The organism is Micromonospora rosaria (assembly GCF_001567585.1).
GTDB classification, from domain to species: domain Bacteria; phylum Actinomycetota; class Actinomycetes; order Mycobacteriales; family Micromonosporaceae; genus Micromonospora; species Micromonospora rosaria.
On sequence record NZ_LRQV01000026.1, the window covers coordinates 1 to 57671 of the forward strand.

At 73.1% G+C, this 57671-nt stretch carries 48 protein-coding genes and 3 pseudogenes (1 of these 51 running past the window's edge); 30 read left to right on the forward strand and 21 right to left on the reverse strand.

Annotation, left to right across the window (positions count from 1 at the left end):
• The 3 genes from AWW66_RS09995 to AWW66_RS10000 form a co-directional block, all read right to left on the reverse strand.
• Window positions 1–849: helix-turn-helix domain-containing protein (locus AWW66_RS09995; RefSeq protein WP_245648119.1), on the reverse strand; the 849-nt coding region annotated here is incomplete at its 3' end.
• Complete coding sequence (locus AWW66_RS34320; protein WP_169807088.1) at window positions 836–1000, reverse strand: hypothetical protein; 165 nt, start codon at window positions 998–1000, stop codon at window positions 836–838. The genes AWW66_RS09995 and AWW66_RS34320, both read right to left, overlap by 14 nt.
• A 132-nt stretch (window positions 1001–1132) precedes the next feature.
• Window positions 1133–2371: a helix-turn-helix domain-containing protein gene (locus tag AWW66_RS10000; protein WP_067363171.1), complete on the reverse strand. Its 1239-nt coding sequence runs from the start codon at window positions 2369–2371 to the stop codon at window positions 1133–1135.
• Window positions 2372–2841: 470 nt separating this feature from the next.
• On the opposite strand from AWW66_RS10000, the gene AWW66_RS10005 reads away from it, so the two are divergent.
• From AWW66_RS10005 to AWW66_RS10025, 5 genes are all read left to right on the forward strand, one after another.
• Window positions 2842–3261, forward strand: a complete 420-nt coding sequence (locus tag AWW66_RS10005; RefSeq protein WP_067363174.1) for a hypothetical protein — start codon at window positions 2842–2844, stop codon at window positions 3259–3261.
• Between the two features lie 146 nt (window positions 3262–3407).
• Window positions 3408–4319 (forward strand): ATP-binding cassette domain-containing protein, encoded by a 912-nt coding sequence (locus AWW66_RS10010; protein ID WP_067363177.1) that lies wholly within the window; start codon window positions 3408–3410, stop codon window positions 4317–4319.
• A gap of 3 nt (window positions 4320–4322) precedes the next feature.
• Window positions 4323–5114 carry an ABC transporter permease gene (locus tag AWW66_RS10015; protein ID WP_067363180.1) on the forward strand — a complete coding sequence of 264 codons (792 nt, stop codon included), beginning with the start codon at window positions 4323–4325 and terminating at the stop codon, window positions 5112–5114.
• 12 nt (window positions 5115–5126) lie between these two features.
• The gene (locus tag AWW66_RS10020) at window positions 5127–6257 is read left to right on the forward strand and encodes a sensor histidine kinase (protein ID WP_245648121.1); all 1131 of its coding nucleotides are present in this window, start codon (window positions 5127–5129) and stop codon (window positions 6255–6257) included.
• Window positions 6248–6892, forward strand: coding sequence for a response regulator transcription factor (locus AWW66_RS10025; protein ID WP_067363187.1), 645 nt, complete (start codon window positions 6248–6250; stop codon window positions 6890–6892). The genes AWW66_RS10020 and AWW66_RS10025 overlap by 10 nt, the downstream gene beginning before the upstream one ends.
• On the opposite strand, the gene AWW66_RS35220 is transcribed toward AWW66_RS10025, so the two are convergent.
• Both AWW66_RS35220 and AWW66_RS10030 read right to left on the reverse strand, forming a co-directional pair.
• A complete protein-coding gene (locus AWW66_RS35220; RefSeq protein ID WP_245648130.1) occupies window positions 6877–7443 on the reverse strand; it encodes a GNAT family N-acetyltransferase in 567 nt (188 codons plus the stop codon). The genes AWW66_RS10025 and AWW66_RS35220 overlap by 16 nt on opposite strands.
• Window positions 7441–9486 (reverse strand): annotated as a pseudogene (locus AWW66_RS10030) (penicillin acylase family protein); the annotation flags it as partial. The gene AWW66_RS35220 and the pseudogene AWW66_RS10030, both read right to left, overlap by 3 nt.
• 194 nt (window positions 9487–9680) lie before the next feature.
• Here AWW66_RS10030 and AWW66_RS10035 point away from each other — a divergent pair.
• The 4 genes from AWW66_RS10035 to AWW66_RS10050 are packed head-to-tail and all read left to right on the forward strand — an operon-like array spanning window position 9681 to window position 14969.
• Window positions 9681–11237, forward strand: coding sequence for a pyridoxal phosphate-dependent decarboxylase family protein (locus AWW66_RS10035; protein WP_067363193.1), 1557 nt, complete (start codon window positions 9681–9683; stop codon window positions 11235–11237).
• A 29-nt stretch (window positions 11238–11266) separates the two neighbouring features.
• Entirely contained in the window at window positions 11267–12559 is a 1293-nt protein-coding gene (locus AWW66_RS10040) for a lysine N(6)-hydroxylase/L-ornithine N(5)-oxygenase family protein (protein WP_067363195.1), read from the forward strand.
• A gap of 29 nt (window positions 12560–12588) precedes the next feature.
• A complete protein-coding gene (locus AWW66_RS10045) occupies window positions 12589–13188 on the forward strand; it encodes a GNAT family N-acetyltransferase (protein ID WP_067363292.1) in 600 nt (199 codons plus the stop codon).
• Window positions 13158–14969 (forward strand): IucA/IucC family protein, encoded by a 1812-nt coding sequence (locus AWW66_RS10050; protein WP_067363198.1) that lies wholly within the window; start codon window positions 13158–13160, stop codon window positions 14967–14969. Before AWW66_RS10045 ends, AWW66_RS10050 begins: the two co-directional genes overlap by 31 nt.
• Before the next feature lie 51 nt (window positions 14970–15020).
• Here AWW66_RS10050 and AWW66_RS10055 read toward each other — a convergent pair whose 3' ends face one another.
• Together AWW66_RS10055 and AWW66_RS10060 are read right to left on the reverse strand one after the other, a co-directional pair.
• Entirely contained in the window at window positions 15021–15500 is a 480-nt protein-coding gene (locus tag AWW66_RS10055) for an ATP-binding protein (protein WP_245648123.1), read from the reverse strand.
• Window positions 15501–15512: 12 nt separating this feature from the next.
• Window positions 15513–16412, reverse strand: coding sequence for an SDR family oxidoreductase (locus tag AWW66_RS10060; RefSeq protein WP_067363201.1), 900 nt, complete (start codon window positions 16410–16412; stop codon window positions 15513–15515).
• 323 nt (window positions 16413–16735) lie between these two features.
• Here AWW66_RS10060 and AWW66_RS10065 point away from each other — a divergent pair, with 323 nt between their 5' ends.
• From AWW66_RS10065 to AWW66_RS34830, 5 genes are all read left to right on the forward strand, one after another.
• Entirely contained in the window at window positions 16736–18271 is a 1536-nt protein-coding gene (locus AWW66_RS10065; protein ID WP_067363204.1) for a glycosyltransferase family 2 protein, read from the forward strand.
• Between the two features lie 192 nt (window positions 18272–18463).
• A complete protein-coding gene (corA, locus tag AWW66_RS10070; protein ID WP_067363296.1) occupies window positions 18464–19561 on the forward strand; it encodes a magnesium/cobalt transporter CorA in 1098 nt (365 codons plus the stop codon).
• Between the two features lie 224 nt (window positions 19562–19785).
• Entirely contained in the window at window positions 19786–20928 is a 1143-nt protein-coding gene (corA, locus tag AWW66_RS10075; RefSeq protein WP_083978366.1) for a magnesium/cobalt transporter CorA, read from the forward strand.
• Window positions 20929–21508: 580 nt separating this feature from the next.
• On the forward strand, window positions 21509–21832 hold the full coding sequence (locus AWW66_RS10085; RefSeq protein ID WP_067363209.1) for a TraR/DksA family transcriptional regulator: 324 nt from the start codon (window positions 21509–21511) through the stop codon (window positions 21830–21832).
• 134 nt (window positions 21833–21966) lie between these two features.
• Window positions 21967–22971, forward strand: a complete 1005-nt coding sequence (locus tag AWW66_RS34830) for a VOC family protein (protein WP_067363211.1) — start codon at window positions 21967–21969, stop codon at window positions 22969–22971.
• A 98-nt stretch (window positions 22972–23069) separates the two neighbouring features.
• Here AWW66_RS34830 and AWW66_RS35225 read toward each other — a convergent pair.
• Window positions 23070–23372 (reverse strand): annotated as a pseudogene (locus AWW66_RS35225) (winged helix-turn-helix transcriptional regulator); the annotation flags it as partial.
• 196 nt (window positions 23373–23568) lie between these two features.
• Here AWW66_RS35225 and AWW66_RS10100 point away from each other — a divergent pair.
• Together AWW66_RS10100 and AWW66_RS10105 are read left to right on the forward strand one after the other, a co-directional pair.
• A complete protein-coding gene (locus AWW66_RS10100) occupies window positions 23569–24996 on the forward strand; it encodes an MFS transporter (protein ID WP_067363302.1) in 1428 nt (475 codons plus the stop codon).
• 137 nt (window positions 24997–25133) lie between these two features.
• Window positions 25134–25445, forward strand: a complete 312-nt coding sequence (locus AWW66_RS10105; RefSeq protein ID WP_067363214.1) for a GNAT family N-acetyltransferase — start codon at window positions 25134–25136, stop codon at window positions 25443–25445.
• 175 nt (window positions 25446–25620) lie between these two features.
• On the opposite strand, the gene AWW66_RS10110 is transcribed toward AWW66_RS10105, so the two are convergent.
• From AWW66_RS10110 to AWW66_RS10125, 4 genes are all read right to left on the reverse strand, one after another.
• The gene (locus tag AWW66_RS10110; RefSeq protein ID WP_067363305.1) at window positions 25621–26682 is read right to left on the reverse strand and encodes an ABC transporter ATP-binding protein; all 1062 of its coding nucleotides are present in this window, start codon (window positions 26680–26682) and stop codon (window positions 25621–25623) included.
• A gap of 68 nt (window positions 26683–26750) precedes the next feature.
• A complete protein-coding gene (locus AWW66_RS10115; RefSeq protein WP_067363217.1) occupies window positions 26751–27617 on the reverse strand; it encodes an ABC transporter permease in 867 nt (288 codons plus the stop codon).
• Window positions 27614–28399 carry a molybdate ABC transporter substrate-binding protein gene (gene modA, locus AWW66_RS10120; RefSeq protein ID WP_067363220.1) on the reverse strand — a complete coding sequence of 262 codons (786 nt, stop codon included), beginning with the start codon at window positions 28397–28399 and terminating at the stop codon, window positions 27614–27616. The genes AWW66_RS10115 and modA overlap by 4 nt, the downstream gene beginning before the upstream one ends.
• A complete protein-coding gene (locus AWW66_RS10125; protein WP_067363223.1) occupies window positions 28396–28821 on the reverse strand; it encodes a TOBE domain-containing protein in 426 nt (141 codons plus the stop codon). The genes modA and AWW66_RS10125 overlap by 4 nt, the downstream gene beginning before the upstream one ends.
• 376 nt (window positions 28822–29197) lie before the next feature.
• Between AWW66_RS10125 and AWW66_RS10130 the strand changes: the two genes are divergently transcribed.
• From AWW66_RS10130 to AWW66_RS10140, 3 genes are all read left to right on the forward strand, one after another.
• On the forward strand, window positions 29198–30280 hold the full coding sequence (locus tag AWW66_RS10130; RefSeq protein WP_067363226.1) for a sporulation protein: 1083 nt from the start codon (window positions 29198–29200) through the stop codon (window positions 30278–30280).
• Window positions 30281–30424: 144 nt separating this feature from the next.
• Window positions 30425–30649, forward strand: a complete 225-nt coding sequence (locus AWW66_RS10135; RefSeq protein ID WP_067363229.1) for a hypothetical protein — start codon at window positions 30425–30427, stop codon at window positions 30647–30649.
• Between the two features lie 230 nt (window positions 30650–30879).
• Window positions 30880–31146 (forward strand): GlsB/YeaQ/YmgE family stress response membrane protein, encoded by a 267-nt coding sequence (locus tag AWW66_RS10140; protein WP_067363232.1) that lies wholly within the window; start codon window positions 30880–30882, stop codon window positions 31144–31146.
• A 195-nt stretch (window positions 31147–31341) separates the two neighbouring features.
• Here the strand turns inward: AWW66_RS10140 and AWW66_RS10145 are convergent, their stop codons facing one another.
• The gene (locus tag AWW66_RS10145; RefSeq protein ID WP_067363235.1) at window positions 31342–32358 is read right to left on the reverse strand and encodes an acetylxylan esterase; all 1017 of its coding nucleotides are present in this window, start codon (window positions 32356–32358) and stop codon (window positions 31342–31344) included.
• A gap of 71 nt (window positions 32359–32429) precedes the next feature.
• On the reverse strand, window positions 32430–33467 hold the full coding sequence (locus tag AWW66_RS10150) for a LacI family DNA-binding transcriptional regulator (RefSeq protein WP_067363239.1): 1038 nt from the start codon (window positions 33465–33467) through the stop codon (window positions 32430–32432).
• Window positions 33468–33752: 285 nt separating this feature from the next.
• Between AWW66_RS10150 and AWW66_RS10155 the strand changes: the two genes are divergently transcribed.
• The 8 genes from AWW66_RS10155 (at window position 33753) to AWW66_RS10190 (ending at window position 46300) form a co-directional block, all read left to right on the forward strand.
• Window positions 33753–36146 (forward strand): beta-xylosidase/alpha-l-arabinosidase, encoded by a 2394-nt coding sequence (locus AWW66_RS10155; RefSeq protein ID WP_067363242.1) that lies wholly within the window; start codon window positions 33753–33755, stop codon window positions 36144–36146.
• A gap of 11 nt (window positions 36147–36157) precedes the next feature.
• Window positions 36158–37138 carry an ABC transporter permease gene (locus AWW66_RS10160; protein WP_067363245.1) on the forward strand — a complete coding sequence of 327 codons (981 nt, stop codon included), beginning with the start codon at window positions 36158–36160 and terminating at the stop codon, window positions 37136–37138.
• Window positions 37135–38049 (forward strand): carbohydrate ABC transporter permease, encoded by a 915-nt coding sequence (locus AWW66_RS10165; protein WP_083978371.1) that lies wholly within the window; start codon window positions 37135–37137, stop codon window positions 38047–38049. Before AWW66_RS10160 ends, AWW66_RS10165 begins: the two co-directional genes overlap by 4 nt.
• 80 nt (window positions 38050–38129) lie before the next feature.
• Window positions 38130–39743 carry an ABC transporter substrate-binding protein gene (locus AWW66_RS10170; RefSeq protein ID WP_245648124.1) on the forward strand — a complete coding sequence of 538 codons (1614 nt, stop codon included), beginning with the start codon at window positions 38130–38132 and terminating at the stop codon, window positions 39741–39743.
• A gap of 99 nt (window positions 39744–39842) precedes the next feature.
• Window positions 39843–41420, forward strand: coding sequence for a GH39 family glycosyl hydrolase (locus AWW66_RS10175; protein ID WP_067363254.1), 1578 nt, complete (start codon window positions 39843–39845; stop codon window positions 41418–41420).
• Entirely contained in the window at window positions 41417–42100 is a 684-nt protein-coding gene (locus AWW66_RS10180) for a DUF624 domain-containing protein (RefSeq protein WP_067363257.1), read from the forward strand. The genes AWW66_RS10175 and AWW66_RS10180 overlap by 4 nt, the downstream gene beginning before the upstream one ends.
• A gap of 22 nt (window positions 42101–42122) precedes the next feature.
• The gene (locus tag AWW66_RS10185; protein ID WP_067363260.1) at window positions 42123–44156 is read left to right on the forward strand and encodes a beta-galactosidase; all 2034 of its coding nucleotides are present in this window, start codon (window positions 42123–42125) and stop codon (window positions 44154–44156) included.
• Window positions 44153–46300 carry an alpha-glucuronidase gene (locus AWW66_RS10190; protein ID WP_245648126.1) on the forward strand — a complete coding sequence of 716 codons (2148 nt, stop codon included), beginning with the start codon at window positions 44153–44155 and terminating at the stop codon, window positions 46298–46300. The genes AWW66_RS10185 and AWW66_RS10190 overlap by 4 nt, the downstream gene beginning before the upstream one ends.
• A gap of 139 nt (window positions 46301–46439) precedes the next feature.
• Here AWW66_RS10190 and AWW66_RS10195 read toward each other — a convergent pair whose 3' ends face one another.
• Both AWW66_RS10195 and AWW66_RS10200 read right to left on the reverse strand, forming a co-directional pair.
• Window positions 46440–46634, reverse strand: a complete 195-nt coding sequence (locus tag AWW66_RS10195) for a DUF397 domain-containing protein (RefSeq protein ID WP_067363262.1) — start codon at window positions 46632–46634, stop codon at window positions 46440–46442.
• On the reverse strand, window positions 46627–47556 hold the full coding sequence (locus AWW66_RS10200; RefSeq protein ID WP_083978367.1) for a helix-turn-helix domain-containing protein: 930 nt from the start codon (window positions 47554–47556) through the stop codon (window positions 46627–46629). The genes AWW66_RS10195 and AWW66_RS10200 overlap by 8 nt, the downstream gene beginning before the upstream one ends.
• A gap of 305 nt (window positions 47557–47861) precedes the next feature.
• On the opposite strand from AWW66_RS10200, the gene AWW66_RS10210 reads away from it, so the two are divergent.
• Window positions 47862–48146: a hypothetical protein gene (locus AWW66_RS10210; RefSeq protein WP_067363271.1), complete on the forward strand. Its 285-nt coding sequence runs from the start codon at window positions 47862–47864 to the stop codon at window positions 48144–48146.
• Window positions 48147–48535: 389 nt separating this feature from the next.
• Here the strand turns inward: AWW66_RS10210 and AWW66_RS10215 are convergent, their stop codons facing one another.
• From AWW66_RS10215 to AWW66_RS10235, 5 genes are all read right to left on the reverse strand, one after another.
• Window positions 48536–51217 (reverse strand): DUF6493 family protein, encoded by a 2682-nt coding sequence (locus tag AWW66_RS10215; RefSeq protein WP_245648128.1) that lies wholly within the window; start codon window positions 51215–51217, stop codon window positions 48536–48538.
• Window positions 51214–52596, reverse strand: coding sequence for a DprA-like winged helix domain-containing protein (locus AWW66_RS10220; protein WP_067363273.1), 1383 nt, complete (start codon window positions 52594–52596; stop codon window positions 51214–51216). The genes AWW66_RS10215 and AWW66_RS10220 overlap by 4 nt, the downstream gene beginning before the upstream one ends.
• A gap of 33 nt (window positions 52597–52629) precedes the next feature.
• Window positions 52630–54873 (reverse strand): SF1B family DNA helicase RecD2, encoded by a 2244-nt coding sequence (gene recD2 / locus AWW66_RS10225; RefSeq protein WP_067363277.1) that lies wholly within the window; start codon window positions 54871–54873, stop codon window positions 52630–52632.
• Between the two features lie 46 nt (window positions 54874–54919).
• Entirely contained in the window at window positions 54920–55315 is a 396-nt protein-coding gene (gene yidD / locus AWW66_RS10230; protein ID WP_067363281.1) for a membrane protein insertion efficiency factor YidD, read from the reverse strand.
• Window positions 55316–55435: 120 nt separating this feature from the next.
• Window positions 55436–56002 carry a GNAT family N-acetyltransferase gene (locus AWW66_RS10235; protein ID WP_067363284.1) on the reverse strand — a complete coding sequence of 189 codons (567 nt, stop codon included), beginning with the start codon at window positions 56000–56002 and terminating at the stop codon, window positions 55436–55438.
• A 95-nt stretch (window positions 56003–56097) separates the two neighbouring features.
• Here AWW66_RS10235 and AWW66_RS10240 point away from each other — a divergent pair, with 95 nt between their 5' ends.
• Both AWW66_RS10240 and AWW66_RS10245 read left to right on the forward strand, forming a co-directional pair.
• The gene (locus tag AWW66_RS10240; RefSeq protein ID WP_067363287.1) at window positions 56098–56811 is read left to right on the forward strand and encodes a siderophore-interacting protein; all 714 of its coding nucleotides are present in this window, start codon (window positions 56098–56100) and stop codon (window positions 56809–56811) included.
• Window positions 56808–57671 (forward strand): annotated as a pseudogene (locus tag AWW66_RS10245) (MFS transporter); its annotated part runs 636 nt beyond the window's last position; the annotation flags it as partial. The gene AWW66_RS10240 and the pseudogene AWW66_RS10245, both read left to right, overlap by 4 nt.

Genomic DNA, 57671 nt, shown 5'->3' on the forward strand with positions numbered 1-57671 from the left:
GCCCCCCGCCCCGTCGCCCCCCGCCCCGGTGCCCCTCGCCCCGTCGCCCCTCGCCCCGGTGCCCCTCGCCCCGTCGCCCCTCGCCCCGTCGCCCCTCGCCCCGGTGATCATGGAGTTACCGTGACTGTGGGCCGGATTCGGTGACGCGAACCTCATGATCAACCCGGTGGGGTGGGAGTGGATGGCGGGGAGGGTGGTGGTGAGGGCCAGGTGGGGGCGGTTGAGGGCGCGCAGGGCCTGGGCGAGGTGTACCGCGGCGGTGGCGGCCAGCATCGGATCGGCCGCTGCCGTCGCCATCGCCCGATCCGCCGCCAGCCAGGCGAGGTCGGCTTCCCCGAGCTTCACCAGCACCGACGCGGCCATCCGGTACACCTGGACCAGCGGTCCCGACCCTGGCACCCGATCGACGGCGTGCAGCCGCTGGGCGGCGTCGAGCAGCCCCGGCAGCGCCCGGACCACCTGCGGGTAGTGCCCGTGCTGGTAGGTCAACCAGGCATGCTCGACCCGCTGCCGTACCTCGTCCACCGACAGGCAGCCTTCCGCCCCGCCATTGCGGAAAACGTCGTAGCAGGCGAGCGCCGCCCGCACCTGGTCCAACCCGTCCGCATCCGACCGGGCCACCGACGGCGGCGGGACGTCGAATCCGAGCAGGACGAGCGGATCGACCCGCAGCGCCGCACCGATCTCCTGGATCACCGGGAACCTGTGCAGCGCCCGGACACCCCGCTCGACCTTGTCCACCCAGCTCTTCGACTTGCCGATCCGGTCGGCGAGCATCTGCTGGGTCATCCGCCGCCGCGCCCGCCACTGGGCGACCCGCCGACCGATCGGTACCTCAGCGCTGTTCACGACGCCACCGCCGGTCCGACACCGCCCGGGTGGTCTCCTCCACCGGTATTCGTTCCGCCTCGGCCAGCTCCAGGATCCGCCGCTTCGCGGCCTCGTGCTCGGCTGCCTGGATCTGCTCGCCCCGGCTTACCGGCTGGTCACGGTCGTGCACCTGCAATCCCACCTTTCTGATGCCTGTGAGTCACCATGCCGTCACAGAATCAGGGAGGTGGTGGGTGGCTACCAGGGGCGGCCGGCACGAGCCGGGGCGGTCGCCCGTGACGAGTCGCCCGTCACGTACGAGTCAGTGTTTGTAGCCGAACAACCCGGTCAGTTCGGCCAGTTCATCCGTCATGGCACGCCGCCGGCCGATCGCGATCCGTTCCACGATGTCTCGGGCGTACCGCTGCTGGCGTAACCAGGCGGGTGCCATCTCTCGCAATTGTGCGAGCACGGCGATGGCCTTGCCGTATTCACGAAGCTCCGCGTAAGCCCAGGCCACGTCGAGGCGGTGCCGTCGCCAGGCGGAGCGACTACTGGTCGGAGCGGGTGGCACCAACTCGGACAGCTCCAGCACCCGGCCAGCCTCGCCGCCCACGGCCGCGCTCTCCACCCGTTGCATCTGCACCTTGGCGGAGTCGAACCCACCGACCAGCGACAATTCGTCGGTCGCCGGAACCCGTTTGCCGATCCGCGTTGCGGCGGCTCCGGCCGCGTCGATCAGGTCCACTGCCTCGTCCGGTCGGTTGTCCCGGGCGCACGAGGCGGCGGCACCGAGCAGCAGCCAGCCCCACGCCGCCAACTCTCCCGGCGTGGCCCGAGAGAACCGTGGCTCCACCTCGTCGGCCGTGGTCACCGCCAGTTCGGCGGCCTCGGCGATTCGTCCCTGCCGCATCAACAGCCAGCACATGCTCTGGATGACGGTGGCCGCCACCACGCGGTCGTCGGAACGCTGCGCGGCGTCCAACGCACCGGACAGCGCCGTCTGTGCCAGATCGTCAGCCCGCAACTGGATGAGCAGCCCACCCGTCACCCGCTGGGTTCGCGCCAGCAGGTCGTACGCCTCTGCCTGCCGCTCGTCGTGGTTGAGGTCAACGGCCGCGCGGACGTTCAGCAGCAGCGGAGGCAGGACTCGCAGGGCAAGGGCGTAATCGCCGGCGTTGACCACTCGATCAGCCGCGTGCAGGTTCGCCCTCAGCGTGTCGAGGCTGGGTGGCTCGGTCGCCGGCGCGGCCACCGGGGCACCGGTCAGCCCTCGTACCGGGGCGACCGCGCGGCGGACGTCCGCAAGGGAAAGCGGCTCGTGGTCCGGCTCTGCTCGGGCAGCCGCCTGCGACGCGTCACCCAGCAGCGCGGAAGTGGTGACCTTCAGCGCGCGAGCCAATGCGTGCAGGGTGTCGAGACGTGCGGTCCCCCGGCTGCCCTGTTCTAGCTTCCGGATCACCTCGACGCTCACGCTGGACCGCTCAGCGAGCTGCTCCTGGGTCATCTTGGACCCGCGACGCAACTCCGCGAGACGGTCACCCACTGTGGGTTCGGACATGCCATCTCCCGTCCGAGGGCTGGACGTCGGACCTGTTGGTACTTCGGCAGCTCATCCGGCAGGTCCCTGACAAGTCAAGCGCAAGCCGCCATCAGCATAAACCGATATGTCGCGATCCGGCACTCGACGTCTGTTCGGGCATCAGCTCCCGAATGGCCCCTTGGTGAGTGATGGCCCGTGACCATCGTCTCACGCAGTGCGTTGTGTCGATTCGCTTTCCAACATGTCGAGGGTCGCGGGTGGCTCGGGAGTGGGCGGTTAGGCCGTAGGCGGGGCACCCGACGAAGGGTTGGCCTGCCGACATGTCGGTCGTCGCTCCCGCAACCTGATTGTGAACGGCGTGGTTGTGCAGATGGTCAGGTCGACGGTGGGTGGATCGAAGTAGCGAAGATCGATTGTGGCTGCGGTGGTTGGAAGCTGGTCCCGTGATGCCTTCGACGTGTGGAATGACAATCTGCGGAGGTGGTGCGGTGCCGCTGCGTCGTAAGGAAGAGCGCAAGCCGGCCTTCGACCTCGCACGGAAGATGCATGATCCTCGCTTTCGTGTCTTCATCAAGCGGAACGGCTACCGGTCGGGCACCACGGTCCTCGTCGCACTGGATGCCGAGCCGGCGACTGAGGTCTTCTCACGGATACGTGCCGAAACCAAGCCCCCGGTGGTCGTGGCCATCCCTCGTGAATCGGCTGAGTTCGGCTTCGTGTTCATGACGATCGGTGGGACGGAGTACGGCCCTGCCGCAGAGACCGTCAACGACGATGAGCCGGAAATCGGTGACGCGGCCAGCATCGGCATGCTCTACGACGCGATGGCTGCCCGTCACCGCCACACTGGAGGCAACTTCGTTGTTGTAGGGGTCTCGGGGCTTGGGGTGGGGACTACTTCCCGGTAGTTGCAAGGCATCCGTGGCATCCGGGACATCCGGCGGTGCTTGGGCCGGCTGCCACGGAGCCGGGCGGGGGCGGTGGTGGTTTTCCGCCATCGGGGTCGGTGGGTGGCCGGCTGGTGACTGTTCCGCCGGATTCCTAGCGTCGAGACGTGCTCACCCTGGACGGACTCACCAAGCGGTACGGCGACCGGGTCGCCGTCGACGACCTGTCGCTGACCATCAGGCCGGGCGCGGTCACCGGCTTCCTCGGCCCCAACGGGGCGGGCAAGTCGACCACGATGCGCCTGATCCTCGGCCTCGATCATCCGACCGCCGGCCGCGCCCTGGTCAAGGGCCGGCGGTACCACGAGATCCCGTACCCGCTGCGGACCGTCGGCGCGCTGCTCGACGCGCGGGCCGTGCACCCGAACCGCAGCGGGCGGGCCCACCTGCGGGCGCTGGCCCGCAGCAACGGTATCCCCGCCCGCCGGGTCGCCGAGGTGATCGAGGCGGTCGGCCTGGCCGGCGCGGCGACCCGTCCCGCCGGGGCGCTCTCGCTGGGCATGAGCCAGCGGCTGGGCATCGCGGCGGCGCTGCTCGGCGACCCCGAGGTGCTGATCTTCGACGAGCCGGTGAACGGGCTCGACCCGGACGGGGTCCGCTGGATCCGGCAGCTCACCCGGTCGCTGGCCGGCGAGGGGCGGACGGTCCTCGTCTCCAGTCACCTGATGAGCGAGATGCAGCTCACCGCCGACCACCTGGTCGTCATCGGCCGGGGCCGGCTGCTCGCCGACGCCCCGCTGGCCGAGGTCGTGGCGGGCGGTACGACGGCCGTGGTGGTCCGTACCCCGCACGCCGGTGACCTGGCCGAGCGGCTGCGGGCGGTCGGGATCGGGGTGGAGCGGGTCGGCGAGAACGAGTTGACCGCCACCGGGGCCAGCGTGGAGCGGGTCGGTGACCTGGCCTTCGAGGCCGGCATCCGGCTGCACCGGCTCGGCACCCGGGAGGCGTCGCTGGAGCAGGCGTACCAGGAGTTGACCGCGCGGAGCGTGGAGTACCGCGCGACCGGAACGGGGGTGTGAGGGATGCGGACGAGACAACTGCGGGGCGTCGTCGCGGCGGAGTGGACGAGGTTCTGGACGGTCCCGGCGACCTGGTGGGGGCTGGCCGGGCTGGCCGTCCTCGTCGCGGTGGCGGCGGTGACCGTCGGCGGCGGGCGGGCCACCGTACCGGCCGGGTTCCCGCCGGAGCGCTTCGTGGCCAGCGAGCCGGTCACCACCGCGCTGGGGTTCGCCCAGTTCGGGCTGGTGGCGGTGGCGCTGCTCGCGGTCACCTCGGAGTACGCCTCCGGCGGCATCCGCGCCACCCTCCAGGCCACCCCGGTCCGCGGCCGGCTGTTCGCCGCGAAGGCGCTGGTCGTCGCGCCGGTGCTGGGCGTGCTGACGGCGCTGTTCGCCCTGGTCGGCACGGTGCTGACGGCCGCGCTGCTGGCCCTGGACGTGTTCGTGGTCGAGGTGCTGCTCGACCCGGCCCGGATCGCCCTCGACCTGCTGCGGATCGGCGGGTACGCCGCGCTGGTGGCGCTGCTGACCATCGGGGTCGCCTTCGCGCTGCGCAGCGCCGCCGGGGCGCTGAGCGTGGTGTTCCTGCTGTTGGCGGGGCTGCCGCTGCTGCTGGCGATGACCGGCAGCGCGGCGGCGGTGCAGGTGGCGATGCGGACCCCGACGCTGGCCGGGCTGACCTTCCTGGGCAGCGCCGAGATCACCGCGGGCGGGCTGCCGGCGTACCCGCCGTGGGAGGGGCTGGCCTGGCTGCTGGGCTGGACGGCGCTGGCGCTGGCGGCCGGCTTCGGCACGCTCCGCCACCGCGATGCCTAGAGTGGAATGCCCATGCCTGACCCCCGGACCGCCCGCCCGCTGACCGCCGTCGCGGTGAGCATGGTGCTCGGTGTCGTGGAACTGGTCGGCCTGCTCCTGCTGCGGCCGGTCGCCCTGTTGCCGGTGGCCCGTCCGGTGGCCGACCGGGCCACCGGCCGGCTGGTGGCCTGGACGCACGCCCGCCGTGGGGGCCACGGCCCGCCGCCCGACCAGCGGTTCGTCGTGGCCCGTGCGCTGCTCGGCGTGGTCGGCGGGTACGTCGCCGCCAGCGGGCTGTTCCTCGGTGCCCTGCTCCTCGGCGGTGGACTCTGGGAACTGGTCACCGGCGGCGCCGACCACGTGCCGCTGCGCTTCCCCGGCGTGTACCTGACCACCAGCAGTTGGCTGCTCGGGCTGGTCACCGGGGCCGCGTTGCTCGGCCTGGCGCTGGTCTGGGTGCACCTGGTCGGGGTGACCGAGCGGTGGCTGGCCGGCCGGATGCTCGCCCCGGGGGAGCGGGACCGGCTCCGCCGCCGGATCGTCGAGCTGGCCGCGTCCCGCTCCGAGGTGCTGCGGGCCATCGACGACGAGCGCCGCCGGATCGAGCGGGACCTGCACGACGGGGTCCAGCAGCGTGGGGTGGCGCTGGCGATGCTGCTCGGCCGGGTCCGCCACGACCCCGGCGCGGCGACCGCCGAGGGGCTGGTCGAGCAGGCGTACCGGGAGTCGCGGCTGCTCCTCGACGAGGTGCGCAACGTGGCCTGGCGGGTCTACCCGACCGCGCTGGACGAGTTGGGGCTGACCGCCGCGCTGGCCGGGGTCGCCGAACGCTCGGTGGTGCCGGTGACCGTGCACGGCCGGCTCACCGGGCGGCCGGTGTCGGAGGTGGAGACCGCGTTGTACTTCGTGGCCCGGGAGGCGATCGCCAACGCGGTGAAGCACGCGGACGCCCGGGACGTCCTGGTGCTGCTGGCCGAGGACGAGCGGACGGTCCGGGTGGTGGTCTCCGACGACGGTCGCGGCGGCGCGGACCCGGCCGGTGGCGGGTTGCGCGGCCTGGCCCGCCGGGTCCGCGCCCTCGACGGCACCTTCGAGGTCTCCAGCCCGCCCGGCGGCCCGACCCGGATCACCGCCGTCCTACCCCGGGAGGTGCCGTGCGACTGATCCTGGCCGAGGACTCGGTGCTGCTCCGGGAGGGGCTCACCCGGCTGCTCGCCGACGCCGGTCACGAGGTGGTCGCCGGGGTGGGGGACGCGGCGGCGCTGCTGCGCGCGGTGGCGGCGCTGCGGCCGGACGTGGCGGTGGTGGACGTCCGGATGCCGCCGACGCACACCGACGAGGGGCTGCGGGCCGCGCTGGAGATCCGCGACCGCTGGCCCGCCACCGGCGTCCTGGTGCTCTCCCAGTACGTCGAGAAGACGTACGCGGGGCGGCTGCTGGGCGGTGCCGGTGGCGGGCTCGGGTACCTGCTCAAGGACCGGGTCTCCGAGGTGGGGGACTTCCTCGACTCGCTGGCCCGGATCCACGCCGGTGGGGCGGTCTTCGACCCGGAGGTGGTGCGCCAACTGCTGGCCCGGACCACCCGTACCGACCCGTTGAGCCGGTTGAGCGAGCGCGAGCGGCAGGTGTTGGCGCACCTCGCCGAGGGCCTGGTCAACGCGGCCGTCGCCGCCCGGCTGCACCTGTCGGTGAGCACGGTGGAGAAGCACGTCAACGCCATCTGCGACAAGCTCGACCTGCCCCGCCACGCCGACTACAACCGGCGGACCCTCGCCGTCCTGCGTTACCTCGACGCCTGACCTGCGGCGGTGCGGGTGGCGGGGTCGAGGAAGAGCAGTCGGGCCCGTTTGTCCGGCAGGTCGATCAGCGGGCCGGGGACGAAACCGGCGTCGACCAGCCGGGCGACGGCCCGCTCGTTGCGGGCGTCCGGCTCGGCCACGATCCGGGTCCGCCCGGGGGTGGCGAGCACGAAGTCGAGGAAGGCGTCCAGCAGGGTACGGCTGAAGCCCCGCTCGGTGCCGCCGGCCGGTGGCGGCCCGATCAGCAGGTGGATACCGAAGTCGCCGGGTCGCACCGGGTAGCACTCGCCGACCGGGTCGTGCTCCGGCTGGTACGTCTGGAACAGGCCCACCGGCTCGCCGTCGCGGTGCAGCAGGTACGCGTGGTGGGTGGGCAGCGAGTCCAGGTACGCGTAGATCTCCCCGACCCGGTCGCGGCCCAGGCCGCGCATCCCCCAGAACCGGGCCCGCTCCTGGCTGACCCAGGAGTGGATCAGGTCGAGGTCGGCGACCGGGTCCACCGGCCGGATCGTCACCTGCCCGAAGCCGGGCACGTCCGTGGCCAGGCGCAGCCGGTTCCAGTCGGTGACCACGGGTACCAGCTCACCGGCCGCCCAGCGGGGCAACTGGTCGCGGTGGTGCGGGTCGCCGGGGACCCCGCTGGCCCCGAACGGCACCACCCAGCCGCTGGCCTGGCGGTCGTGCAGGTCCCAGGCGTACCGGGCCACCGGCACCCGGAACGCGAGGTCGGTGACGCCGGGGACGCTGGAGGTGGCCAGTACGCAGTCGTGGTCCCCGGCGAGCGGGGGGAACTCCTCGGGCTCGCCGGCCGGCACCCGCCAGGGCACCGGCCGGTGCCGGTCGCCCCAGACGGCGTCGGGGTCGAGGGTCGCGGCGGCGTCGGCCAGCCCGTCCCGCAGGGCGGCGGCCCGGTCCAGGTCGGGCAGGGCGTCGCCGGCGAGTAGCGCGGTCAGCGCGTAGCCGACCCGGGGGGTCAGCGCCAGCCAGGGCCGGAACAGCTCCGGGTACGGCAGCGGGCCGGCGAGGCCGGCGAGCGCCGGCTGCCCGGCGAGCCGGCGGACCACGGCGGCCCGGACGGCCGCGTACGCGGCGGCGTCGGGGCTGTCGGCGGCCATCCGCCGGTCCCAGCGCAGCAGCCGGTCCCGCAGCGCGGCGGCGGCCGGGGGGAGCCCGGCCAGCTCGGCGAGGCGGGCGAGCAGCGGCTCCGCCGAGGCGAGGTACGTGTCGGTGTGGATCTCCGTCATCCGGGCGGCGGTCCACCCGGTGCCCGCCTCGAGCAGGTGCCGGATCCGGTCGGCCCGGTACGGCGGAGCGAACTCCACGCCGTACCCGGTGGCGAGGCCGCGCTGGTTGGCCATCACCGCGATGCCGTCGACCGTCGCGCGGGCCAGCGGGCCGTGCCAGCCCCGCCACTCGTACCCGGGCTCCCAGGCGGGGACCACCCGCCGGCCGTTGTCGCGGTGCCGGACCGGCACCGCCCCGGCGACCCGGTGCAGCAGGCCACCGGCGGTGTCGGCGGCGAGCACCACGTTGACCGGTTCGGCCCAGTCGTCGAGGGCCCGGTCGACGTCCGCCACGGTGCGCGCGCGCAGCAGCGCGGGCAGGGCCCGGAAGCCGAGGTCGGCCCGGACCCGGGGCGGGTAGCGCAGGCTGATCGCCACCGGCTCGTCCGGGCTCCCTGGCTCGTCCGGGCCGCCGACGATCACCGGGCCCCGGGCGGTCTCGACCACCTCCACCCGCACCGGGTCGCCGTCGGCCACCTCGATGGTCTCGACCCGGTGCTCGACCGGGGCCCAGCCGCGCGGGCCGAGCGCCTGGACCGTCCCGTCGTGCCGGCGCAGGCGCTCGGCGTACAGGTCCTGGTAGTCGGCCATGGCGTTGGTGATCGCCCAAGCCACCGTGCCGGTGTGTCCGAAATGGGCGATGCCCGGGACGCCGGGCACGGCGAGCCCGACCACGTCGTACTCCGGGCAGGCGAGCCGGACCTGCTGGTAGACGTTGGGGTCCTCGACGATCCGGTGCGGGTCCCCGGCGACCAGCGCCGCGCCGGTGGCGGTCCGCTCCCCGGCGACCAGCCAGCCGTTGCTGCCGGCGGTGGCCGGCTCGTCGGTGGCGAAGAGGTCGATCGCCGCCGGGCCGAGGTGGCGGGCGACCTCCTCCCGCCACAGCTTGCTCGGGAAGCCGGCGAAGAGGATGTGCTGGGAGAGCCAGAGCGCCAGCGGCGTCCAGGGCTGCCAGCGCCCGGGGGTGAGCCCGGTGGCGGCGAACTCGGGGGCGCGCCGGGCCCCGGCGGCGAGGCCGGCGTTGACCCCGTCGACGTAGGCGTCGACCCAGGCGGCGGTGGCCGGGTCCAGGGCGGCGTGGCAGCGGCGGGCGGTGTCGGCGAGGCGGGACCGCCGGGCGAAGCGGTCCCAGTCGACCGCCTCGACGCCGAGGAACGCGGCGCTGGTGCCCTGCGCCCGGTGCCGCTCCACTTCGATCTGCCAGGCGCGGTCGAGGGCGGCGGCGCGCCCCTGGGCGTAGGCGAGGGTGAGCGGGTCGTCGGCGCGCAGGTGCGGCACTCCCCAGTCGTCCCGGAACACTCGATCGGTCATGACGGACAGTGTCGGCTCCAGTGTGTCGGAGTGGTGGTCAGGTGTTGACAGGCGCTTAGGTTAGGTTAACCTAAGTCGCTGTTGCCGGCCGTCCCCTGGTCGGAGCGGGTGTGGCTCCTCGTCGGGCCCTGAGCCGGCCGTCGGGGTGACGCCGGGTGCCGTTTGTCCACTGTAGAACGCGTGGAGGACCTGCCATGAGCCTTTCGGGGCAGCCCGCCGAGGTCGCACCGGCCCGCCCGGCCACCGGTCGTGGGTACCTGTTCAGCAACGGGACGGTGGACGACTACCGGCAGGTCGTGGCCGCCGGCATCGAGCGGGTGGCGACCCGGGTGGCCGGCACGGACCGGCCGTTCACCGGGATCACCCCGGCCGAGCTGGCTCCCGAGGTCGCCGCGGTCGACCTGGACGCGCCGCTGGCCGGAACGGCCGCCGCGCTGGACGAGCTGGAGGACCTCTACCTGCGCGACGCGGTCTGGTTCCACCACCCCCGGTACCTGGCCCACCTCAACTGTCCGGTGGTGATCCCGGCCCTGCTCGGTGAGGCGATTCTCACAGCAGTCAATTCCTCGGTGGACACCTGGGACCAGAGCGCCGGGGCGACCCTCATCGAGCGCCGCCTGGTCGACTGGACCGCCCAGCGGATCGGCCTGGGCCCGGCCGCCGACGGCGTCTTCACCAGCGGCGGCACCCAGTCGAACCTCCAGGCCCTGCTGATCGCCCGGGAGGAGGCGTGCGCCCGCGCCGTCGTCCCGGGCGCGGGACCGACCCCGACCCGCGCCGAGCTGCTGCCCCGGCTACGCATCCTCGCCTCCACCGCCGGGCACTTCAGCGTGCAGAAGTCGGCCACCCTGCTCGGCCTCGCCCCGGAGGCGGTGGTCACCGTGGCCACCGACGCCCGGCGGCGGATGGACCCGGCGGCGCTCGCCCGGGAGATCGAGCGCTGCCAGCGGCAGGGCCTGGTGGTGATGGCCGTGGTCGCCACCGCCGGCACCACCGACTTCGGCTCCATCGACCCGCTGCCGGCGATCGCCGACGCCTGCGCGGCGACCGGCGTACGGCTGCACGTCGACGCCGCGTACGGCTGCGGGCTGCTGGTCTCCCGGACCCGCCGGAACCTGCTCGACGGGATCGAGCGGGCCGACTCGGTGACCGTGGACTACCACAAGTCGTTCTTCCAGCCGGTCTCCTCCAGCGCGCTGCTGGTCCGCGACCGCGCCGTCCTGCGGCACTGCACGTACCACGCGGACTACCTCAATCCGGCCCGCGCGGTCGAGGAACGCATCCCCAACCAGGTCGACAAGAGCCTCCAGACCACCCGCCGCTTCGACGCGCTCAAACTCTGGCTCACCCTGCGGATCATGGGCCCGGACGCGCTCGGCGACCTCTTCGACGAGGTGGTGGACCGGGCCGCCGAGGCGTGGCGGATGCTCGACGTCGACCCACGCTTCGAGGTGGTGACCCGCTCGCAGCTCAGCACCGTGGTCTTCCGCTGGCTGCCCGGCGGCGAGTGCGGACCGGCCGACGGCGACCTCGTCGACGCCGCTAACCGGTACGCCCGGGAGGCGCTGGCCGCCTCCGGGGCCGGCATGGTCGCCGCCACCACCGTCGACGGCCGGCAGTACCTCAAGTTCACCCTGCTCAACCCGGAGACCACCGGCGCGGACGTGGCGTACGTCCTCGACCTGGTCGCGGCCCACGCCCGCAGGTACGTTCGCGAGCACCGACCCGCCGCCCTCAGCTGCCCCGTCTGACCACCCCGCGCGCGTGTAGGAGCACCCCGATGTCCACCCACGACTTCGTCGCCATCGGGCTGGGCCCGTACAACCTGGGCCTGGCCTGCCTCACCGAACCCCTCGCCGACCTCGACGGGGTGTTCCTGGAGGCCCGACCGGACTTCGACTGGCACCCGGGGATGCTGCTGGCCGGGACCCGGCTGCAGACCCCGTTCCTGGCCGACCTGGTCACCCTCGCCGACCCGACCTCGCCCTACTCGTTCCTGGCGTACCTCAAGGAGCGGGGCCGGCTGTACCCGTTCTACATCCGGGAGAGCTTCTTCCCGCTGCGCGCCGAGTACAACGACTACTGCCGGTGGGCGGCCGGGAAGCTCTCCACGATCTTCTTCGGTCACCGGGTCACCGACGTGCGGTACGACGAGACGACCGGGGAGTACACGGTGACAGCCACCGTCGTGGCGACCGGGGAGACCGCCACCTTCGCCGCCCGGCACCTGGTCCTCGGCACCGGTACCCCGCCGTACCTGCCGCCGGCCTGCCGAGGGCTCGGCGGGGACCTGGTGCACAGCTCGGCGTACCTGCCGAACCGGGACGCGCTGCGGGCCAAGCGCAGCGTGACCGTGGTCGGCAGCGGGCAGAGCGCCGCCGAGATCTACCACGACCTGCTCACCGACCAGGACGCCCACGGCTACCAGTTGACCTGGGTGACCCGCTCGCCCCGGTTCTTCCCGCTGGAGTACACCAAGCTCACCCTGGAGCTGACCTCACCTGACTACGTGGACTACTTCCACGCGCTGCCCGAGGCGACCCGGTACCGGCTCGAAGCCGAGCAGAAGAACCTGTTCAAGGGGATCAACTCGGACCTGATCAACGGCATCTTCGACCTGCTCTACGAGCGCAGCGTGGCCGGGCCGGTCGACACCCGGCTGCTCACCAACACCGAGCTGACCAGCGCCGAGTACCGCGACGGGCAGTACCTGCTCGGGCTGCGGCAGGTGGAGCAGGGCCGGGACCTCACCCTGGACACCGAGGGGCTGGTGCTGGCCACCGGGTACCACTACGAGGTCCCCGACTTCCTGGCCGGGATTGCCGACCGGTTCCGGTACGACAGCCACGGGCGGTTCGACGTGGCCCGCAACTACAGCGTCGACCACACCGGCCGGGGCGTCTTCCTCCAGAACGGTGGCACCCACACGCACAGCGTCACCTCGCCCGACCTGGGCATGGGCCCGTACCGCAACTCGTGGATCATCCGGGAGCTGCTGGGCCGGGAGCCGTACCCGATCGAGAAGACGATCGCCTTCCAGGAGTTCGGCGCGCCGGCCGGGGACACGCCGTGAGCCGGCCGGCGCCCGCGCCCGACCCGTCGGTGGTGTTCCGCCGCGACGACCCCCGGCTCGGCGAGTTCGCCCTGCGTACCCTCGACCCGGACGCGGACGCCGCGCTGCTGCACCGCTGGGTGACCCACCCGAAGGCCGCGTTCTGGCTGATGCAGCAGGCCGACGTGGCCACGGTCGCGCAGGAGTACCGGCGGATCGCGGCCCACCCGCACCACGACGCGTACCTGGGGCTCTGGCGTGGGCGGCCGACCTTCCTGGCCGAGCGGTACGACCCGGCGCACGTCGACCTGGTCGGCCGCTACGACCGGCAGGAGGGGGACGTGGGGATGCACTTCCTCTGCGCCCCGCCCGAGCAGCCGGTCTCCGGGTTCACCCGCGCGGTGATCACCACCGTGATGGCCTGGCTCTTCGCCGACCCGGCGGTGCGCCGGGTGGTGGTGGAGCCCGACGTGCGCAACACGGCGGTGCACGCGCTCAACGCGGCCGTCGGGTTCACCGTCGTGGGCCCGGTCACCCTGCCGACCAAGGAAGCCCTGCTCAGCACCTGCACCCGGGCGGCCTTCGCCGCCGCCACCACCCCGCAAGGAGGATCACCCGCGTGGACCCCGTCGACGCCGTCGCGCACCTGACCCCGCAGCACTGGGCCACCGCCAACCGGCACCTGCTCCGCAAGGCGCTGGCCGAGTTCGCGCACGAACGGCTGATCGTCCCCGAGCCGCTCCCCGCCGACGACGGGTGGTACGAGGTCCACAGCGACGACCGGGGCGTCAGCTACCGGTTCGCCGCCCGGCGGCTGGCGCTGGAGCACTGGCACATCGACCCGGCGAGCATCACCCGGCACCGGGGCGCGGAGGAACTGCCCCTGGACGTCGTCGACTTCTGCCTCGAACTGCGCGGCGCGCTCGGCCTCTCCGCCGAGATCCTGCCGGTCTACCTGGAGGAGATCAGCGCCACCCTGGCCGGGGCGGCGTTCAAGCTCGCCCGGCCGGCGCTCGACGCGGCGGCCCTGGCCCGCGCGGACTTCCAGACCGTGGAGACCGGGATGACCGAGGGGCACCCGTGCTTCCTGGCGAACAACGGCCGGCTCGGCTACGGCAGCCACGACCAGCACCGGTACGCCCCCGAGGCGGCCCGGCCGGTCCGGCTGGTCTGGCTGGCCGCGCACCGCGACCACTCCACCTTCACCTGCTCGACGGAGTTGGACTACGACACCCTGGTCCGCGAGGAACTGGGCGAGGCGACCCTGGCCCGGTTCGCCACGACCCTGGCCGACCTCGGGCTGGACCTCGACGACCACCACCTCATCCCGGTGCACCCGTGGCAGTGGTGGAACAAGCTGTCGGTGACCTTCGCCGGTGAGGTGGCCCGGCGGCACCTGGTCTGCCTCGGCACCGGGCCGGACGAGCACCTGGCCCAGCAGTCCGTCCGCACCTTCTTCAACATCAGCAACCCCCGGCAGCACTACGTGAAGACCGCGCTGTCGGTGCTGAACATGGGTTTCATGCGCGGGCTGTCGGCGGCGTACATGGAGGCCACCCCGGCGATCAACGACTGGCTCGCCGACCTGATCGCCGGGGACGAGGTCTTCCAGTCCCTCGGCGTGACGATCCTGCGCGAACGGGCCGCCGTCGGCTACCGCCACCGGCAGTACGAGGCGGCGACCGACCGGTACTCGCCGTACCGGAAGATGCTCGCCGCGCTGTGGCGGGAGAGCCCGGTGCCGGGGCTGGCCCCCGGCCAGCGGCTGGCCACCATGGCCTCGCTGCTGCACCTGGACCGGGCCGGCGACTCGTTCGCCGTCGCGTTGATCGAGGAGTCCGGGCTGCCCGCCGGCCGGTGGCTGCGCCGGTACCTGGACGCGTACCTGGCCCCGCTGCTGCACGCCTTCTACGCCCACGACCTGGCGTTCATGCCGCACGGCGAGAACGTCATCCTGGTCCTCGACGGCGGGGTGGTGCAGCGGGTGATCCTCAAGGACATCGCCGAGGAGATCGTGGTCTTCGACCCGGACGCCGACCTGCCGCCCCCGGTCCGCCGGATCCAGGTCCGGGCGCCGGAGGAGGAGCGGCTGCTGTCGATCTTCACCGACGTCTTCGACTGCTTCCTGCGGCACCTCAACGCGATCCTCGTCACCGCCGACGTGCTCACCCAGGAGGAGTTCTGGCGGACGGTCGCCGAGTGCGCTGCCGACCAGCTCGACCGGACCCCCCACCTGGCCGACCGGTTCGCCCGCTACGACCTGTTCACGGAGCGGTTCGCGCTCTCCTGCCTCAACCGGCTCCAGTTGCGCAACAACCGGCAGATGGTCGACCTCGCCGACCCGTCGGCCGCGCTGCAACTGATCGGCACGCTCCGCAACCCGATCGCCGCGTACCGCCCCGCCGTGACCGGGCGCCCGGAGCGGCCGTAGACCGGCGGGCCGGTGCCGACCCGGTCGGGACCCGGGCGGTACCGGCCCGCCTCAGGGGTGGGGGCGGCCCGCGCGGCGGGGGAAGGTTGCCCAGACGTGCTTGGTGTGCGCGGTGGCGTACCAGCCGACGGCCAGGGAGAAGCTGCGGGCCAGCAGCAGCCCCCGGCCACCGGAGCCGACCGGGCGGGTGTCGGCCAGCTCGGGGACGCTGGCCAGGTCGTGGTCGGCCACGTCGATCACGAGACAGTCCTCGGCGCTGAGCAGCGTGACGATGGTCGGGGGCAGCCCGTGGCGCAGGGCGTTGGTGGCGAGCTCGGTCGCCACCAACGCCATCTGCTCGGGCACCTCGTCCAGCTTCTCCCCGTCGAGCAGGGCCTCGCCGGTGAGCATCCGGTGCAGGGATGTCCGCAGGTCGCTCAACTCGGCTCCGGTCGTCAACGCCCAGCGCCGTACTTCGACGGCGTCCGGCGCGGGTGGGGAGAACTGGAGCGGGGCCATGACCCCGATGTACCCGGACCAGCCCGAATCCATGCCTGTACCGGATCAGGGCAGCGGCTTGCCGCCGGTGACGCCGAGCACCTCGCCGGTGATGTAGCTGGACTCCTGCGCGGCGAAGAAGACGTACGCCGGGGCCAGCTCCGCCGGCTGCCCGGCCCGGCCCAGCGGGGTGTCGCCGCCGAACGACTCGACCTTCTTCTCCGGCATCGTCGCCGGGATGAGCGGGGTCCAGATCGGCCCCGGCGCGACGCAGTTCACCCGGATGCCCCGGTCGGCCAGGTTCTCGGCCAGCGCCTTGGTGAAGTTGACGATGCCCGCCTTGGTGGTGGCGTAGTCCAGGAGCTGGAAGGAGGGCTGGTACGCCTGGATCGAGGCGGTGTTGATGATCACCGAGCCCGGCTCCAGGTGCGGTACGGCGGCCTTGCTCAGCCAGAACATCGCGTACAGGTTGGTCTTGAGCACCCGGTCGAACTGCTCGGTGTCGATGTCGAGGATGCCGCCCTCCCGCGCCATCTGGTACGCGGCGTTGTTGACCAGGATGTCGAGCCCACCCAGCTCGCTCACCGCCCGCTTGACGACGTCCTGGCAGTGGTCCTCGTCACGGATGTCACCCGGCACCGCCACCACCGTGCGGCCCGCCTCCCGGACCAGCCGCGCCGTCTCCCGGGCGTCGTCCTCCTCCTCGGGGAGGTAGGTGAAGAGCACGTCGGCGCCCTCCCGAGCGTAGGCGAGGGCGATCGCCCGGCCGATCCCGGAGTCCCCGCCGGTGATCAACGCCCGGCGGTCGGTCAGCCGGCCGCTGCCCCGGTAGGTCCGCTCGCCGTGATCCGGGGTGTCCGGCATCTTGCGGGTCTCGCCCGGCGGTGACTGCTGCCCACCGGTCTGCTCCTGCGGGGAGCGGAACTGCTCCTGCGGGTCCTGCTGTTCGTACTGGTTGTGGGACATCTCCGCTCCTTTTCCCGAGGCTGGTGGGTACCGTAGGGAACTTCCCCGCCACGCGCCGGCCAATCGGAATTCCCGGCCCGACGTGGTATTCCCCACCGGACGGCCGGCCCCCTTTTCGGAAGTGGGGCGAGTCGGGCCGCCAGGGGCGGCGCGCGCTTCGGGGGTGGGTCTAGGATCGCCGAGGGTCGAGTGAGCCACCGCTCCGTCACCCAGCAGGTCGGAGTTTCCGTCCACTCCGGAAGGGACACTGTGGCGACACCGCAACCGGTCGCCCTCGTTGATCGTCATTCTGGGTGAAGACGATCACCGCTCAGGAAGAGAGCATGACCATCGCTACCAACGAGCCCAAGGTGAGTGTCGTGGTGCCGGCCTACAACCCTGGGCCGCACATCGAGAAACTGATCTCCTCCCTGTTGCGCCAGTCGCTGCCGGCGGAGGAGTTCGAGGTCGTCATCGTGGACGACGGCTCGACCGACGAGACACCCGCCCGGCTGGACGCCCTCGCCGCCGACCAGCCGAACGTCCGCGTCCTGCACATCGAGAACTCCGGCTGGCCGTCCCGGCCCCGCAACCTCGGCATCGAGGAGGCGCGCGGCGAGTACGTGTTCTTCGCCGACGACGACGACTGGTTCGGCGACGAGGCCCTGGAGCGGATGTACGCCTGCGCGAAGGAGCACGACGCCGACATCGTGGTCGGCAAGATGATCGGCCACGGGCGCGGCGTGCCGCGCGAGCTGTTCCGCAAGAACCGGTTCGGGGTGACCCTGGCCGACGCGCCGCTGGTCGACAGCATGACCTGTCACAAGCTGTTCCGGCGGTCCATGCTGCTGGCCCACGACCTCCGGTTCCCCGAGGGCAAGCGCCGGCTGGAGGACCACGTCATGGTCATCCGGGCGTTCTTCGTCGCCCGGCGCACCTGCGTCCTGTCGGACTACCCCTGCTACCACCACATCCGCCGCGCGGACGCCGGCAACGTCACGGCGACCCGGCTGGACCCGGCCGGCTACTACACCAACCTGCGCGAGGCGCTCGACGTCGTCGACGAGTACACCAAGCCCGGCCCGCTGCGGGACCGGCTGCACCGGCGCTGGCTGCGCAACGAGATGATCAGCCGGCTCTCCGGCAAGGCGCTGCTACAGGCCCCCGAGGACTGGGCGGAGCAGGTCGCCTACGAGGTCCGGGACATCATCCGGGAGCGGTTCGCCCCCGGGGTCGCCGCCGGGCTGCCGCCCCGGCAGCGGGCCGTGGCGTTCCTGGCCGAGCAGGGCCGCCTCGGTGACCTGCGCACCCTGGCCGAGTGGGAGACCGGGGTACGGGCCACCGCCACGCTGGACCGGCGTGACCAGGACGGCACCGTCCTGCACGTGGCGGTCTCCGGATACCTGCGCTCCGGCGACGACCTGGTCACCTTCGTCGACGACGGCGGCCGGGACGTGCTGTCGTTGCCGGTGCCCGAGATCGACCCGGACCGGGTGGAGGCCACCGCCGAGGTGTCCCGCGCCAAGATGGATCTGATCGCCTGGCGCAAGGAGACCAACGAGGAGATCTTCCTGCCGGTGCAGTCCCGTACCGAGCGGGTACCGCACCCCGACGGGCCGCCCGGGGCGTTCCGGCTGATCCACCACAGCACCGCCGACATCGACTTCAGCACCCTCAACGGCGGCCGGACCGAGGGCACCTGGGTGCTGAAGGCCCGGATCAACAACTGCGGGTGGACCCTGGACGCCAAGCTGCCGAAGCCGGCCCGGGTCCCCGCCGACGGCGCCCCGCCCGCGCTCCCCGCGCAGGCCCCACCCGCCCAGCCGCTCCCGCTGCACGTCCGCCTCCAGCGCCGGCTCCGCAGGCTGATCAGCCGCTGACCCGACCGCCGGCCCCACCGGTCTGCGCCACCGCCGCTGGGGCTGGTACCGGTGCGGCCGGCACCGGGCCGGCGGGTGCCCGAACCGGTCGTGCTGCCCCGGTTGGGGGCCGCGCGGGCCCGGACTGCGGCGAGAATCGGCAGGGAGCCGCCCCTGGACCCGGGCGACCGGGTCGGGGAAGGGGTGACCGTGATGCCGGAGCCGTCGACCGGCGGCTTCGGGCGCCGGTTGGACGAGCACGGCGCCCGGGAGGCGCCGCCGCGCCGGTCGGGTGAGCCCGGCGGGCTGGTCGACAGCGCCGTCTACACCGAGGGCCGCCGGCAGGCGTCCCCCGGCACCCTCGCCGACACGTACCGGTGCCTGCAGGAGCGGCCCGGGTCGATGGCCTGGATCGGGCTGTACCGGCCGGACGTGCAGCAGGTCGCCTCGCTGGCCCGCGAGTTCGAGCTGCACGAGCTGGCGGTCGAGGACGCCATCAACGCCCACCAGCGGCCGAAGCTGGAGCAGTACGGGGACACCCTCTTCGTGGTGCTGCTGGCCGCCCGCTATGTCGACCTGCGGGAGGTCGTCGAGTTCAGCGAACTGCACCTCTTCCTCGGGCCCCGGTTCGTGATCACGATGCGGCACGGCGAGGCGCCGGAGCTGGTCGCGGTACGCCGCCGGCTGGAGTCCGAGCCGCAGGTGCTGGCCGCCGGCCCGGCGGCGGTGCTGTACGCGGTGCTGGACCAGGTGGTGGACGGGTACGCCCCGGTGGTGGCGGGGCTGGAGAACGACATCGACGAGATCGAGACCGAGGTCTTCGGGGGTGACCCCAACGCCTCCCGGCGCATCTACCAGTTGACCCGCGAGGTGATCGAGTTCCAGCGCGCCGCCCGCCCGCTGATCGGGATGCTGGCCGTGCTCGCCGCCGGTGGGGCGTACGGCGAGGAGTTGCAGCGGCGGCTGCGGGACGTCTCCGACCACCTGACGCAGGTGGTGGAGCGGGTGGACGGGTTCCGGCACCTGTTGCAGAACATCCTCACGGTGAACGCCACCCTGGTCTCGCAGCAGCAGAACGAGGAGATGCGCAGTCTCACCGCGGCGAGCTACGAGCAGAACGAGGAGCTCAAGAAGATTTCCGCCTGGGCGGCGATCCTCTTCGCTCCGACCCTGATCGGCACCGTGTACGGGATGAACTTCGACCGCATGCCCGAACTGCACTGGCCGTTCGGGTACCCGGTGGCGATCCTGCTGATGGCCGTGGTCTGCGGCACCCTTTATCTGATCTTCAAACGACGGGGGTGGTTGTAACGGCGGCGTGAATTCCGCTCAGGCGAGTGCGCGGTGCCGGTCGGACGCCGGTAGGATTCCGCGCGGCGCACAACGCGGATTCCGTGCGGAGGGAGGTGGTCACGCCATGGGTAGCGAACCTCCGAGTACCAGCCCGTCGACCACCGTCACCCCCACGGTCACCGCCGGCTGAGCTGCCGCCGGCGCAGGGGTGCCGTCCGCCCACCCTGCCCAGGAGTCCCCTCATGCCTGCGAAGCTGCGCGCGTTCGCCCTCACCAACGCCCTCGGACGCTGGGGAAACGGTGCCACCGCCGTCCGGCCCCGGCCCCGGCCGGCGGTGCCGATCAACGTCACGCCGTCGACCACCAGCCGGCTGATCGACAGCGCCGTCTACACCGGCGGCCGGCGGTACGCCTCGCCGGACAGCCTCGCCGAGACGTATCGCTGCCTCGACGAGCAGGACGGGGCGATGGCCTGGATCGGCCTCTACCGGGCCGACGCCGGGCAGATCGCCTCGCTGGCCCGCGAGTTCAAGCTGCACGACCTGGCCGTGGAGGACGCGATCACCGCCCACCAGCGGCCGAAGCTGGAGCGGTACGGCCAGACCCTCTTCGTGGTGCTGCGCGCCGCCCGGTACGTCGACTCCCGCGAGCACGTGGAGTTCAGCGAGCTGCACCTGTTCATCGGCCCCGACTTCGTGATCACCGTCCGGCACGGGGAGGCCCCCGACCTGGCCGCCGTGCGGCGGCGGATGGAGTCGGACCCGGTCATGCTGGCCCGGGGCCCGGAGGCGGTGCTCTACGCGGTGCTGGACCAGGTGGTGGACGGGTACGCCCCGGTGGTGGCGGGGCTGGAGAACGACATCGACGAGATCGAGACCGAGGTCTTCGGCGGTGACCCGAAGGTGAGCCGGCGCATCTACGAGCTGAGCCGGGAGGTGATCGAGTTCCAGCGCGCCGCCCGCCCCCTGCTCGGCGTCCTGGAGAACCTCGCCGCCGGCTACGCCAAGTACGGCACCGACGAGGAACTCCAGCGGCGGCTGCGGGACGTCTCCGACCACCTGACGCAGGTGGTGGAGCGGGTGGACGCGTTCCGGCACCTGTTGCAGAACATCCTCACGGTGAACGCCACCCTGGTCTCGCAGCAGCAGAACGAGGAGATGCGGGCCCTGACCGCGGCGAGCTACGAGCAGAACGAGGAGATCAAGCGGATCTCCTCCTGGGCGGCGATCCTCTTCGCCCCGACCCTGATCGGCACCGTGTACGGGATGAACTTCGACGTCATGCCCGAGCTGCACTGGCGCTTCGGCTACCCGTTCGCGGTCGCGCTGATGGGTGTGGTCTGCGGCACGCTGTACCTGATCTTCAAGCGCCGCAACTGGCTCTGAGGTGTAAGGAAGGGCCCCCTGTTAACGCATACGGTCGAGAAGGGCACCCTTCTCACCGGTGCCGGCGGGGACGCCGAGGGCGGGGGCGGCGGGTCGGGGCGGCGGCCGGCGGGAACCGTGTTGGCTTTCCGGTGCGGCGTACCTATGGTGGTCTGATGCCGCGCGTCGGGTTCCGCTCGCACACCGTCACCTCCGTGACGGCGTTCCGGGCTGCCCGCGAGCAGGCCACCGGCCCGGCCACACCGGGCCGGCCGCCCGTGACCAGTCGGCCGCCCGTGACCAGTCGGTCGGCCGTGACCAGCCGGTCGGCCGTGACCAGTCGGTCGGCCGTGACCAGCCGGTCGGCCGTGACCGCGCGACGCGACGGGGCGTACCCGTCGGTCGTCGCCGTCCGGGTCGCCGCGGGCCGGGCGGCCGTCACCGCGTCCGTCTCCACGGCCGCCACCACGGTTTCCTGTGGGCTGCCGAGCCCGGCTCCCAGCGGCCGTGGCCCACCGGCGGAGGGTTTTCCACCCGAGACGACCGCCAGGGCGAAGCTTCCACGCTTCGGCCTTTTTCTTTTTCCAGGGAAGGATTCGACATGACCATCGACAACCCGACCGTCGACCGGCGCCGGCTGGCTGATCTGCACCACGCGTTGCAGGAGGAGCTGTCGGCCCAGACGACCCGCCTGCGGGAGCTGAGCGAACTCACCGCGGACACCGGCGACCCGGGCGCGGACCACGCCGCGCTGCTGGCCGCCACCCGGCACAGCATCGAGCAGATCAACGACGCGCTGCGCCGGGTCGCCGACGGCAGCTACGGCGTCTGCGCGAAGTGCGGCGCGGCGATCCCGGTGGAGCGGCTGGAGATCCTGCCGCACGCCCGGTTCTGCGTGCCGTGCCAGGCGAAGCAGAAGGGCTGACCGCACCGGCCGCCGCCGACCCACCGACCCCGGTGACCCGGCGGCGGCCCCACCCACCCACCGGTCCCTGTCCGGCGCAGCGCGTCCCGTGTCGCCTTGCCCCTGACACCGGTGTGAAGGCCTAGCCTGCGGGCATGACCGAGACCGATGTCAACCAGCTCCGCGTCGTGCTGACCGTCGACGACCACGACGCGGCGGTGGCGTACTACCGGGACACGCTGGGCCTGCCGGAGTCCGCCGCGTTCGCCGGGCCCGACGGTGCCCGGGTGGTCATCCTCGAAGCGGGGCGGGCCACGCTCGAACTCGCCAACGCCGCCCAGGCGCGGTTCATCGCCGAGGTGGAGACCGGGGGTACGCCGGCCGGGCCGGTCCGGCTGGCCTTCGAGGTGACCGACGTCGAGGCGGCCACCGCCACGTTGACCGGGGCCGGGGCGGAACTGGTCGCCGCGCCGGTGCGTACCCCGTGGAACTCGCGCAACTCCCGGCTGGCCGGGCCGGCCGGCGTACCGGTGACGCTCTTCCAGGAGCTGGCCGGCCCCACCCGGCCGGCGGGGCCGGACCGGCCGTCACCGGTCGCGGCGCGGGTCGGACCGCCCGAGGCCGGGGAACTGGTCGGTCGGGCGGTCGCGGAACTGGTCGGTCGCACGGTCGCCGAGCTGGGTGGGGAGGCCGGGGTGCTGGACCGGACGGTCCGGCTCGCGCAGCGGTACGGCGCGGCCGGGTACTCGCCGTTCGTGGCCGTCGTCGCCCAGGGTGGCACGGTGGTCGGGGGCGGCGTCAACACCATCCGGACCGACCACGACCCGTCGGCGCACGGCGAGGTCGCGGCGATCCGGGACGCCACCCGGCGGCGCGGGTCGGCGGACCTGACCGGCGCGGTGGTGTACTCCAGTTGCGAACCGTGCGCGATCTGCCGGACGGTGGCCGCCGCCGCCGGGGTACACGAGATCGTCTTCGCCGCCGGTCGGGGGGACGTCCCGGCCGCCATCGACCCGTCGCCGGAGCGGTCCGCCGCGCTGATGGACGCGGTGACCGCCGTGCTGCCCGGGATCGCCCGGCGCGGCGGGACCGGGCTGACGTCGGCGGAGCTGGCCGCGCCCTTCCACGCCTACCTCGGCACCCTCCCGGCCACGTCCTGAGTCGGCCCCGGGCCGCCCCGCTCCAGCACCGCGCGGGCGAGGGCGGTCCGGGCCGCCGCCTCCTCGTCGGCCTGCCGTTGCTCGGCCGCCGCGCGGACGTCGTACGCGGCGCGGGCGGCGGCGATCTCCTGCTGGTGCGTCTCGGTCCAGGTGACCAGCGCCCGGATCGTCTCGTGCAGGGTCGCCCCGAGCGGGGTCAGCGCGTAGTCGACCCGGGGCGGCACCGACGGGTGGACGGTCCGGCTGACCAGCCCGTCCCGTTCGAGGTGTCGCAGGGTACGGGCGAGCATCCGTTGACTGATCCCGTCGACCTGGCGGCGTAGCTCGGTGAACCGCAGGCTGCGCTGGTCCAGCAGGGCGATCACCAGCAGTGACCACTTGTCGGCGATCCGGTCGAGGATCTGCCGTACCTCGCAGTCCTCCCGGACGTCCCACTGGCGTACGTCGTAGCCGTCGTCGGTATCCCCGCAGTAACTGAGGGACGGCGAAGTTCCGTCTTCCACGCCTGCTGATGCTGCCCGACGATGCACCTGGTTACAACAAGGAACCGAGGTGCGTACCGGGAACCTGCGGGGGTTCGCCGGAGAGGAGCTCACGATGGTCAGCACAGCCGGCCGGTTCGACGCCCGCTCCTGGGCGGTCCTGCTGGTGCTCTGCGGGGCGATCTTCCTGGAGGGCATCGACGTGGCCATGCTCAACGTGGCCCTGCCCGCCATCCGGGACGACCTCGGCCTCTCCACCGGCACGCTCAGCGGCGTGGTCAGCGCGTACGTCCTCGGGTACGGCGGGTTCATGCTGCTCGGTGGGCGGGCCGCCGACCTGTACGGCCGCCGCCGGATGTTCCTGACCTGGCTGACGGTCTTCCTGGTCTTCTCCGGTCTCGGCGGGTTCGCCACCGAGGGGTGGATGCTGCTGGTGGCCCGGTTCGTGACCGGAGTCGCGGCGGCCTTCATGACCCCGGCCGGGCTGGCCCTGGTGACGGCCGCCTTCCCCGAGGGGCCGCGACGGACCCGGGCACTGGGCGTGTACGCCGCCATCGCCTCGGGCGGCTTCTCGCTCGGGCTGGTCGCCGGGGGCGCGCTGACCGAACTGGGCTGGCGGTGGGTCTTCTTCGCCCCGGTGATCCTCGCGGCGGTGCTGCTGCTCGCCGCGCTGCCGCTGGTGGCCCCGGACCCGCCGGTGACCCGGCCGAGGAACGGTTTCGACGTGGCCGGCGCGGTCAGCCTCACCGGGGCGATGCTCCTGCTCGTCTACGGGGTGGTCCGGCTGGAGCACGGCGGCGACGGGATCGGGGTGAGCGTGGGCTTCCTCGCCGTGGGGGCGGCCCTGCTCGCGCTCTTCGTCGCGGTGCAGCGGCGGGCGGCCGACCCGTTGGTCCGGCTGGGCATCCTCCGCCGCGCCGCACTGGTCCGGACGAACCTCGCCGCCCTGCTGTTCATGGGGGCGTTCGCCGGGTTCCAGTTCATGGTCACCCTCTACCTCCAGGAACTGCGCGGGTGGAGCCCTCTCCAGACCGGCCTGGCGATGCTGCTGGTCGCCCTCGACGTGCTGATCGCCCCGACCCTGACGCCGTGGCTGGTGCAGCGGTACGGCCACACCCGGGTCCTCTTCGGCGGCCTGCTCGCCGCCGTGGCGGCGTACGCGCTGTTCCTGCCGGCGCGGCTGGACTGGGCGTACGTGGCGATGCTGCCGACCATGGTGCTGCTCGGTCTCGCCTTCGGGCTGGTCTACGGCCCGTTGACCATGGCCGGCGTCGAGGGGGTCGACGAGCGGGAGCACGGGCTCGCCGGCGGCCTGCTCTACACCTCGATGCAGTTCGGCATGGCGCTGGGGATCTCCGCCGTCACCGCGGTCAGCGTGGCCGTGGCCCGGGCACCCGGGATGACCGGGGTCACCCTGGACGCGGTCCGTGCCGGGCTGGTGCTGCCGCTGGTGGCGGTCCTGCTCGCGGCGGTCGTCACCGCCTTCGGCCTGCGTGCCCGAGCCACCACCCCGACCCCCGACCCCGACCGCGCCCCCGTCTGACCACCCCACCCCACCCCGCCCCCGCGTCCCGCGCCGGAGCGGATCACGCCGCCCCGGACCACGTCGGACCGACCGGGGCGGGGGAGTAGCCTGGTCGGCCCCGCACCACCCCGCCTACCCGGAAGAGGTCACCAGGGATGGAGATCACCGTCACCGACGTGTCGGACGAGCAGCGGTACGAGGCCCGGATCGACGGCGACCTGGCCGGGTACGCCAGCTACCTGCGGGGTGTCGGGAACGTCCTCGTGCTCACCCACACCGAGATCCTGCCCGGGTACGAGGGCAGGGGCGTGGCGAGCACGTTGATCCGGGGCGTGCTCGACGACGCACGCCACCGGCAGCGGAAGGTGGTGCCCGTCTGCCCGTTCGTCACCCGCTTCCTCGACCGGCACGGCGCGGAGTACGGCGACCTAATCCACGACGCCAGCACCGGCGCCCCGCCCGAGTGAAAGGAAGGGCCCCTTCTTAACGCATACGGTAGAGAAGGGTCCCCTTCTTGCTCCCGAAGGCGCGCGGCGTGCGGTGCGCGGGGTGCGGTGCGCGCGGGGGGCGGGGGGTGCGCGGTGCGCGCGGGCGTGCGGGCGTGCGGAGCGGGTGCGGGGTGCGCGTGGGGAGCGGGTGCGGCTAGGCGGGTGGGGTGGCGGGGTAGGCGCGGGTGGCGGCGGGGTCGACCACCACCCAGAGCTGCTGGCCGGGGGCGAGCCGGAGGCGGGCGGCGGTGGCCGGGGTGACGTCGGCGACGGTCTCGACCGGGCCGCTCAGCTCCACCCGCAGGTGGTCACCGTGGCGCTGGACGCCGGTGAGCGTGGCCGGCCAGGCGTGCGGCACGTCCCCGCCGGGGTGCTCCGGAAGCAGGGTGACGGCGGTGGGCGGGAAGACCACGAAGGCGTCGCCGGTCACCCGGTCGGCGGTGCCGAGGACCAGGCCCGGCCCGAGGCGGACCTGCCGTCCCGTCGCCTCGCCCCGGTAGAGGTTCAGCCCGACCAGGCGGGCCACGTAGTCGGTGCGCGGCCGGGTGGTGACGGTCGCCGGGTCGCCGTCCTGCACGACCCGGCCGTCCTCGACGATGACCAGCCGGTCGGCCAGGGCGAGCGCGTCCAGCGGATCATGGGTGACCAGGACCGTCGCGCCGGGGTGCGCGGCCAGGTGCCGGTGCAGTTGGGTACGGGTGTCCAGCCGGGTCCGCGCGTCCAGGGCGGCCAGCGGCTCGTCGAGCAGGAGCAGGGTCGGCTCGACGGCGAGGGCGCGGGCCAGGGCGACCCGTTGCGCCTGGCCTCCGGAGAGCCGGCGCGGCCGGCGGTCGGCGTACCCGGCCAGCCCGACCCGGTCCAGCCAGTCGGCGGCCCGGGCCCGGGCCGCCCGCTTGTCGAGGCCCTGCCGCCGGGGACCGAACGCGACGTTGTCCAGCGCGCTGAGGTGGGGGAAGAGCAGGTACTCCTGGAACACCACGCCGATGCGGCGGTGCTCGGGCCCGACCAGGTGCCGGCGGTCGGGCCGGTCCAGGTCGACCCCGTCGAGGGCGAGGTACCCGGCGGTGAGCGGTTGCAGCCCGGCCAGGGCGCGCAGGGCGGTGGTCTTGCCCGCGCCGTTCGGGCCGAGCAGGGCGACGACCTCCCCGGCGGCCACCCGGAGCCGGACGTCGAGCCGGAAGACGCCCCGGTCCACCACCAGGTGCCCGTCCAGCAGCGCGCCGGTCGGGCGGGGACGATCCTGCGGTACGTCGACCGGGCGGGACCGGTCGGGCGGCGGGCCGGTCACGAGGTGCCGATCCAGCGGTCCCGGAGCCCGGCGAGGATCGCCACGGAGACGACGAGCAGGATCAGGCTCAGCACGATCGCCGCCTCCAGGTCGGTCTCCAGGGCCAGGTACACCGCCAGGGGCATGGTCTGGGTGGTGCCGGGATAGTTGCCGGCGAAGGTGATGGTCGCGCCGAACTCGCCGAGCGCGCGGGCCCAGGCGAGCACCGCACCGGCCGCGACGCCGGGGGCGACCAGCGGCAGGGTGACCCGGGTGAAGGTGGTCCACCGGCCGGCCCCGAGGGTGGCGGCGGCCTCCTCGTACCGGGTGTCGGCTCCGCGTAGCGCCCCCTCGACGGCGATGACCAGGAACGGCATCGCCACGAACGCCTCGGCGAGCACGACCCCGGTGGTGGTGAACGGCAGGGTGAGGCCGAACGTCTCGTCGAGCCACCCGCCGAGCAGGCCCCGCCGGCCGAAGACCAGCAGCAGCGCCACGCCGCCGACCACCGGGGGCAGCACCAGCGGGACGGTGACCAGGGCCCGGACCAGCCGCCGGCCGGGGAAGTCGACCCGGGCGAGCAGCCAGGCCAGGGGGACGCCGAGCAGCAGGCAGAGCAGCGTCGCCAGGGTGGCGCACACCATCGACAGCCGCAGCGCGGTCAGCACGCCCGGCGCGGTGAGTCGTTCCGGCAGGGTGGCCCACGGGGTACGCACCAGCAGCCCCGCCAGCGGCAGGGTCAGGAAGACCAGCCCCAGCCCGGCCGGCACCAGCAGGGCGACCGGCGCCCGGCGTCCGCCCCGCCGGGCCGGCGACCGGCGCGCGGGCCACCGGGCGGCCGGCCGGGTGGGGGTACCGCCCGGAGCGCCCGGGGTGCCGGTCACGGGGCCTGGAAGCCGGCCTCGGTGAGGACGGCCCGGCCCGGCTCGGAGAGGACGTACGCGACGAACGCCTGCGCGCCGGCCGGGTTCGGGGCGTCCCGCAGCACGATGATCGGGTAGTCGTTGACCGCCCCGGCCGACTCGGCGAACTCCACCCCGTCGACGTCGGTGCTGGCCCGGACGTCGGTGCGGTACACCAGGGCGGCGTCGACCTCGCCCAGGGTCACCTTGGAGAGCGCGCCCTTGACGTCCTGCTCCAGGGTCACCGGGGTCAGGCGGACCTGGGCGGCGGTCAGGGCCCGTCCGGCCGCCGCGCCGCAGGGCACCTGCTCGGCGCAGAGCGCCACCCGCACGTCCGGGCCGGTCAGGTCGGCCAGCGCGGCGATCCCCCTCGGGTTGCCCTTCGGTACCGCGATGACGAGCTGGTTGCGGACGAAGGTGGTGGGCTCGCCGTCGGCGTACCCGGCGTCGGTGACGGTGGTCATGGTGGCCGGCGCGGCGGAGGCGAAGACGTCGGCGGGCGCGCCCTGGTTGATCTGCGCCGCCAGGCCGGAACTGCCGGCGAAGTTGAACCGGACGGTGACCCCGGGGTGCGCCGCCTCGAACTGCGTACCGATGGTGGTGAAGGCCCCGGTCAGGGAGGCCGCCGCGAAGACGGTCACCGTGCCGCCCACGGCCGACCCGCCGCCGTCGGCGGGGCGTCCGTCGCCGCCGCAGCCGGTGGCGGCCAGCAGCGCGGCGACGGCGGCGGCGGCCAGTGCGGTACGGGTCGTCCGGATGCTCACGGCGTGCTCCTCATTCTGCCGCCGGTGCCGGGAGCGGCCCGCTCCACCACCACCGTGGTCGACTTGATCACCGCGACCGCCACCGAACCGACCTGGAGCCCCAGCTCGTCCACGGCTTCCCGGCTCATCAGCGACACGATCCGGAACGGGCCGGCCTGGATGTCGACCTGGGCCATCACGGCGTCGCGGACCACGGCGGTGACGATCCCGCGCAGCCGGTTGCGGGCCGAGGACTCCTCGGCCCGGTCGTCGGGCCGGGCGCCCTGGACGCGGACGAACGCGGCGAGGTCCACGCCGTCGACGAGCCGGTGCCCGTGCTCGTCCCGGTCGGCGGGCAGTCGCCCGGCGTCCACCCACCGGCGGACGGTGTCGGTGCTCACGCCGAGGAGGTCGGCCGCCTCACTGATCCGGAACACGGTCACCGGAGCAGGATAGCTGTCGCATCTGCCGGGCAGAAGGCCGCTGGAAGACCGCCGATGCCAGCTTCTGGTGGCCGTCGTGCTGGCATCTGCTGGATGGTGGCGGGGCCCGGCGACCGGTGTGCCCGGGGTCGGGTGCGGGCGCGGACCGGGTCGGGTCGGTGCGTCCCGGCGTCCCGCAGGGCACCCGAGCAGGAATTCTGCCTCTCGGTAGTGGTTCGATTGCATTCAGCGATCTCTCAGCTTCTGGTGCTAGCTTCCCCGGCAGATCCGATCCACTGAGGACGACGCTGATCGCCTTGTGGGACAAGGGTTGTCGTGAGATGAATTCACGTGCTGGTCGGGCGTTCACGCCCACCGGCTGGCGAGGGGAAAGTACGTGGTCTTCAAGAGGATGCTGGGTGCCTTCGGGGTTGGCGGACCCAGCGTCGACACGGTCCTGTCCAATCCGAACACCCGCCCCGGCTTGCTGCTCGACGGCCAGGTCAACCTGACCGGCGGCAGCCACGACGCCGAGATCGACCACATCTCGCTCGGGCTGGTCACCCGGGTCGAGGTCGACGGTGCCGAGGCGGAGCACGACGCGATCGTCGAGTTCCACCGCGTCCAGGTGGCCGGGGGCCTGCACCTGCGCGAGGGGCAGCAGGTGTCCCTGCCGTTCCGGATCCCGGTGCCGTGGGAGACCCCGGTCACCGACCTGTACGGCCAGCACCTGCACGGCATGACGATGGGGCTGCGTACCGAGGTCGCCATCCGGGGCGCCGTCGACAAGGGTGACCTGGACCCGGTGCAGGTCCACCCGCTGCCCGTGCAGGAGCGGATCCTGGAGGCGTTCGGCCGGCTGGGCTTCCAGTTCAAGGGCGCCGACCTGGAGCACGGGTACATTTCCGGCCTCCAGCAGAGCCTGCCGTTCTACCAGGAGATCGAGTACTACGCCGCGCCGCAGTACGCGCACGGCATCAGCGAGGTCGAGCTGACCTTCGTCGCCAACGAGTACGGCGTCGACATCGTGCTGGAGTTCGACAAGCGGGGCGGCCTGTTCACCCCCGGCCACGACTCGTACGGCCGGTACCGGGTCGCGCACACCGACGCCGACCAGGTCGACTGGGCGGGCCAGGTGGACGGCTGGCTGCGCCAGGCGCTGGACCAGCGGCAGTCGCTGCTCGGCGGCGGCGGGTACGGCGCCCCGGGCGGGTACCCGCCGCCCGGCTACGGCCAGCCCGGCTACGGCCAACCGGGCTACGGGCAGCCCGCCTACGGCCAGCCCGGCTACGGGCAGCCGGGGTACGGCCCGCCGCACGGGGGGCACTACGAGGAGCACCACGAGCGGCGCGGCCCGGGGATGGGCGCGGTCGCGGCGGGTGTCGTCGGTGGCGCGGCCCTCGGCTTCGCCGGAGGCATGGTCGCCGACGAGGTCTTCGACGCCTTCGAGGGCGACGAGGACGGCGGCGACGAGGGCTGACCAGGGCCGCCGGCCGGTACCGGCCGGCGCGCGGTCGCCCAGCGGCGTCCACAGTGGACCCGGGCGCGGGTTTGATGATCTAATTCGGTAGGTTCAACCATATCCGGTCGTAATGTCCCGATCGGATTTCTCGAAGGAGTGTGCATGCCCGTCACCGCCGACCTCACCAAGCTCGTCGACAAGGCCTACCAGGACAAGACCCTCGCCGAGCTGGTCGACGCCCCGGTGGCCGCCCTCGCCGGGGTCAGCGACGGCGACGCCAAGCTGCTCAAGGAGGCCTTCAACATCACCACCGTCGGCGACCTCGGCCGCAACCCGTACTTCCGGACGGCGCAGGCGCTGGTCGCGCTCTCCGGCGGCGCCCGCTGACCCACGCCCGGCGCCCGGCGGTCACCGGTGGTACCCCCACCCGACCGCCGGGCGCCGGCGTGCGTGGTGGCGACCCCGGGAGGCGGGCGCGTCCGGCGGGTGGGTGCGACGAACGGCGCACGGGCGGGTGACGGTTACGTGACGAATCCCCCGGACGGTGGCGCAGGGGTGTGACCGGCCGGGCCGACCGGGCATGATCATGAAGTACACCTGTCGAAGGGACGGCTCCCGTGGAAGTTACCGGCTTCTTCACCGCCATCGTCATCGGCCTGATCATCGGTGCGCTGGGACGGCTCGTCGTCCCGGGCAAGCAGAACATCCCGATCTGGCTCACCCTGGCCATCGGCGTGCTCGCCGCGCTCCTCGGCACCCTCGTGGCCGGCATCCTCGGCGTCGACGACACCCGGGGCATCGACTGGATCGAACTGGCCCTCCAGGTCGGCTTCGCCGCGATCGGCGTCTCCGTCGCCGCCGGCCGCTACGGGCGACGCCGCTGACCCGACGGGCGACGCCGCTGACCCGACGGGCGACGCCGCTGAACCCCGGGGGACGGCACTGAAACCGGGCGACGCCGTCGGCCGTTGGCTGCGCTTCGGGGGCAGTGCCGCTGACCGATCGGCGACGCCGCTGACCTGCTGGCGCACCCGGCCGGCGACGCGGTCGGGGTGGCCCGACCGCGTTGGGGGCGGCGGTCAGGCCCGGTCGGCCGACCCGGCGGGGTCGGTCACCCGCACGATCCGGTCCAGCCAGCGCAGTTGGCGGCGGGTGTGCACGGCCTCCCCGCCCTCGTGGCCGTTGAACGGGTAGACGTGCATCTCCCGCTGCGGCAGTCCCGCCCGGCACCCGGCCGCGCCGTACTGGTTGTACGCGGCGAAGCCGGTGCTCGGCGGGCAGACGTTGTCCCGTAGGCCGATGCCGAACTGGGCCGGTGCGGTGGCCCGCCGGGCGAAGGTGACCCCGTCCACGTACGACAGCGTGCGCCGGACCGCCCCCTCCGCCGACCGGTGGACCGCCAGGTACCGGGCGATCTCGCCGTACGGCTGGGCGTCGGTCAGCTCGATCGCCCGCTGGAGGTGGCAGAGGAACGGGGCGGTGGTGAGCAGCGCCGCGAGGTCGTGGACGAGTCCGGCCACCGCGAGGGCGAGCCCGCCGCCCTGGCTGTTGCCGACGACCGCGACCCGTCCGGCGTCGACGCCGGGCAGGGCCCGGACCGCCGCGACCGCCCGGACCGCGTCGGTGATCAGTCGACGGTAGTGGTACCGGTGCGGGTCGAGGATGCCCCAGGTCACCGGCCAGGGGCCGCCGGGCGCGCCGTGCGGGTCCGGGGTGTCGCCACTGCTGTACTGGCCGGCCTGGCCCCGGCTGTCCATCAGCAGGTGCGCGTACCCGGCCACCGGCCAGGTCAGCCGCTCGTGCGGCAGGCTCCGGCCGCGCCCGTAGCCGACGTACTCGACGACCGCCGGCAGCGGCGTGTCCACCCCGGCCGGGCGGGTGTACCAGGCCCGGACCGGATCGCCGCCGAAACCGGCGAAGGTGACGTCCCAGGTGTCGACCAGGCGCAGGTCGGTCGGCTCCGGGCGGACGTCGACGAGGACCGGCCGGTCGGCGGCCTCGGTCAGGGTGGTCCGCCAGAACTCGTCGAAGTCGGCCGGCTCGGCGACGGCGGGCGTGTACCGCTGGAGCTGGTCGAGGGGCAGATCGAAGGGCATGGGTCCTCGCAGGGTGGCCGGACCCGGGCTCCCGCGCCGGGCCACGGTCGCGCCGGGCCGGCGTCGCCGGGTCAGGGGTGGTCGGGTGGGGGTGCGGTGCTCTCCCGGACGATCAGCTCGGTGACCAGGTCGATCCGGCTCGTCGACAGCTCGACCCCCCGGGCCAGGTCGAGCAGCATGTGGGTGGCGGTGCCGGCCATGTCCCGCAGCGGCTGGTTGATGGTGGTCAGGGCGGGACCGATCCAGGCCGCGACCGGCAGGTTGTCGTACCCGATCACGGAGAGGTCCTCGGGGACCCGCAGGCCGAGCTGCCGGGCGGCCCGGAGCACCCCCATGGCCTGCATGTCCGACCCGGCGAAGATCGCGGTGGGGCGGTCGGCGCGGGTGAGCAGCTCCATCCCGTGCCGGTAGCCGGCGTCGACGTAGAAGCTGCCGTACCGGACCAGGGTGGGGTCGACGGTGAGCCCGGCCTCGTCGTGGGCGAACTGGAAACCGGCGGCCCGCGCCCGGCTGCACAGCACGTCCTGCGGGCCGGAGATGATCGCGACCCGCCGGTGACCCAGCTCCAGCAGGTGGCGGGTGGCGAGCAATCCGCCGTTCCAGTTGTTGGAGCCGACGGTGGGCACCGAGGCGGAGGTGGCGCTGTCGGTGTCGACGACGACGAACGGGATGAGCTGGCGTTGCAGTTGTTGCTGCTGCGGCTCGGTCAGGTGGCAGAGCACGAAGAGCACGCCGAGCGGGCGGCGGGCGAGCACCGCGTCGAGCCACTGCGCGGAGGGGCTGTGCGCGCCGCCGAGCTGGGAGACGGTCACGCCCACCCCGGCCGCCGAGGTCACCGCCTCCACGCCGCGCATGATCTCCATGGCCCACTCGGAGTCGAACTCGTGGAAGACCAGGTCGAGCTGCCCGGTGCTGGTGGGCTGCCGTTTGGTGCGGCGACGGTACCGGTTGCGTTCCAGGCTCTCCTCGACCCGGGCCCGGGTCTCGGGGGCGACGTCCGAGCGCCCGTTGAGGACCTTCGACACCGTCGCCACGGAGACCCCGACCTCGTCGGCGATGGTGGCGATGGTGGCAGAGGCAGGTGCGGCCGGCGGTCGGGACTCTGTCATCGAAGCCTCATAGAACGCATCCGAAACTTTCGAGGCACCCTAACACGGTCGGCTCATCGATCGGGCCCGGCGAATGCGCGAATCCGCCGATCACGCGCTCGAACGCGACCGACCGTCGCGGAGTGGACGATGTCGACGGTCAATTTGAGACCCTTGACACATTCTGACGCGCCGCTTAAGTTGCCGAAACAGGTAACGCGGTTATTGCCGAAACTTTCGAGGCCGTCGCTGTCGTCGTTCGCCCTGACCACGGGGCGCGGGCGGGGTCGAAGCTAAGGGGAACGGATGAGAAGTCAGGTGCCCGTCGACCACGGTCCGACACCCCGGGACGCCGCCGCCTGGCGTGATCCGCAGCGGTCGCCGACCGAACGGGCCGAGGCGCTCATCCCGCTGATGACGCTGGAGGAGAAGGTCGCCCAACTCGTCGGGGTCTGGGTCGGCGCGGACGCCTCCGGCGAGGGGGTCGCCCCGCACCAGTCCGACATGATGGGCGACGCTCCGCCGTGGCCCGACCTCATCCGGTACGGGCTGGGCCAGCTCACCCGCCCGTTCGGCACCGCGCCGGTGGACCCGGTCCAGGGTGCCCGCTCGCTGGCCGCCTCCCAGGCGCAGATCGTCGCCACCAGCCGCTTCGGCATCCCCGCCCAGGTGCACGAGGAGTGCCTGACCGGCTTCGCCGCCTGGCGGGCCACCGTCTACCCGGCCCCGCTGGGCTGGGGTGCCGCCTTCGACCCCGACCTGGTCGAGGAGATGGCCGGGCGGATCGGCCGGTCGATGCGGGCGGCCGGGGTGCACCAGGGGCTGGCCCCGGTCCTCGACGTCACCCGCGACTACCGGTGGGGCCGTACCGAGGAGACCATCGGCGAGGACCCGTACCTGGTCGGGACGGTCGGCGCGGCGTACGTGCGGGGGCTGGAACGGGCCGGCATCGTGGCCACGCTCAAGCACTTCGCCGGGTACTCCGCCTCCCGGGGCGGGCGCAACCTGGCCCCGGTGTCGATGGGCCGCCGGGAACTGGCCGACGCCATCCTGCCGCCGTTCGAGATGGCGCTGCGGCTGGGCGGGGCCCGGTCGGTGATGAACTCGTACGCCGAGATCGACGGCCTCCCGGCCGCCGCCGACGAGGGCCTGCTGACCGGCCTGCTGCGCGACGAGTGGGGCTTCACCGGCACCGTCGTCGCCGACTACTTCTCGGTGCGTTTCCTTGAGACCCTGCACAAGCTGGCCGACGGGTCGGCCGACGCCGCCCGGCTCGCCCTGCGCGCCGGCATCGACGTGGAACTGCCCACCGTGGACGCCTTCGGCCCCGACCTGGTGACGGCGGTGCGGGCGGGCGAGGTCGACGAGGCGCTGATCGACCGGGCGCTGCGCCGGGTGCTGATCCAGAAGGCCGAGTTGGGCCTGCTCGACGAGGACTGGCGGGAACTGCCCGACGGCGTCGAGGGGCTGCGCCTCGACGACGAGGCCAGCCGGGAGGTCGCGCTGCGGCTGGCCCGCGAGTCGGTCGTGCTGCTGCGCAACGACGGGGTGCTGCCGCTCGCCCCGCAGCGGCGGGTCGCGCTGGTGGGCCCGGTCGCGGACGACCCGATGGCCTTCCTCGGCTGCTACTCGTTCGCCAACCACGTCGGGGAGCATCCCGAGCACGGGCTCGGCCTGGACCTGCCCTCGCTGCGTGACGAACTCGCCCGGCTCGTCCCCGGGCTGGTCCACGAACCGGGCTGCGCCATCACCGGCGACGACACCACCGGCTTCGCGGCGGCGGTCGCGGCGGCCGGCGAGGCCGACGTCTGCGTGCTCGCCGTCGGGGACCGGGCCGGCATGTTCGGCCGGGGTACCTCCGGTGAGGGCTGCGACGCCGCCGACCTGCGCCTGCCCGGCGTGCAGGCGGACCTGGTCCGGGCCGTGCTGGACACCGGTACGCCGGTGGTGCTGGTGCTGCTGGCCGGCCGGCCGTACGCGCTCGGCCCGGAGTTCGCCGGGGCCGCCGCCGTCGTGCAGGCGTTCTTCCTCGGGCAGCGGGGCGGCCAGGCCCTCGCCGAGGTGCTCACCGGCGCGGTGAACCCGTCCGGCCGGCTGCCGGTGAGCGTGCCCCGGGACGCGGGCGGGCTGCCCGCCACCTACCTGTCGCCGCCGCTGGGTCGTCGCTCCGAGGTCTCCTCGGTGGACCCGACCCCGGCGTACCCGTTCGGGCACGGGCTGAGCTACACCACCTTCGACTGGTCCGACGCGACGGTGCTCGACCCCGCGGGGGAGCCGGTGTCCGGTGCCGGGCCGGTGGCCTGGCCGGTCGACGGGGAGACCACGGTCCGGATCACCGTCCGCAACACCGGCTCCCGGGCCGGCACGGAGATCGTCCAGTTGTACCTGCACGACCCGGTCGCGCAGACCACCAGGCCGGTGGTCCGGCTGGTCGGGTACGCCCGGGTCGCGTTGGAGGCCGGGGCGGCGGCGACCGTGACGTTCGGGGTCTGCGCCGACGTGGCGTCGTTCACCGGGCTGCGGGGCCGGCGGATCGTCGAGCCCGGCGCGGTCGACCTGCGGTTCGGCCGGTCCAGCGGGGACGTGGTGGCCAGCCTGCCGCTGCGGCTGACCGGCGCCGAACGCGAGGTCGGCCACCAGCGGGAACTGCTGACCAGCGTGCGGGTCGAGCCCGCTGTGGCGCTCGCGCAGCCCCGGTAGGAGGGGCGAGGATGACCTCCGAGACGCTCCGGCCGCCGGAGACCGGCGAGCCCGCGCCGGTCGCCCCCGCCCCCCGGGTACGGCCCCGGCGCCGGGGCTGGCGGCAGGCGGTGCGCCGGGACTGGCAGCTCTACTCGCTGGCCGTCCTGCCGCTGCTGTTCTTCCTGGTCTTCCGGTACCTGCCGATGCTCGGGAACGTGATCGCGTTCCGCCGGTTCCAGCCGGGCGGCAGCATCTTCGGTGAGTACTGGGTGGGCCTGCGGTACTTCCGGATGTTCTTCGCCGACCCGACGTTCTGGCAGGTGTTCACCAACACCCTGGTCCTGGGGGCGTTGACCCTGCTGTTCTGCTTTCCGTTGCCGATCGTGCTGGCGCTGCTGCTCAACGAGGTCCGTACCCGCAAGCTCAAGCGGTTCGTCCAGTCGGTGTCGTACCTGCCGCACTTCCTGTCGATCGTGATCGTGGCGGCGATGGTGATGCAGCTGCTCGCCATGGACGGCGCGGTGAACCAGCTCGTCCGGGCCACCGGCGGGGACGGGGTGCCGTTCCTGCAACGGGCGGAGTGGTTCCGGACGATCTACGTCTCCTCGGAGGTCTGGCAGACCGTCGGCTGGGGCACGATCCTCTACCTCGCCGCCCTCACCACCATCGACGGCAACCTGTACGAGGCGGCCCGGATCGACGGGGCGAACCGGTGGCGGCAGACCTGGCACGTCACCCTGCCCGGGATCCGGCCGACCATGGTGACGCTGCTGATCCTCAACATCGGCACCTTCATGGCGGTCGGCTTCGAGAAGATCCTGCTGCTGTACAACCCGCTGACCTACCCGACGGCGGACGTGATCTCGACGTACCTGTACCGGATGGGCTTCGAGTCCAGCAACTTCAGCTACGCCGCCGCGATCGGCCTCTTCGAGGCGGTGATCGGGCTGGTCCTGGTGCTGACGGCGAACCTGATCTCCCGGCGCACGGTGGGGACGAGCCTGTGGTGACCCTCGGCACGAAGCGGGCCGCCCGCCGCCCGCGCGGCCCCCGGGACACCCGTGGCTACCGGGTCTTCCAGGTGGTCAACGGCATCATCCTGACCGCCGTGGTGATCGTGACGCTGTACCCGTTCGTGAACATCGTGGCCCGGTCGCTCAGCGACGAGGCGAACATCATCGCCGGGAAGGTGAACCTGCTCCCGCAGGGGTTCAACCTGACCGCGTACAAGCTGGTCACGTCCGACCCGATGTTCTGGACGAACTACCGCAACACCGTCGTGTACACCGTGGTCGCCACCGCCATCTCGATCGTGTTGACCACCTGCTACGCGTACGTGCTGTCGAAGCCGCAGCTCAAGGGGCGCGGGGCGCTGGTCGGCATCGCGGTGTTCACCATGTTCTTCTCCGGCGGGCTGATCCCCAACTACGTGCTGATCACCAGCCTGGGCATGAAGAACAGCATCTGGGCCGTGGTGATCCCGAACGCGATCAACGTGTTCAACCTGCTGGTGATGAAGGCGTTCTTCGAGAGCCTGCCGACCGAGCTGGAGGAGGCCGCGGCGGTCGACGGGCTGAACACGTACGGCATCCTGCTGCGGATCGTGCTGCCGCTGTCCAAGGCGATCATCGCCACGATGGTGCTGTTCTACGCGGTCTCCTTCTGGAACTCGTGGTTCACCGCGTTCCTCTACCTGGACCGGCAGGAGTTGTTCCCGGTCACCGTCTACCTGCGCAACCTCATCGCCGGGGCGACCGGCGCCCAGTCGGCCGGCGGGGTCGCCGACGCCGACGCGGTCCAGGCCGCGGCGACCCTCCAGGCGGTGACCATCGTCCTGACCACCCTGCCCATCCTGACGGTCTACCCCTTCATCCAGCGCTACTTCGTCTCCGGCGTGATGCTCGGCGCGGTCAAGGGCTGACCCGGGCCGGCCGGCTCGCACCGTCCACCCCACCACCGATACCGAAGGGACCAGCCATGCTTCACCGATCATGGCGCCGGGTGGCGTTGGCCACCGCCGGTCTGCTCGCGGTCAGCCTCGTCGGCTGCTCCGAGGAGCCGACCGAGTCGACGGACCTCACCGAGAACCGGGCCGGCGCGATGGCCGAGTACGGCGTCGGGGACCAGTTCACCGCCACCGAGCCGCTGTCCTTCTCCGTGCTCTACAACAACCACCCGAACTACCCGTTGAAGAACGACTGGCTGTTCTGGTCGGAGCTGACCAAGCGGACCAACGTGACGCTGGAGCCGGTCGCCGTGCCGCTGAGCGACTACGAGCAGAAGCGCAGCCTGCTCATCGGTGCCGGGGACGCGCCGCTGATCATCCCGAAGACGTACCACCCGGCCGAGAACGCGTTCGTCTCCTCCGGCGCGATCCTGCCGGTGAGCGACTACCTCGACCTGATGCCGCACCTCAAGGACAAGATCGAGAAGTGGCACTTCCACCCGGAGTTGGACTCGCTGCGGCAGTCCGACGGCAAGTTCTACCTGCTGCCGGGGATGGAGGAGAAGCCCACCCAGGACTACTCGCTGGTGATGCGCACCGACATCCTCGACGAACTGGGCCTGGCCGTCCCGAAGACCTGGGACGAGGTGTACGCCGCGCTCAAGGCGATGAAGGCGAAGTACCCGGACACGTACCCGTTCTCCGACCGGTGGGGCAAGCCCACCCCGGGCGGGGCGCTGCTGAACTTCCTCGGCGCGTCCTTCGGCACCAACGCCGGCTGGAACTACCAGCACACCACCTGGGTACCGGCGGAGAAGAAGTTCGTCTACACCGGGGCCAGTGAGCAGTACCGGCAGATGCTGGCGTACCTGAACAAGCTGGTCGCCGAGGGGCTGATGGACCCGGAGAGCTTCACCCAGACCGACGACGCCGCCCGGCAGAAGCTCGCCAACGGCAAGTCCTTCGTGATCAGCGGCAACGCGCAGACCCTGGTCAACGAGTACCGGCCGGACCTGGCGCGGACCAACCCGGCGGCCAAGCTGGTCAAGATCCCGCTGCCGGTCGGCCCGGCCGGCGAGATCAACCCGGCCCCCCGGACGAGCAGCGGCGGCATCATGATCTCCACGAAGGCGCGGGAGAGCAAGAACTTCGTCGCCATGATGCAGTTCATCGACTGGCTCTGGTACTCCGACGCGGGCCAGGAGTTCAGCAGGTGGGGCGTCGAGGGGACGACCTTCGCCCGGGACGGCTCCGGCAAGCGCGGCCTCACCGGTGACGTCGACGTCGTCGGCCTCAACCCCAAGGGCAGCAAGCACCTCCAGAAGGACTTCGGCTTCTACAACGGGGTCTTCGCCTACGGCGGCAACCTGGAGCTGGTGCAGTCGTTCTTCTCCCCGGAGGAGATGGAGTTCCAGCAGGTGATGAACGCCCGGACCCCGATCGCGGTGCCGCCGCCGTACCCGCTGACCGACGAGGAGCGGGAACAGGTCGCGCTCTGGGAGACCCCGCTGAAGGACCACGTCACCCAGAACACCCTGACGTTCATCCTCGGCCAGCGCCCGCTGACCGAGTGGGACGCCTACGTCACCGAGCTGAAGAGCAAGAACCTGGACGCCTACATGCAGCTCGTCGACAAGGCGTACGACCGCTTCCAGAAGGAGAACGGCTAGCCCCGCGGGTCCGGCCGGGCCCCGACGGTGGCCCGGCCGGACCCGCCCCCACCCGTTCCCGTTCCCGCCTCCGCCCCGTGCACGACCAGAGGACCAGCCATGCGAATCACCGTTCCCGACCAGCCCACCGGCCGGCTGACCGACGCCTGGCGTGCCTGCGTGGGCACCGGCCGCTTCGAGTTGGCCCTGCGCCGGGACTACCAGGACGCGCTGGCCCTCGTGCAGCGGGACATCGGCTTCCGGCACATCCGGGGGCACGGCCTGTTCAGCGACGGCGTCGGCGTGCACCGCCCGTACGAGTACGCGGGCGAGCGCCGGGTGCACCACAGCTTCACCTACGTCGACCAGGTCGTCGACGCCTACCTGGAGCTGGGCATCCGGCCCTTCGTGGAGCTGGGGTTCATGCCCTCGGGGCTGGCCTCCGGCGAGCAGACCGTCTTCTGGTGGCGGGGCAACATCAGCCCGCCCCGCTCCCACACCGAGTGGGCCGACCTGGTCCGGGCCACGGTCTCCCACCTGGTCGACCGGTACGGCCTCGACGAGGTGCGCGGCTGGCCGATCGAGGTGTGGAACGAACCCAACCTGGACATCTTCTGGCCGGGTGCCGACCAGGACGCCTACCACCGGCTGTACGAGGTCTCCGCGCACGCGGTGAAGGAGGTCGACGCCGGCCTCCAGGTCGGCGGGCCGGCGATCTCGCCCGGGTCGGACGAGTGGCTGGTGCCGTTCGCCGAGTTCGTCACCGACCGGAACGTGCCGGTGGACTTTGTCAGCCGGCACGCGTACACCTCCGGGCCGGCGGAGCACGTGCCGTTCGGCACGTACCAGACGCTCGCCCCGGCGACGGAGCTGCTGGCCCAGTTCGCCGCCCCCCGCAAGCACCTGGCCGGCACCGCGCTGGCCGACCTGCCGGTGCACATCACCGAGTTCAACTCGTCGTACCGGCCGGACAACCCGATCCACGACACCGCGTTCCACGCCGCGTACCTCGCCCCGGTGCTGGCCGGCGGCGGGGACCTCGTCGACTCCTTCTCGTACTGGACGTTCAGCGACATGTTCGAGGAGGTGGGCATCCCCACCGCGCTGTTCCACGGCGGGTTCGGCCTGCTCACCCACCGCCAGCTCAGGAAACCCACGTACCACCTGTACGCCTTCATGGCCCGGCTCGGCGACGAGGTGCTGGCCCGGGGCGCGGACCACCTGGTCACCCGGCACCCGGACGGCCGGGTGGCGGTGCTGGCCTGGGCCCCGGTCGACGTCACCGGCCACGAGCCGGTGACCGACCGGCACCCCGTGTCGCTCTCGGTGCCGCTCGGCCCGGCCGGCACCAGCCCGGTCGGCACCGGATCGGCGGGCACCAGCCCGGCCGGCACCGGGTCGGCGTTCCTGCTGCGGCGGTCGGTCAGCGAGGAGGCGGGCAACGTCCTCGCGGCCTGGCGGGAGCTGGGCCGTCCGCGTTCGCCCCGGCCCGGCCAGCTCGACGCGCTGCGGGAGGCCGCCGAGCCGGCCCGGAGCCACCGGGCGCTGCCGGTGCGGGCCGGTCGGGTGGACCTCGACCTCACCCTGGCCCGGCACGAGGTGACCCTGGTCGAGCTGACCCCGGTGGTGGACGAGACCCCGCCGTGGTGCGACGACGACCGCCTGCTCGGCGGGGGCGACCGGCGGGAGCAGCCGTGACCGCGCAGACCTGGCGGCAGTTCGGGGACGGCCCGCTGTCCCGGGGGGCCGCGCACGTGCACACCCTGCTGGTGGTGGGGGTGCTGCTGGTCGCCACCACCCTGCCCGGCCTGGTGCCGCTGGTCCTGCTCGGCTCCGACGTCAGCAACCTGCCGCTGGTGGCGGCCTGCCTGCTCCCGGTGGGCCCGGCGGTCTCCGCCGCCCTGTACGCGCTGCGCCACCAGCGTCCCGACCTGACCGACCTGCGCCCGGCCGCGCTGTTCCTGCGCGGGTACCGGGCCAACCTGGGCGGGACACTGCGGATCTGGGTGCCGCTGCTGGCCTGGCTGGCCGTCGTCGCGGTGAACCTCGCCAACCTCTCCGCCGCCGCCGTCCCCGCCTGGTGGGGGGCGCTGCTGGTGCTGGTCGGGGCGGGGGTGTCCCTGGTCGGGGCGAACGCGCTGGTGGTCACCGCGCTGTTCACCTTCCGGACCCGCGACGTGCTGCGGCTGGCCCTCTACTTCCTGGTCCGTACGCCGGGCGTCACCCTCGGCACCGGGCTGCTGCTGGCGGCGGCGGTCGCCGTCACGGTGCTCTTCTCCGAGGCGGTGCTCGCCCTCGTCGGCGTCCTGTTCGTCCTGTCCCTGCTGCGGATCGGCGATCCGATGATCACCATCGTGGAGAAGGAGTTCACGGCATGAGCGAGCGCGGCGAGGTGACGGCATGAGCCTGCCGGTCACCGGGAAGGTGCCCTTCGGCGGGGACTACAACCCCGAGCAGTGGCCCGAGGACGTGTGGAAGCAGGACTACCGGCTCTTCGACGCCGCCCGGATCGACACCGTCACCCTCGGCGTCTTCACCTGGGCGCTCACCCAGCCCGCCGAGGACATCTACGACTTCGGCCTGCTGGACCGGATCGTCGAGCGGGCCACCGCCGAGGGGCGCAGCATCTGCCTGGCCACCGGCACCGGCGCGCACCCGGCGTGGCTGGCGACGGCGTACCCGCAGGTGTGCCGGGTCGACTTCGAGGGCCGGCGGCACCGCTTCGGGCAGCGGCACAACTCCTGCCCCAGCTCCCCGGTGTTCCGGCGGCTCTCCGCCGAGCTGGCCCGTCGGGTGGCCCGCCGGTACGCCGGCAACCCGGCGGTGGTCGCCTGGCACGTCGGCAACGAGTACGGCGGGTCCTGCTACTGCGAGCTGTGCGCGGCCGGCTTCCGCGACTGGCTGCGGGCGCGCTACGGCAGCCTGGCCGAGCTGAACGCGGCCTGGTACACGACCTTCTGGTCGCACACCTTCACCGACTGGGCGCAGATCGAGCCGCCGTCCGCGCTGACCGAGCACTGGCGCGGCCCCGACCACACCGCCTTCCAGGGCATCACCCTGGACTACCTGCGGTTCATGTCGGACGCGATGCTGGCCAACTTCCGGGACGAGAAGGCGGCCATCCGCGAGTCCAGCCCGGACGTGCCGGTCACCACCAACTTCATGGGCATGTACCGGCCGATCGACTACCACCGCTGGGCGGCGGACCTGGACTTCGCCTCCTGGGACAACTACCCGCCCGACGACGAGTCGGCGGCCCGGATGGCGCTCACCCACGACCTGATGCGCGGGCTCAAGGACGGCCAGCCGTTCTGGCTGATGGAGCAGACCCCCAGCGTCACCGCCTGCCGGGACGTCAACCCGCTCAAGCGGCCCGGCCTGATGCGGCTGTGGAGCTGGCAGGCGGTGGCGCACGGCGCGGACGCGGTGCTCTTCTTCCAGATGCGCGCCGGTCGGGGCGCCAGCGAGAAGTACCACGGCGCGGTGATCGGGCACGCCGGCCGCGCCGACACCCGGGTCTTCCGCGAGGTCGCCGAGCTGGGCGCGGAGCTGGAGCGGCTGGGCGGTGCCTCGCTGGGCGCGCGCACCCCGGCCCGGGTGGCGCTGCTGTTCGACTGGGACTCCTGGTGGGCGCTGGAGATCTCCGACGGCCCGTCCCGGCTGGTCCGGTACCAGGAGGTGGTGCTGGCGTACCACCGGGCGCTCTGGGACGCCGGGGTGGACCTGGACGTGGTCGCGGTGAGCGCCGACCTGTCCCGGTACGACGTGGTGGTCGCCCCGGTGCTGCACCTGCTCAAGGGGGACGTGGTCGCGCGGCTGGAGGCGGTGGCCGCCCGGGGCGGCTCGGTGCTGACCACGTACCTGTCGGGGCGGGTGGACGAGCAGGACAACGCCTTCCTGATGGACGTCCCCGGTCCGCTCGGGCCGCTGACCGGGGTCCGGGTCGACGAGTGGGACGCCCGGGGCCCGGAGGTGGTCAACCCGGTCCGCCTCGGCACCGGCGACGACGCCGTGGAGGTCGAGTCGCGGCTGCTCTTCGAGCTGGTCGTCCCGGAGGGGGCGGAGGTGGTCGGGACGTACCTGGCCGACTTCTACGCCGGCACCCCGGCGGTGACCCGCAACGCCTTCGGCGACGGGGACGGCTGGTACGTCGCCGCCGGGCTGGACCAGACCGGGGTCTCCTGGGTGGTCCGGCAGGTGCTGGCCCGGCACGACCTGCTCGGCCCGTACCCGGACGTCGCGGACCTGGAGTCGGCGGTGCGGGTCGCCCCGGACGGCACCCGGCTGCTCTTCCTGCTCAACCACCGGGCCGAACCGGTCGAGGTGACCGCCGTCAGCGGTGGCGTGGACCTGCTCACCGGGGACCGGGTGACCGCCGGGGCGGCGCTGCGGCTGCCGGAGCGGGGCGTCGTGGTGCTGCGGGAGGAGCGGTGAGCGCCCCGATGGCGGGCTCCGCCGGGGAGCCGACGACCGTCACCGGCCACCCGCACCGGTTCGGGGAGCCGAGTGTGCACCCGGCCTGGCTGCCCTCGGAGGCGTTCCGGGCGCTCGGCTCCCGCCGGGTCCTGGTGCACGGCGACGGCCCGCTCGTCGACACCGTCGAGACCGAGGTCACCTGGGCCTGTTCCCGGTTCGGCGGGCAGGCGCTCGTCGCCCCGTACCGGGACGAACCGGTCGACCTGGTCCTCGCGCTGCGTTGGGCCGGGCCGCTGCCCGCCCCGGCGACGCGGGCGCTGGCCCCGCTGAACGAGACCGGCGGCGGGCTGGGCGACGAGGGTTTCCTGCTCACCCGGGTCGGCGACACGACGGTGCTGCTGGCCGGCGGTCCGGCCGGGCTGCTGTACGGGCTGTATCACGTGGTGCGACTCGGCGAGGCCGCCTTCGACCCGGGGCTGCCGACCCGGCGGCACCGGCCCGCGCTGCGCCGCCGGATGCTCGACCACTGGGACAACGTGGCCGTGCACCCGCTGATGGGCCAGGTCGAACGGGGGTACGCGGGCGGCTCGATCTTCTGGCGTAACGGCGGCCCGCGCCGCGACCTGGCCCGCATCCGGGCGTACGGGCGACTGCTGGCGGCCTGCGGGATCAACGCCATCTCGGTGAACAACGTGAACGTCGGCGGCACCGAGGCGCGGCTGCTCACCGAGCGGCTCGGCGACGTGGCCGAGATCGCCGACGTGCTGCGCCCGTTCGGCGTGCGGGTGCACCTGTCGGTCACCTTCGCCGCCCCGGTGGTCCTCGGTGGCCTGCCCACCGCCGACCCGCTGGACGAGAAGGTGCGCTCCTGGTGGGCCACCACCACCCGGCAGGTCTACGAGCGCATCCCCGACTTCGGCGGGTACGTGGTGAAGGCCGACTCGGAGGGGCAGCCCGGCCCCCTCACGTACGGCCGCAGCCACGCCGACGGGGCGAACCTGCTCGCCGAGGCGCTGGCCCCGCTCGGTGGGGTGGTCCACTGGCGGGCGTTCGTCTACAACCACCGCCAGGACTGGCGGGACCGGCGCACCGACCGGGCGCGGGCCGCGTACGACCACTTCGCCCCGCTGGACGGCGAGTTCCGCACCAACGTCATCCTCCAGGTGAAGTACGGCCCGATCGACTTCCAGACCCGCGAGCCGGTCTCCCCGGTGATCGCCGCGATGCCGGCGACCCGGCTGGCCGTCGAGATGCAGGTGACCCAGGAGTACACCGGCCAGCAGCGGCACGTCTGCTACCTCGGCCCGCTGTGGCGCGAGATCCTCGGCTTCCGGCCGTGGGGCGAGGAGGGGCGGACCGTCGCCGCGGTGGTCGCCGGTGAGCCGGCGCAGGGCCCGACCCGGACCCGCTCCGGCCCCGGGGGCGGCCTGGTCGCGGTCGCCAACGTGGGCGACGACCCGTACTGGTGCGGGCACCCGCTCGCGCAGGCCAACCTGTACGCCTTCGGCCGCCTCGCCTGGGATCCCGAGCTGGACCCGGCGGCCATCCTGGACGAGTGGATCGACCTGACCTTCCCGCCCACGGCGACGGAGGACCCCGCCCTGGTCCGGGAGACCGTGCACGCGATCATGGACGACTCGTGGCGCACCTACGAGCGGTACACCGCGCCGTTGGGCGTCGGCTTCATGGTCAACCCCGGCAACCACTACGGACCGCAGGTCGACGGGTACGAGTACAGCCCGTGGGGCACGTACCACTTCGCCGACCGGGACGGCGTCGGCGTGGACCGGACCCGGGCCACCGGCACCGGCTACACCGACCAGTACCCGTGGCCGTGGCGGGACGTGTACGAGTCACCCGAGACGTGCCCCGACGAGTTGCTGCTCTTCTTCCACCACGTGCCGTACGACCACGTGCTGCACAGCGGAAGCACCGTCATCCAGCACATCTACGACACCCACTTCGCCGGGGTGGAACAGGTCGAGGCGATGTTCCGGCGCTGGCAACTGCTCGCCGGGGTGATCGACCCCGCCCTGCACGAGCGGGTCACCGACCGCCTCGACGAGCAGGTGTTGAGCGCACGCGAGTGGCGTGACCACGTCAACACGTACTTCTTCCGCAAGTCCGGCGTGCCGGACGCGAGGGGACGTCGAATCCACTGACCGCCCGCTCGCTGTCCCGTGCGGTGCCGGGCGAGGTGACCACATCGAGCCGTATACCCGTCAGGTATAATTATTCCTGACGGGTATACGGCTCGATGGCAGTATCGCCTCCGGGTCGAGGCGCGGCTGCGCGAGCGCCTCAGGGGAGGGGGCGGGCCCCGAGGGTGGTGACGAAGGCCCGCCAGGCGGGGACACCGAAGGTGAGCACCGGGCCGGACCGGTCCTTCGAGTCCCGGACCCCGACGACGCCGGGCAGGCTGTCGGCGACCTCGACGCAGTTGCCCTCGGCGCTGCGGCTGCTCTTGCGCCACTCTGCGCCGGTCAGGTCAGTCATCGTAGCTCTCCTTGATCACGGTGCCGATCAGGTCTTCCGAGGCGCGCTCGTCGAGCGCGCGGTCCCAGAGCAGTTGCCAGGCTTCGCGGTACTTGGCGATTTCCTCCGGGCGGTCGAGGTAGAGGCTGCCGGTCAGTGACTCGCAGTAGACGGTGCTTGGTTCAGCGGGTCGGGTACCGGCCGCCGGAAAGTCCAGCAGCGCGAATGCCCCGGCGACCGACACCAGATGCGGTGTGGCCGAAAGCGGCATCACCCGGAGCCGCACATGAGGAGCCTGGGTGGCATTCACCAGGTAAGCGAGTTGGTGCCGCCATGCCTCGATGTCGGCGAGGGGGCGGCGGACGACCGCCTCGTCGATGATGGCCTCGAACAGCGGGGCAACGGGATTGCGGCGGGTCAGTAGCTTCTGGCGTTCCAGTCGCAGGGCGACCTTCTGGGCCACCTCCTGCGGAGTGCGGCCCGGCCGGGTGGTGAACAGTGCCTCCATGTACTCCGGCGTCTGTAGCAGACCCGGCACCAGCATCGGCTCGTACTGGCGGATGTGGTGGGCGGCGGCTTCCATGCCGACGTACAGCTCGAACCAGCTCGGGATGACCTCGCCGTACGCGTGCCACCAGCCCTTGCTCTTGGTCTCGCGGGCGAGCGAGACCAGGACCTCGGTCAGCTCGGCCGAGGTGCCGTAGTGCCGGCACATCAGGGTGACGTCGTGGGTGCGCAGGGCGACCTGCCCGCCTTCGAGCCGGTACATCTTGGCTCGGGACCACTCCAGCGCCTCGGCGGCGGCTTCCAGGTTGATCCCCGCCTCCTCCCGCGCCTGGCGCAGCAACCGGCCGAGCTGTCGGCGCGGGACGGACGATCCGGTCTCGGGCACGTGCCACCTCGTCTCGGGTTGACGGCCGGGCTGTCTCAACTGGAACACCATGCCAACTTCTGTGACACATAGTCAATCTCTCATCACAAATTGTGGTTCGAGATGTTGCGGGCGGCGTGCGGGCTGCCGGATGGTGACCGTCAGTGATGGAGATGGTCGACTGTTCGGGAGGTTGGAAGTGGGTCGATGGAAGTGGTTCCAGCGGCAGGAGGAGCCGGTCGATCAGGTGGGCCCGGCCACCAGGTACCCGCTGCGGGACGGGCAGCCGCGTGGCCGGCTGGTGGTGAGAGCGGTCCATCCGGTCGTCCCGAGGTCGAGGACCCGGCCGGGGACCGACGCCACGGACGGGACGAACGATGAGCGCTGAGCCGGGCTGCGCCCCGTCGCCCGGCGGGGCCGAGCGGGCCCGGGAGGAGCTGTCCGACCTGCCCGTGGTCGAGGTGGACGAGGTGCCGGAGCTGCTGGTGCTCGACGGCGACGACGGGCCGATCGGGTGGGCCGTCGTGCTGCCCGACGGCGACGCCTGGATCATCCGACCCTCCTCCCGGGTGCTGACCCACTGCTCGGGTGTTCCATCGCTGGTCAACTTCTGGGCGGCGGTGCTCGGCTGCGAGGTGGGCCGGCCGCGCGTCCGTCGATAGCGGTTGGGGCCGGAACGGGTGAGCCCCGGGCCGGGTCGGTGGTCGGCTGGTCCCACGAACGGGGCAGCTCGAAAGGGCGTCCGCACCAACCACTCCGTCCGCCGACGGCCACCCGCGTCCCCCGGACGGCTCGCGCCGCAGGGGAAGAAGGTGCGGCGTCCGGGCGGGCCGGACCCGCACCATCCCTTTTCCCGAGGATGACCAGGCCCGCCGCGACCACTCGACGTCCCCCGTTGTGTCCTTGACGTCGCGCGGTCGGCGCTGATCGCCCTTCTGCAAGGATTGTTGTCGAAGCGGTTCACCGAACGGATCACCGGAGCGGTGGATATCCGGTGTCCATCGATGGACGGACACCGGATACGGCGGTGTCTCTGCGGCGGAGGAACGGGTCAGGCGGTGGTGAGGGCGAGGTGGAGGCGGCGGGACTCGGTGACCAGCCGGCTCGACCCGCCCCGGGCGGCGACCTCGGCCAGGCCGGGCACCTCGATCCGGACCCCGGTGGTGGTGGCCGTCTCGGCGGCCAGGGTCAGCAGGTCGGGCAGGCCACGGGCGGGCTTGACCGAGGCCAGCAGCGCCGGCAGCGCGGCGGCGAGCAGCCGCCACACCGTCAGCGGCGCACCGGCCAGCGCGGCGTCGCGCAGCGGCTCCACCGCCCGGGACAGCTTCACCCGGTCCTGGACGACCAGTGCGCCCACCTGCCCGCCGGTGCCGACCGGGTCGAACTGCCCGGCCCCGGCCAGGGCGAGCAGGGCGTCCAGGGTGGCGACCCGGTCGGCGGCGTGCCGGGCCCCGAGACCGTAGGCGACGGCGAGGTCGACGGCCACCCCGCCGGGGCCGGTGCTCTCGGCGAGCAGTGGCAGGACGGCGGTGGCGTCGCGCTGGTCCACGTCCGCCCCGGAGGCCACCATCGGTAGGGCGTTGGCGGCCACCACGCCCCGGTGCCCCGGCAGCAGGGACGGCCACAGCTTCTCCCAACCGACGTCGTCCATCGAGGACAGGGTCGGGGTCGGGTCGGCGGTGACCAGCCCGTACCGGTCGTCGTACCCGTTGGGCGGGCGCACCTCGACCAGGATCCGCTCGCCCAGTTTCTGGTAGTACTCCCGCAGGTACGCGTGGCGGGACTTCTCCTTGACGGGGGCGGAGGTGGCCCGCATGACCGGCTGCGGCAGCCCGCCGGAGCGCAGCCAGGCGGCGAGCCGGTCACCGGCCGGGGTGCCCAGCGCGGCGGCCTTGTCGGCGACGGCGTCGTCGGGGCCGGTGGGCAGGCGCAGCAGGGCCTGGGTGAGATCCCAGTGCCAGGCCGCCCGGTCGCCCCGCGCGGTCAGCCGCTCCAGCAGGGCGAGCGGGTCGAGCTGACCGTTGGTCGAGGTGGGGGCGGCGAGCAGGCCACCGTGCCCCGGCTCGTTCAGGTGCATCCCGATCTCGGCGAGGCGGGCCCGTAGCAGCCGGTGGACCGCCGGCACCCGGGGGTCGGTGGCGACCAGTTCCGGGGTCTTCGGGGCCCGGTCGGTGCGGCGTACGGCGGCGAGCAGCGACTCCCACCGGCTGCGTCGCCGGGGCTGCTGGTCCGCGCCGGCGGTCCTGAACACGTCGACCACCACCCCGCAGAGGCAGAGCGGGTCGTAGCCGTGCTCGTTGCCCCACGACCAGTGCCGCCGCTCGATGACCGGGGCCAGGGCGGCGTGCACCCGGGGCGCGTCGGTCGCGGTGAGGCGGACCAGCCCGTCGAGGACCCGGTCCATCGGCACGCCCTGTGACCGGGTGCCGAGCAGGGCGGCGACCTCCTCGGCCAGCTCGTCCACGTCGGTGATCGGGGCCGGTGCCGGGGCGGCCGGGGTGGGCGCGGGCAGGTCGTCGCCGCGTGGCTCGGCGACCGCCGGGCCGGGGCCGGCCGCCGCCGGATCGACGCCGTGCCGGGCGGCGAGGGCGCTGGCCCGGTCCCGCAGCTCGACGGCGGGGTGCTCGGCGGCGACCGCGATCACCTCGGCGATCTCGGCGGCCCGCTCCCGGTACGGCTTGCGGGCCAACCGGTCCAGCCAGGTGAGCTGCGCCTTCACCAGGGTCTTGTCGGGGCGGAACAGCACCTCCCGGGAGGCGTCGAGGATCGACTCCAGGGCCAGGTCGGGCAGCTCCCGCAGGGCCTTCTGGGCCATCGTGGCCACCGGGGCCGGGGCGTCGGTGAGCAGGCGCAGGTAGTCGGTGGTGCGGGCGGTGACCTCGGCGGTGGTCGGCTGGAGTTGGTCGAGCAGGATGACGAAGGAGCGCAGCGCGGAGGTCTTGTCGCCGCGTAGCAGCCGGCCGAGGCAGCCGTCGATCAGCACCGTCCGGTCGATGACGCCCTCGGCGGCGAGCGTGGTCAGGGCGTTGAGCAGGCCGTGCCGCTCCCGGTCCTCCCAACTGCGCAGGACGATGTCGAAGCCGAGCTGCGAGCCGAGGCCGTCCACCTCGAACAGCCGGGGGAGCATGACGGGGAGGAAGGGGTCCTCGCGCAGGCGGGCCGCCAGCAGGGGTCGGCGCCGGCGGCCGTCGTGCCGGTTGTCGGGGAACTGGAGGCCGCTGACCCAGAGCTGCACGGACCGGTCGTCGGTCGGCGGCGGTGCGCCCTCGTCGCGCAGCACCGTGGCGACGAACCGCCAGTGCTCGATCCAGCTCGACTGGTTGAACCGGGCGGCGAGCCGGTGGGCCAGATCGCCCAGCCAGGTGACGCCCCGCTCGGTGGCGGCGGCGCGGACCAGCCCGGCGGCCCGGCTACCGTCCAGCACGATCGAGCGGCGGGCGAGGATCGTCGCCGCCTGGGCGGCGGTGGGCAGGCAGCCGACCACGAGGACCGCCAGGGCGGTGCCCTTGCCCTGCGACCACCAGGTCGACCGGTCCCGTTCCTTGAACCAGGTGGTCAGCTCGGCGGCGATCTCCCGGCGGCGCTCCTCGGGCAGCCCGGCCAGGGCCGGCCCGATCAGGTCGGCGGCACCGGTGTCCACCAGGTCGAACAGGTCGCTGGTGCCGCCCCTGGCCAGCTCGTACCGGCGGCGGGCCTCGCTCTTGATGATCCCGGCCGGCCGGTCGCGACTCACACCCGCTCCTCGGTCTGCTCGGTGACCTCGTCGGTGGTCGACTGCTGGGTGAGCAGCATCCGGGCGGCTAGGGCGTGCCGGCACGGCCCCCGCTGCCCCCGGTGCTTGGCCCACCAGGGGCAGGTGCAGGTGAAGCTGTCGTCCGGCAGGTGACGGACCCGGTACGACTGCTCGCCGCTGCGGACCGTCGCCGCCGTCGGCGGGCCGTCCGCCGCGTCGTCCAGCGTCACCGCGCCGGCGTCGAGCAGGACCCGGGCCCCGACCAGGCGCGGGTTGTCCCGCTCGGCGCGACCCGCGTCGTACGGCATCACCCGGTGGAAGTACGCCGCCTCGGAGACGTCGTACCCGACCCGGCCGGCGGTGCCGAGCTGGGCCAGGGCGCCCCGGACCCGGCCGGCGTCGAGGCCGGCCTCGGCGGCGAGCCGGTCCACGTCGACCGTCGGGTCCCAGGAGAGCAGGGCGGAGACCAGGTCGGCGTCGTCGACCACGTCGTCCCCGGCCAGCGAGGTCAGCGCCGCGCCCTCGCCGGAGAAGCCCCGGTACGGCTCGGGGGAGAGGGTCAGGGAGAGCCGCAGCGCCCCGGTGTCCAGCTCCCAGGTGCTCGGCACCGGGGCGGAGCCGGCCGCCACGGTCGGCCCGTACGCCCGCAGGGTCTTCGCGAAGCGCAGCATCGGGCGCAGCGCGACCAGCCGGCTCGCCCCGGCCAGGCAGACCGCCCCGGGGACCGGGCGGGAGGTGAGCCGCAGCGTCCGCCCGGCCGGCACCACCCAGAGCACCGCCCGGTCGTTGCCGGTCGGCAGCCGGCGCAGGAACGCCGCCGCCTCGGTCGCCGGGATCTCCGCGCGGGGCTCGAAGCGGGCGGCCAGCACCTGCACCTCGGCGAAGCCGCGCAGCCAGCGCACCGGCAGCGGAACCTTCTTCTCCACCACCGGGCCGTCCAGCGTGGAGACGGTGAGGTCGTCGGGGCCGACGGACAGGTGCAGCGGGTCGAGGCCGCCGACCCGGGCCAGCGCCTCGCGCAGCGGGTTGTTCACGTCGACGTTGGTGGTGCCGTGCTCCACCACGTCACCGTCGAGCCCCTCGGGCAGGGCGTCCATCCGGGCGTACACACCGCAGCAGCCGGAGAAGGACTCGAACCGGAGCCGGTCCCGGCTGCCGGTGACCACGGGGTCGAGGCTGGCCGGACTGACCGGCCGGTGGTACCGGGTGCGGGCCACCTCGGCCACGGCCAGCAGGCCGACCGCCGCCGCGTGCGGGGTGGTGAGGAAACCGTCGAAGAAGCGGGGGTTCGGCGCCGGCCCGCCGCTGGTCTGGAGGGCGAGGCCGTCCCGCGACAGGGCGGAGGACCCCAGGTACCGGTACGTCTGAACTGCGCTCACGTCCGGGAACGCTAGCGGCCCCCACCGACAGAATCAGCGGGCCGAACCGGTGAGCCGGTACGCCAGGGCGGTGTGCCGGCGACCCGCGCCGACGGTCCGGACGGCGGCGGCCAGGGCACGGCGGGAGCCGACCAGCACGACGAGCTTCTTCGCTCGGGTGACGGCGGTGTAGAGCAGGTTGCGTTGCAGCATCATCCACGCGCTGGTGGTCAGCGGCACCACCACCGCCGGGTACTCCGAGCCCTGCGAGCGGTGGATGGTCACCGCGTACGCGTGGGCCAGTTCGTCCAGCTCGTCGAAGTCGTACTCGATGGTCTCGTCCTCGTCGGTGCGGACGGTGAGGGTCTGCTCCTCGGTGGAGAGGGCGACGACCACGCCGACGGTGCCGTTGAAGACCCCGGCCTGGCCCTTGTCGTAGTTGTTGCGGACCTGGGTGACCTTGTCGCCGACCCGGAACACCCGCCCGCCCAGGCGTCGTTCCGGCTGCCCCTCGCGAGCCGGGGTGAGCCGCTGCTGGAGCAGGGTGTTGAGCGCGCCGGCCCCGGCCGGGCCCCGGTGCATCGGGGCGAGCACCTGCACGTCGCGGCGCGGGTCCAAACCGAACTTCGCCGGGATGCGGGCGCAGGCCACGTCGACGGTGAGCGCGGCGGTCGCCTCGGTGTCGTCGCAGGCGAAGAGGAAGAAGTCGGCCAGCCCGTCGAGCTTCGGCGAGCGGCCGGCGTTGATCCGGTGCGCGTTGGTGACCACCCCCGACTGCGCGGCCTGCCGGAAGACCTGGGTCAGCCGGACCCGGGGGACGACGTCGGCGGCGAGCAGGTCGCGCAGCACCTCCCCGGCGCCGACCGAGGGAAGCTGGTCGACGTCGCCGACCAGCAGCAGGTGCGCGCCCGGCGGTACCGCCTTGACCAGCTTGTTCGCCAGGACCAGGTCGAGCATGCTCGCCTCGTCGACGACGAGCAGGTCCACGTCGAGCGGGTTGTCCCGGTCGTGGGCGGCATCCCCGCCGGGGCGCAGTTGCAGCAGCCGGTGCACGGTGGCGGCCGGGTGCCCGGTCAGCTCGGCGAGGCGTTTCGCGGCCCGGCCGGTCGGCGCGGCCAGGGTCACCTTGGCCTGCTTCGCGGCGGCCAGCTCCACGATGGAGCGGACGGTGAAGCTCTTGCCGCAGCCGGGGCCGCCGGTCAGCACGGCGACCTTCGAGGTGAGCGCCAGTCGGACCGCCTGCTCCTGCTCGGGGGCGAGGTCCGCGCCGGTGCGGGCGCGCAGCCAGGCCAGCGCCCGGCCCCAGTCGACGGTGGCGAAGTGCGGCAGCCGGTCGGCGCGGTGGTCAAGCAGCCGCCGCAGCGACCCGGACAGGGAGAGTTCGGCACGGTGGAAGGGGACCAGGTACACCGCGTCGACCGGTGCGCCGTCCGCGCCGGTCCGGCCGCCGACGGCGTCGCCGGGCAGCGTCTCGCGGACCACCCCCTCCTCGGCGGCCAGGTCGTCCAGACAGGTGGTGACCAGGTCCCCGGGTACGTCCAGGATGGTCACCGCGTCCGCGACGAGCTGCGGTACGGGCAGGTAGCAGTGGCCGTCGTCGGTCGCCTCGGAGAGCGTGTACGCCAGCCCGGCCTTGACCCGTTCCGGGCTGTCGTGCGGGATGCCGACGGCGCGGGCGATGGTGTCGGCGGTCTTGAACCCGATGCCCCACACGTCGGCGGCCAGCCGGTACGGCTCCTTCGTCACCACGTCGACCGAGGCGTCGCCGTACTGCTTGTAGATCCGGACGGCGAGCGAGGTGGAGACGCCGACGCCCTGGAGGAAGAGCATCACCTCCTTGATCGCCTGCTGTTCCGCCCAGGCGGCGGTGATCTTCGCGGTGCGTTTCGGGCCGAGGCCGGGGACCTCGACCAGGCGGGCCGGTTCCTCCTCGATGATCCGCAGGGTGTCCAGCCCGAAGTGCGCCACGATCCGTTCGGCGAAGACCGGCCCGATCCCCTTCACCAGGCCGGAGCCGAGGTACCGCTGGATGCCCTGGATGGTCGCGGGCAGCACGGTGCTGTACGAGTCCACCTCGAACTGCCGGCCGTACCGTGGGTGCGACGACCAGCGGCCCCGCAGCCGCAGGCTCTCCCCGGGCTGCGCGCCGAGCAGCGCGCCGACCACGGTCAGCAGGTCACTGCCGCGCTCGGTGGCGACCCGGGCGACCGTGTACCCGGTCTCCTCGTTGACGTAGGTCAGCCGTTCCAGCACGGCCTCCAGGACGGCCGGGGCGGGGCTCGCGCTCACCCGCCCCATCCTGCCGCCCGGGGCGGGGGCGTCCCGTCCCGGGTGCCCGGTGGGCTCAGCGCACCGGGTCCTGGGTGCCCCGGGGTACCGAGGGGCGGCAGCGGCGGACCCGGTCGGCGGCCATCCGGCCCCCGACCGCCAGGCCGTACCGTTCCACGGCGGTCAGCCCGTACGCCCCGCAGGTGGGGGTGAACCGGCAGCGGCCGGGCCAGTGCGGGGAGACCCAGCGGCGGTACCCCCGGATGGCGGCCACCCCGGCCCGGTCCAGGGCCGGAGCGCCGGTCCGGGCGGCGGCGACGGAGCCGAGCAGCAGCAGCGAGGAGAAGAGGCCGAAGATGTCGCAGCAGTCGCAGCAACCGTCGGGGTTCCTCGACTTCTTGCCCCGGTTGCGGTGGTACCGATCCTGATCGCGCCGGTTCTCCCGGGCCCGCTCCCATATTCCACGGAACATGAGCACATGATCAACCATGCCCGCCACCGGTCGCGCGGGTGGTGGTGCCGGCCGGGGCTGAGTGCCCCCGGCTGGGTCCGGCGGAGGTGGGTTGGGCCGGGACGGGGTCTGCGGGTGGGGTCAGGCCGGGACGGGGGCGGGGCCGTGGTCGGCCTCGAACCGTTCCCGGGTGAGGAAGGCGAGCTGGGCCCGTTTCTCCGCCAGGTCGATCTCCTCGGCGAAGGTGAAGCCGCTGAGCAGCATGCGGCGCAGGGCCAGCCCGTTGCGGACGTCGGGCTCCACCACCACCCGGGTCAGGGCGGGGTCGCGCAGCAGGAACCGGACCAGGGCCGGGCCCACGGTGGCGGCGAGTCCCCGGGGGACACCCGGGCCGGGGGAGAGGAGCAGGTGCATGCCGATGTCCCCGGGGCGGACCTCGTACCGCTCCCCGACCGGGTCGGCGGCCGGCTCGTAGCTCTGGAAGATGCCGACGGGCTCGTCGTCCAGGCGGATCAACCAGGCATGGTGGGTGGTGAGGCCGTCCAGGAAGGCGTACACCTCCCGGACCTCCTCGACGGTGTAGGCGCCCATCCCCCAGTAGACGTTGCGGGGTTGGGTGACCCAGGCGTGCAGCAGCTCCGCGTGGGCGGCCGGGTCGACCGGCTCCAGCGTGAGGGTGCCGATGTCGGGGATCTTCTCCAGGTGCATTGACGGACCTCTTCTCGGGATCGTGTGGGTGCCCCTCCCCAGGACGGCGCAGTTAGGTTAACCTAACCTAACTACCGGGGACAGTGGAGGCAGGCGTGAAGCGGAACTGGGAAGCCCTCGTGCTCAAGGCGATGGGGGGCCGGGAATTCCGGTTGACCGTGCTCGACTCCGAGCGGGTCAGCGGGAGCCTGCACCGCCTGCTGGTCGACGGGGGCGGCCTGCTCGCCGCGGCTGAGGCGCACCCCACCATGTGGATCCGCCTCTGGTTCGACAACGAGGGCCGCTCCCACCAGCGGGCCTACACCCTGGTCGACCCGGACCCGGCCACCGGCCGGTTCCACCTGGAGTTCGCCCTGCACGAGGGCGTCGCGGCCCGCTGGGCGAGCAGCGCCCGGCCCGGGGACACCATCGACGCCACCCTCCAGGGCAGCTCCTTCACCCTGCCCGACCCCACCCCCACCCACCTGTACCTGGTCGGGGACTCGGCCAGCCTGCCCGCCGTCAACAGCCTGCTGGACGCCGCCGGGGACCTGCCCGCCACCATCTGGCTGGAGTACGCGAACGACGACGAGAAGGGACTCCCGCACCGGGCCCGCGCCGGCCAGGAGGTGATCTGGGTACCCCGCCTCGACGAGGGGCGGCACCTGGTGGAGACCGTCCGGGCCGCCCTGACCAGCCCTGCCGAGGGGGCGTACCACTGGGTGGCCTGCGAGGCCGGCACCACCCGGGCGCTGGCGAAGCACCTGCGCAAGGGACTCGGGGTGAACCGCCACCAGGTCTCCGCCCTCGGGTACTGGACCGCCAGGTGACCGCTGCCCCCGGCGGCACGGCGGCACCCCCCACCACCCCGGTACGGCTGCGTACCCGCTGGCTCGTCCTCGCCGTGCTCTGCCTCGCCCAACTCGTCGTGGTGCTGGACAACACCATCCTCACCGTGGCGGTGCCGGCCCTCACCCGCGACCTGCACGCCAGCACCGCCGACATCCAGTGGGTGATCAACGGGTACGCGCTGGTGCAGGCCGGCCTGCTGCTCACCGCCGGCAGCGTGGTCGACCGGTACGGTCGTCGCCGGATGCTGCTGGTCGGGCTGGTGCTGTTCGGGCTCGCCTCGGCCGCCGCCGCGTCGGCCCGGTCCGCCGACCACCTGGTCGCGGCGCGGGCCGCGCTCGGGGTCGGGGGAGCGCTGCTGGCCACCGCCACCCTCGCGGTCGCGATGCAGGTCTTCGACGCGCGGGAACGCCCCCGCGCCATCGGCATCTGGGCGGCGGTGAGCGCGCTGGGCTTCGCCGCCGGGCCCCCGGTCGGTGGCCTGCTGCTGGGCCACTTCCGGTGGCCGGCCATCTTCCTGGTCAACCTGCCGGTCGTGCTGGTCTGCCTGCTCGCCGCCCGCCGGCTGGTGCCCGAGTCCCGGCACGGCGAGGGCCGCCTCGACCTGGTCGGGGCGGTGCTCTCCACCGCCGGGCTGGGCGCGGTCGTCTTCGCCATCATCCAGGGCCCCGAGCAGGGCTGGGGTTCGGTGCCCGTGCTCGGCGCGGCCACCGCCGGGGCGCTGCTGATCGCCGCGTTCGTCGCCTGGGAACAGCACGTCCCCGCGCCCATGCTCGACATGCGCTTCTTCCGGGACCGCCGGTTCGTCGGCGCGGTCTCCGGCGTCGTGCTGATCACCTTC

Coding starts and splice junctions, on each gene's coding strand:
- AWW66_RS10000 (WP_067363171.1), bottom strand. CDS start 2,371: ATGTCCGAACCCACAGTGGGTGACCGTCTCGCGGAGTTGCGTCGCGGG.
- AWW66_RS10015 (WP_067363180.1), top strand. CDS start 4,323: ATGCGGACGAGACAACTGCGGGGCGTCGTCGCGGCGGAGTGGACGAGG.
- AWW66_RS10020 (WP_245648121.1), top strand. CDS start 5,127: ATGCCTGACCCCCGGACCGCCCGCCCGCTGACCGCCGTCGCGGTGAGC.
- AWW66_RS10035 (WP_067363193.1), top strand. CDS start 9,681: ATGAGCCTTTCGGGGCAGCCCGCCGAGGTCGCACCGGCCCGCCCGGCC.
- AWW66_RS10040 (WP_067363195.1), top strand. CDS start 11,267: ATGTCCACCCACGACTTCGTCGCCATCGGGCTGGGCCCGTACAACCTG.
- AWW66_RS10055 (WP_245648123.1), bottom strand. CDS start 15,500: ATGGATTCGGGCTGGTCCGGGTACATCGGGGTCATGGCCCCGCTCCAG.
- AWW66_RS10060 (WP_067363201.1), bottom strand. CDS start 16,412: ATGTCCCACAACCAGTACGAACAGCAGGACCCGCAGGAGCAGTTCCGC.
- AWW66_RS10065 (WP_067363204.1), top strand. CDS start 16,736: ATGACCATCGCTACCAACGAGCCCAAGGTGAGTGTCGTGGTGCCGGCC.
- corA (WP_067363296.1), top strand. CDS start 18,464: ATGCCGGAGCCGTCGACCGGCGGCTTCGGGCGCCGGTTGGACGAGCAC.
- corA (WP_083978366.1), top strand. CDS start 19,786: ATGCCTGCGAAGCTGCGCGCGTTCGCCCTCACCAACGCCCTCGGACGC.
- AWW66_RS10085 (WP_067363209.1), top strand. CDS start 21,509: ATGACCATCGACAACCCGACCGTCGACCGGCGCCGGCTGGCTGATCTG.
- AWW66_RS34830 (WP_067363211.1), top strand. CDS start 21,967: ATGACCGAGACCGATGTCAACCAGCTCCGCGTCGTGCTGACCGTCGAC.
- AWW66_RS10100 (WP_067363302.1), top strand. CDS start 23,569: ATGGTCAGCACAGCCGGCCGGTTCGACGCCCGCTCCTGGGCGGTCCTG.
- AWW66_RS10105 (WP_067363214.1), top strand. CDS start 25,134: ATGGAGATCACCGTCACCGACGTGTCGGACGAGCAGCGGTACGAGGCC.
- AWW66_RS10135 (WP_067363229.1), top strand. CDS start 30,425: ATGCCCGTCACCGCCGACCTCACCAAGCTCGTCGACAAGGCCTACCAG.
- AWW66_RS10145 (WP_067363235.1), bottom strand. CDS start 32,358: ATGCCCTTCGATCTGCCCCTCGACCAGCTCCAGCGGTACACGCCCGCC.
- AWW66_RS10150 (WP_067363239.1), bottom strand. CDS start 33,467: ATGACAGAGTCCCGACCGCCGGCCGCACCTGCCTCTGCCACCATCGCC.
- AWW66_RS10155 (WP_067363242.1), top strand. CDS start 33,753: ATGAGAAGTCAGGTGCCCGTCGACCACGGTCCGACACCCCGGGACGCC.
- AWW66_RS10160 (WP_067363245.1), top strand. CDS start 36,158: ATGACCTCCGAGACGCTCCGGCCGCCGGAGACCGGCGAGCCCGCGCCG.
- AWW66_RS10175 (WP_067363254.1), top strand. CDS start 39,843: ATGCGAATCACCGTTCCCGACCAGCCCACCGGCCGGCTGACCGACGCC.
- AWW66_RS10185 (WP_067363260.1), top strand. CDS start 42,123: ATGAGCCTGCCGGTCACCGGGAAGGTGCCCTTCGGCGGGGACTACAAC.
- AWW66_RS10195 (WP_067363262.1), bottom strand. CDS start 46,634: ATGACTGACCTGACCGGCGCAGAGTGGCGCAAGAGCAGCCGCAGCGCC.
- AWW66_RS10200 (WP_083978367.1), bottom strand. CDS start 47,556: ATGGTGTTCCAGTTGAGACAGCCCGGCCGTCAACCCGAGACGAGGTGG.
- AWW66_RS10210 (WP_067363271.1), top strand. CDS start 47,862: ATGAGCGCTGAGCCGGGCTGCGCCCCGTCGCCCGGCGGGGCCGAGCGG.
- recD2 (WP_067363277.1), bottom strand. CDS start 54,873: ATGGGGCGGGTGAGCGCGAGCCCCGCCCCGGCCGTCCTGGAGGCCGTG.
- yidD (WP_067363281.1), bottom strand. CDS start 55,315: ATGTTCCGTGGAATATGGGAGCGGGCCCGGGAGAACCGGCGCGATCAG.
- AWW66_RS10235 (WP_067363284.1), bottom strand. CDS start 56,002: ATGCACCTGGAGAAGATCCCCGACATCGGCACCCTCACGCTGGAGCCG.